At 61.4% G+C, this 40818-nt stretch carries 38 protein-coding genes and 2 tRNA genes; 21 read left to right on the top strand and 19 right to left on the bottom strand.

Features of this window, described 5'->3' with window-relative positions; genetic code table 11:
* Positions 1–1198 precede the first annotated feature (1198 nt).
* From WKF55_14475 to WKF55_14485, 3 genes are all read left to right on the top strand, one after another.
* Positions 1199–1411, top strand: a complete 213-nt coding sequence (locus WKF55_14475; GenBank protein MEJ7760786.1) for a hypothetical protein — start codon at positions 1199–1201, stop codon at positions 1409–1411.
* The gene (locus tag WKF55_14480; protein ID MEJ7760787.1) at positions 1411–1755 is read left to right on the top strand and encodes an Hsp20/alpha crystallin family protein; all 345 of its coding nucleotides are present in this window, start codon (positions 1411–1413) and stop codon (positions 1753–1755) included. The genes WKF55_14475 and WKF55_14480 overlap by 1 nt, the downstream gene beginning before the upstream one ends.
* Before the next feature lie 96 nt (positions 1756–1851).
* Entirely contained in the window at positions 1852–2583 is a 732-nt protein-coding gene (locus tag WKF55_14485) for a DUF6766 family protein (protein MEJ7760788.1), read from the top strand.
* Between the two features lie 139 nt (positions 2584–2722).
* Here the strand turns inward: WKF55_14485 and WKF55_14490 are convergent, their stop codons facing one another.
* Positions 2723–2980 carry a WGxxGxxG family protein gene (locus tag WKF55_14490; GenBank protein MEJ7760789.1) on the bottom strand — a complete coding sequence of 86 codons (258 nt, stop codon included), beginning with the start codon at positions 2978–2980 and terminating at the stop codon, positions 2723–2725.
* Positions 2981–3076: 96 nt separating this feature from the next.
* Positions 3077–4729 (bottom strand): tetratricopeptide repeat protein, encoded by a 1653-nt coding sequence (locus tag WKF55_14495; GenBank protein MEJ7760790.1) that lies wholly within the window; start codon positions 4727–4729, stop codon positions 3077–3079.
* A 283-nt stretch (positions 4730–5012) separates the two neighbouring features.
* Here WKF55_14495 and WKF55_14500 point away from each other — a divergent pair, with 283 nt between their 5' ends.
* The 5 genes from WKF55_14500 (at position 5013) to WKF55_14520 (ending at position 11720) form a co-directional block, all read left to right on the top strand.
* On the top strand, positions 5013–6815 hold the full coding sequence (locus WKF55_14500) for a M28 family peptidase (GenBank protein MEJ7760791.1): 1803 nt from the start codon (positions 5013–5015) through the stop codon (positions 6813–6815).
* 9 nt (positions 6816–6824) lie between these two features.
* A tRNA-Arg gene (locus WKF55_14505) sits at positions 6825–6897 on the top strand.
* A 181-nt stretch (positions 6898–7078) separates the two neighbouring features.
* On the top strand, positions 7079–9244 hold the full coding sequence (locus WKF55_14510; GenBank protein MEJ7760792.1) for a TonB-dependent receptor: 2166 nt from the start codon (positions 7079–7081) through the stop codon (positions 9242–9244).
* On the top strand, positions 9204–10310 hold the full coding sequence (locus WKF55_14515) for a hypothetical protein (GenBank protein MEJ7760793.1): 1107 nt from the start codon (positions 9204–9206) through the stop codon (positions 10308–10310). The genes WKF55_14510 and WKF55_14515 overlap by 41 nt, the downstream gene beginning before the upstream one ends.
* 126 nt (positions 10311–10436) lie before the next feature.
* Positions 10437–11720, top strand: coding sequence for a hypothetical protein (locus WKF55_14520; GenBank protein MEJ7760794.1), 1284 nt, complete (start codon positions 10437–10439; stop codon positions 11718–11720).
* Between the two features lie 76 nt (positions 11721–11796).
* On the opposite strand, the gene WKF55_14525 is transcribed toward WKF55_14520, so the two are convergent.
* Entirely contained in the window at positions 11797–14427 is a 2631-nt protein-coding gene (locus tag WKF55_14525; GenBank protein ID MEJ7760795.1) for a protein kinase, read from the bottom strand.
* 10 nt (positions 14428–14437) lie between these two features.
* Positions 14438–15040: a sigma-70 family RNA polymerase sigma factor gene (locus WKF55_14530; protein MEJ7760796.1), complete on the bottom strand. Its 603-nt coding sequence runs from the start codon at positions 15038–15040 to the stop codon at positions 14438–14440.
* Between the two features lie 133 nt (positions 15041–15173).
* On the opposite strand from WKF55_14530, the gene WKF55_14535 reads away from it, so the two are divergent.
* The 4 genes from WKF55_14535 (at position 15174) to WKF55_14550 (ending at position 17926) form a co-directional block, all read left to right on the top strand.
* The gene (locus WKF55_14535; GenBank protein MEJ7760797.1) at positions 15174–15548 is read left to right on the top strand and encodes an Ig-like domain-containing protein; all 375 of its coding nucleotides are present in this window, start codon (positions 15174–15176) and stop codon (positions 15546–15548) included.
* Between the two features lie 633 nt (positions 15549–16181).
* Positions 16182–16643, top strand: a complete 462-nt coding sequence (locus WKF55_14540; GenBank protein ID MEJ7760798.1) for a hypothetical protein — start codon at positions 16182–16184, stop codon at positions 16641–16643.
* 138 nt (positions 16644–16781) lie between these two features.
* Positions 16782–17201, top strand: a complete 420-nt coding sequence (locus WKF55_14545) for a hypothetical protein (GenBank protein MEJ7760799.1) — start codon at positions 16782–16784, stop codon at positions 17199–17201.
* A 374-nt stretch (positions 17202–17575) separates the two neighbouring features.
* Positions 17576–17926: a hypothetical protein gene (locus tag WKF55_14550; protein ID MEJ7760800.1), complete on the top strand. Its 351-nt coding sequence runs from the start codon at positions 17576–17578 to the stop codon at positions 17924–17926.
* 78 nt (positions 17927–18004) lie between these two features.
* On the opposite strand, the gene WKF55_14555 is transcribed toward WKF55_14550, so the two are convergent.
* From WKF55_14555 to WKF55_14585, 7 genes are all read right to left on the bottom strand, one after another.
* Positions 18005–20140 carry a prolyl oligopeptidase family serine peptidase gene (locus tag WKF55_14555; protein MEJ7760801.1) on the bottom strand — a complete coding sequence of 712 codons (2136 nt, stop codon included), beginning with the start codon at positions 20138–20140 and terminating at the stop codon, positions 18005–18007.
* A 134-nt stretch (positions 20141–20274) separates the two neighbouring features.
* The gene (locus WKF55_14560; GenBank protein ID MEJ7760802.1) at positions 20275–20997 is read right to left on the bottom strand and encodes a cytochrome c biogenesis protein CcdA; all 723 of its coding nucleotides are present in this window, start codon (positions 20995–20997) and stop codon (positions 20275–20277) included.
* Complete coding sequence (locus WKF55_14565; protein MEJ7760803.1) at positions 20994–21518, bottom strand: TlpA disulfide reductase family protein; 525 nt, start codon at positions 21516–21518, stop codon at positions 20994–20996. Before WKF55_14565 ends, WKF55_14560 begins: the two co-directional genes overlap by 4 nt.
* 337 nt (positions 21519–21855) lie before the next feature.
* Entirely contained in the window at positions 21856–22791 is a 936-nt protein-coding gene (locus tag WKF55_14570; GenBank protein MEJ7760804.1) for a DUF4394 domain-containing protein, read from the bottom strand.
* A 104-nt stretch (positions 22792–22895) separates the two neighbouring features.
* On the bottom strand, positions 22896–23318 hold the full coding sequence (locus WKF55_14575) for a metallopeptidase TldD-related protein (protein ID MEJ7760805.1): 423 nt from the start codon (positions 23316–23318) through the stop codon (positions 22896–22898).
* Entirely contained in the window at positions 23204–23611 is a 408-nt protein-coding gene (locus WKF55_14580) for a metallopeptidase TldD-related protein (protein ID MEJ7760806.1), read from the bottom strand. Before WKF55_14580 ends, WKF55_14575 begins: the two co-directional genes overlap by 115 nt.
* Positions 23584–24399: a DNA gyrase modulator gene (locus WKF55_14585; protein ID MEJ7760807.1), complete on the bottom strand. Its 816-nt coding sequence runs from the start codon at positions 24397–24399 to the stop codon at positions 23584–23586. The genes WKF55_14580 and WKF55_14585 overlap by 28 nt, the downstream gene beginning before the upstream one ends.
* Positions 24400–25035: 636 nt before the next feature.
* Between WKF55_14585 and WKF55_14590 the strand changes: the two genes are divergently transcribed.
* Positions 25036–25470: a four helix bundle protein gene (locus WKF55_14590; protein MEJ7760808.1), complete on the top strand. Its 435-nt coding sequence runs from the start codon at positions 25036–25038 to the stop codon at positions 25468–25470.
* A gap of 363 nt (positions 25471–25833) precedes the next feature.
* Here WKF55_14590 and WKF55_14595 read toward each other — a convergent pair whose 3' ends face one another.
* The 3 genes from WKF55_14595 to WKF55_14605 form a co-directional block, all read right to left on the bottom strand.
* Positions 25834–27411, bottom strand: coding sequence for a bifunctional UDP-sugar hydrolase/5'-nucleotidase (locus WKF55_14595; GenBank protein MEJ7760809.1), 1578 nt, complete (start codon positions 27409–27411; stop codon positions 25834–25836).
* A 239-nt stretch (positions 27412–27650) separates the two neighbouring features.
* The gene (locus tag WKF55_14600) at positions 27651–28139 is read right to left on the bottom strand and encodes a peroxiredoxin (protein ID MEJ7760810.1); all 489 of its coding nucleotides are present in this window, start codon (positions 28137–28139) and stop codon (positions 27651–27653) included.
* Between the two features lie 31 nt (positions 28140–28170).
* Positions 28171–28650, bottom strand: coding sequence for a hypothetical protein (locus tag WKF55_14605; GenBank protein ID MEJ7760811.1), 480 nt, complete (start codon positions 28648–28650; stop codon positions 28171–28173).
* Between the two features lie 179 nt (positions 28651–28829).
* Between WKF55_14605 and WKF55_14610 the strand changes: the two genes are divergently transcribed.
* The 3 genes from WKF55_14610 (at position 28830) to WKF55_14620 (ending at position 32716) form a co-directional block, all read left to right on the top strand.
* A complete protein-coding gene (locus tag WKF55_14610; GenBank protein MEJ7760812.1) occupies positions 28830–29720 on the top strand; it encodes a diacylglycerol kinase family protein in 891 nt (296 codons plus the stop codon).
* Positions 29721–29773: 53 nt separating this feature from the next.
* Positions 29774–29847, top strand: a tRNA-Pro gene (locus WKF55_14615).
* 211 nt (positions 29848–30058) lie between these two features.
* Positions 30059–32716, top strand: a complete 2658-nt coding sequence (locus tag WKF55_14620) for a protein kinase (protein MEJ7760813.1) — start codon at positions 30059–30061, stop codon at positions 32714–32716.
* A gap of 139 nt (positions 32717–32855) precedes the next feature.
* Here the strand turns inward: WKF55_14620 and WKF55_14625 are convergent, their stop codons facing one another.
* The 4 genes from WKF55_14625 to WKF55_14640 form a co-directional block, all read right to left on the bottom strand.
* Positions 32856–33698 carry a prephenate dehydrogenase/arogenate dehydrogenase family protein gene (locus tag WKF55_14625; protein MEJ7760814.1) on the bottom strand — a complete coding sequence of 281 codons (843 nt, stop codon included), beginning with the start codon at positions 33696–33698 and terminating at the stop codon, positions 32856–32858.
* Positions 33695–34000, bottom strand: coding sequence for a chorismate mutase (locus WKF55_14630; GenBank protein ID MEJ7760815.1), 306 nt, complete (start codon positions 33998–34000; stop codon positions 33695–33697). The genes WKF55_14625 and WKF55_14630 overlap by 4 nt, the downstream gene beginning before the upstream one ends.
* Positions 34000–35073, bottom strand: a complete 1074-nt coding sequence (gene aroF, locus WKF55_14635; protein ID MEJ7760816.1) for a 3-deoxy-7-phosphoheptulonate synthase — start codon at positions 35071–35073, stop codon at positions 34000–34002. Before aroF ends, WKF55_14630 begins: the two co-directional genes overlap by 1 nt.
* A gap of 292 nt (positions 35074–35365) precedes the next feature.
* On the bottom strand, positions 35366–36517 hold the full coding sequence (locus WKF55_14640) for a DUF3179 domain-containing protein (GenBank protein MEJ7760817.1): 1152 nt from the start codon (positions 36515–36517) through the stop codon (positions 35366–35368).
* A 245-nt stretch (positions 36518–36762) separates the two neighbouring features.
* On the opposite strand from WKF55_14640, the gene WKF55_14645 reads away from it, so the two are divergent.
* Genes WKF55_14645 through WKF55_14655 form a run of 3 tightly spaced genes read left to right on the top strand, consistent with a single transcriptional unit; the run spans position 36763 to position 38656 of the window.
* Positions 36763–37242: a hypothetical protein gene (locus WKF55_14645; GenBank protein MEJ7760818.1), complete on the top strand. Its 480-nt coding sequence runs from the start codon at positions 36763–36765 to the stop codon at positions 37240–37242.
* Between the two features lie 30 nt (positions 37243–37272).
* Positions 37273–37866: an RNA polymerase sigma factor gene (locus WKF55_14650; GenBank protein MEJ7760819.1), complete on the top strand. Its 594-nt coding sequence runs from the start codon at positions 37273–37275 to the stop codon at positions 37864–37866.
* A 16-nt stretch (positions 37867–37882) separates the two neighbouring features.
* Positions 37883–38656, top strand: coding sequence for a hypothetical protein (locus WKF55_14655; GenBank protein MEJ7760820.1), 774 nt, complete (start codon positions 37883–37885; stop codon positions 38654–38656).
* A 14-nt stretch (positions 38657–38670) separates the two neighbouring features.
* On the opposite strand, the gene WKF55_14660 is transcribed toward WKF55_14655, so the two are convergent.
* Positions 38671–39237, bottom strand: coding sequence for a M23 family metallopeptidase (locus WKF55_14660; protein ID MEJ7760821.1), 567 nt, complete (start codon positions 39235–39237; stop codon positions 38671–38673).
* A 425-nt stretch (positions 39238–39662) separates the two neighbouring features.
* Here WKF55_14660 and WKF55_14665 point away from each other — a divergent pair, with 425 nt between their 5' ends.
* A complete protein-coding gene (locus WKF55_14665) occupies positions 39663–39929 on the top strand; it encodes a hypothetical protein (GenBank protein ID MEJ7760822.1) in 267 nt (88 codons plus the stop codon).
* Positions 39926–40663: a LytTR family DNA-binding domain-containing protein gene (locus WKF55_14670; protein ID MEJ7760823.1), complete on the top strand. Its 738-nt coding sequence runs from the start codon at positions 39926–39928 to the stop codon at positions 40661–40663. Before WKF55_14665 ends, WKF55_14670 begins: the two co-directional genes overlap by 4 nt.
* The last annotated feature ends 155 nt before the right edge of the window (positions 40664–40818 follow it).

Consider the following 40818-nt stretch of genomic DNA (forward strand, 5'->3'; position numbering starts at 1 on the left):
GAGCAACGCATCGCCGGTGGGTAGAGCTCGCCCGGACAAGCCGGGCAGCGCCGATACAAACCGCGGAACAAGACGAATGAGAACTCTTTCTCTTAACCCCTTACAGAAGGGGACATTTCTAATGGCGTAAGAACGGGGACATTTCTAATGGCGCTTGACACGCAACCGAAAAGTGCTTGCCGCGGCCACCATTGCGTCGTACTATAGGTCGCTTCGCATGGAACGGCCCCTGAGCAGCACGACTGCCTGGATTCTCGCTGACGCCCGCGTTTGACGCCAACCGAATCTGAGAACGGCCGGGCTCGGCTCTCCTTCCCACCGCTCGGGCATCGGTAACTCTCTCTCAGGAGGTGTATGATGCACTGCTTCAGAATCACACTGACGGGGCTCACTGCGACGGCTTTACTGCTTGGCTGCGGGGAATCAACAACTCCACTAGAGACCACCCGGCCACCGGCTGACGGCCCGAGAACTACAGCCGCATTGGGCTTCACCTCAACAACAGTGGCTCGCGGAAACGCCGGAATCTTCGACGTCTTCTCGCAAGCCGACGGATACAACGCTCGGCTCAGGTCAACGAGCAATTCGGATGTCTTAGTATCAAATGTTGTCGTGGTTCCTGGGGGGACGTCAGGATGGCACTCCCATCCGGGTCCTGTCGTCATTGTGGTCAAGACCGGCGCGCTCACGTTCTATCACGGTGATGGCCACGGGGGTTGCACGACCAGAGTTTATGAGGCAGGGGGCGTATACTTCGAGAAAGGTGGAGAGATCGGCACCTTGGAAAACGAGGGAGATGTCGAGGGAACACTGACCGTCACGTTCTTCCTTCCGGCGGGGGCGCCAGCGCGTATTGATCAGCCGGCATTAGCAGGGTCCCATTGCCCTCCCTGATTCGCCCGCCATTTGGTTGTTTTCCGCTCTGGCGGCTCCAAAACTGAACTTTCATTCTACAAGCGGCGGCCGGAATCTTACGATCTGGCCGCCGTTTATTTGTATCATATCGTGCAGAACCACGCGTTTGTGCACGGCACAAGCGTACTACTTCTGTCATTTTAACAAGTCCAGTTTGTCCGATTGACAGGCGGATGTGCAACGCACCACCGTCATCCGGTCACACTGGCAGAATCTCCTGGAACGCCCGTTGCTTTTCCAGCACCCGGCTCACCAACAGCATATTCAACCAGGAGGAAGATAGATGCTTTACAGAGCGAGCCTTTCCGCACCCATGTTTGGTCTCCGCCGGGAAATCGACAGACTGTTCGAAGTCACCTTTGCACGGGGTGACGGCGTTACCAACTGGAGTCCAGCGGTAGACGTATCCGAATCGGCCAGTGAATTGAGACTGGAGATCGAGCTGCCCGGCATCCGTCCCGATGACGTCGAGATAACAGCGGAAAACAAAATGTAATGACTGTCCGCGGCGAGAAGAGGGGAGAACGGACAGAGGGTGAGGACAGTCGCTACCATCTCGTCGAGAGAAGCTACGGGTCGTTCACCCGATCTTTCCAGCTTCCGCAAGGGCTCGACGAGTCCAAGATCGAAGCCGAAGCCAACAACGGCATCCTCTCCATCCGCATCCCCAAAGCCGCCTTACCCCAGCCGCGCCGGATTGAGATTGGCAAGGCGGCTGGAAGCAGACGCGGCGGACAAAGCGGCAGGCAGATATCGCAGCAAGACGCAACGCGCGTTACTCAGGGCGCGCAACCCCGTTCGCAAACCGTACGCGCTGAGGCCCCACCCGCCGGCGCCTGACAATCGATCGAGCGATTTGTATGCGCTGTGCCTTCAGGATTTCCAGGCAGTTTCGCGATTGACCGCCCACGCCAGGGCGAGTATATAGGTCGTCCCATGACAACTCTTCACAGCGCTGAGGATCGGCAAACCACCCTCGGCAGAGACGGCGAGAAACGATCACCTGAAGCTGCCGGCTGGATGAAGCGTCACGGCTTATCCCTGGCAATGCTTGCTCTCTTCATTCTCTCGCTGCTCGGGCAGATTGCAGTCGGTCATGCCGACTACAACGACAATGCTTTGCAGCATGGACAACCAGCGATCGCACTTGTGGGCTACCTGGGCTCGGGACACTTCATCGAGGCCGTCTTCGAGAATTGGGAATCGGAATTTCTGCAGATGGCGGCCTTTGTATTCCTCTCCGCGTATCTGTATCAGATAGGCTCGCCGGACTCGCGGAAGCTGGAAGGCGAACCAGAGCTGGACATCGATCCCCGGGAGCAAATAAGAAGCGATTCGCCATGGCCCGTGCGCCGCGGCGGCGTAGTGCTGCGGATCTACGAGCATTCTTTAACCCTCGCGCTGCTGGCTCTGTTTGCAATGTCGTTCCTCCTTCACGCTCATGGCGGCGCTCGTGAATACAGCTCAGAGGAGATGAGCCACGGCGGTTCAGCCGTTTCAACGATTGCCTACATGGGAAAGTCGCGCTTCTGGTTCGAATCGCTGCAGAACTGGCAAAGCGAGTTCCTGTCGGTAGCCGCACTCACGTTGCTTTCGATTTTCCTGCGCCAGCGTCACTCGCCGCAATCCAAGGCGGTCGCTGACCCGCATTCAAAGACAGGCGATTAGTGCGAACCACCTGGTACGTACGGCGGGCTGCATGTGCAGAACGGCGCCGCGGAAACCACGCGACGCCGTTCGAGCAGTACCGAAATCGAAGGACCAAATAAAAGACTACAGATTCAACACTCTTTCTTGAACCTGTGCGTCACGGCGTCCGGGGACGTGTTGTCGTAGCCGGGTCCACATAAACTGTCTTGTCTTCCCGCTTGCGTCCCATGAGGCCAGCGAGGCCGAGCAGCCCGAGCAGGCCCCATGGAAAATCGGTATCGGCCTCTTCAACCGGTACCTGCACCGGGACTGCGCCAGCGTTCATGGCACTGTCCGCGGTAGTCTGAGCTCCCGCCGTCGACGCAAGTGACATGACGAGAGAAAGAACGATAGCAAGCTTGAGTCGATTCACCATCGGGTCACTCCTTTGAGAAAGTTTGAACCAGTAGTCCGCCCCTCAGGCAATCATTGAGCCAAAATACGCGGGGAGGCAAAGGGGTTGCTAAAACCGCTAGAACCGCGATGCCCTGAGCCAGGTGTCCGACCGGGCCCAGGCCGCAGCGAACTGACGATGAACCTCGGCGGCATCTGCAACCCGGCCCTGTTTTGACAATGCCTGTTCCAATCCTATCAGGCTCCATCCGTTCCGCGGCCGGTGATCGAGCGCGGCGCGATAGACCCGCTCGGCGTCCACTGGCCGTCCTCTCTCGAGCAGTGCAGCGCCGAGCCAGTCACTAGCGGAAAAATTGAGCGGCTCGGGTTCATCGTAGCGGAGTTTTTGTTCGAGTAAAACCGCGCGCTCGAACAATGGAATTGCTTCGTCCAGCTTGCCCTGCTTCCGCACCAACTCCCCACGCAGAATGCCGCCCGCAATGCCGAGTATCGATGACGCAGTGTGTCCGCGAAACGACACTGAGTCAGGCGTGGTGCGGCCGGTGCGCTCGACGCGCTCGAGGTACGCGCGCGCATTATCAGCATCCCCCACCCGCAGGTGGGCATATCCCCGCGCGAACTCCCAGAGCCCGCGCTGAAGCGGGTCAGTCGGCGGCGTCTCGAGCTCCAGTATTTCGTCGAACCGGCCGAACCGCAGCAATACCAACGCCCGATAGAAAACACCGCCCGGCACCAGCTTCGCAAAGTCACGAGCGGCCTGCTCAGCTACCGCACCCTGGCCATCCATCGACGCCGAGAAGAGCAGCATATGGAGGTTGTGCGCCGGATAGATCGCGAATCCGCCGCCGGTCGCTGAGCGCTGGTCGGAATGAAATGCAGCCACGTTTGCCCGCACGGCATCGCCCCACCGGCCAATGCGGTTAAACGTATGGGACGGCATATGATTGATGTGGCTCGCACCAGGAATGCTGCTACCGAGCAACTCGGCGCATGATTCAGCGCGGCCGGCATGAGGGGTGGTTTCAGTCGCGTGAACATAGAGGTGACACGCTCCGGGATGAGCGCGATTGCGGGACAGCACGCCTTCGAGAACCTGATGAATCCGCTTGATCGACGGTTTTTCGAGACTCCACACACCGCGCCGCGGCTCGAGCAGCATCAGCGACTCGGCATAAAGCGTAGCGACGTCGTCGTCGCGCGGGAACTTCGCGTGTACACGCGCCATCGCGTCGGAGTAGGTGGAATCCATCCGCGCGCGCTCCGAACGGCGAAAGTCCGGGGCGTAACGGATGGCCATCGCGTCAATCATTGCACGATCCACAGCTCTCGTGTTTGCAGTCACGAGCGCCTTTGCCCGTCGCGCCGCGGAGTAGGCAGCAGCGCCACCCGTTGAATCCATTGGCGCATTCAGGTACGCGCCACGGGCCCAGGCCTCGCCCCAGAAGCATGAGGCGCAGGTCGAATCGCGACGGCCGGCTTCATTAAAGGAGCGTACTGCTTCGCCCTGCGCAAACGCGTACATGAGCTGCATTCCCTGATCGAAATACGACTGAGCGTCACGCGTGACCGTTCCGGCACTGCGAGTGAAAGGTCCGAGTGCGTCGCGATACAGCGGCATTGCGCCACCCTTGCCGGGACCCTGCGCCGCAGCAGTCGGTTGCGAAGCGCCAGGGATGGTGTGCTCGGCGTGTTGCGCGGCAGCGGTCGAGGTTGCGAGAAACAGGAAGAAAGGTGCGAGGACCGGGACTGCGAAAGACAGTTGCGAAGACATGGCAGGGTCAGTTGGCGTGCACGGCAACGGGTACGAACTTTAGTACCAGCGGCCGATGACCGGGCAGCGGCTACCGGCTGTACAAAGTCCCCTCGAACAACTCGGAATTCTAACGCTGGAATACGCCGAATGCATGGCTTATCTCGCTCTATCGCCTGCTGCGCCGGCGCGAAAACTCGTACCTTCAGATAGATCCGGCCGACGTCGACGCCGTGCTGGCACCACACCTGCCTGTGAGACGGAAGCGGCGCACCACCAGAAAAAAACAATCCAGGAAAGACAAATGACAGCAGGCAGTGCGCGGTGTACAGCGCCGACATCATCTACATCAACGGGCAAGCCACCGCGTTGCGAATCACGGGCGAGCACGGCGTCGCTGCAGTTACGGAGGCGGTTCATCGTCCTCGCGATCACGGCGTTGTCATCCGGGGCAATCTCCTGCGCACCGTCAAGCCGTCCCCTGCCCGGCCCCGCCTTACCTGTCCGCACGACAAAAGACATCACGACCGCCGATGTCCGCGCCCGCATCTTTATCGTGGCCGACGACTCGATGCTCGGCCGACAATCGGCTACCCGTGGCAATTTTATGATGACGCAATATCTCGCGTCGGAGTCAGCAAGGCTCGGCCTGGAGCCCGGTGGGGAAAATGGGACGTGGTTCCAGACATTGCCGCTCGTTCGACGGTCCGCCGATTCGGCATCGTTCATCAGGGCTGGGGGGATGGCGCTGGGTCTGTTCACCGGGTTTGCTCCAATCAGACCGACTCTCACCTTGCGGCTTGGCGCCCGTCTCGCCGTGGACAGCGCCGTGGCGATTTACGGCGGGCGCGCCGGCGATACCGTTGCTGTGATTTCCGCCAGTGACGCTGCGGGACGCATTGTCGTGCTGGACGCGCCGCTTGACGTGAACAGCCGGCCGAGCGGTGTCTATGCCGCCTCGGCCACGGTTGCGGTGCGGCAGTTCCCGGGCGCTGCGGCGATTGCCATCGCTGCTCTCGACTACGTCACACCGGCAACTGCAACGAGCCTGAGAGGGCGAGGCGTCGGAGTCATCAATACCACGGCCGATTCGAATCCAGTGGGGCTCCTTGTGTCGCGGGCTGCCGCTGCGCAGCTGATGCGCGCTCCGCTGGAGAATATGCGGGTTGGACAGATCGGGTCAAAGGTTCAGGCGCGAGTGGGATTCACCGACCTGCCGGCGCAGGCGCCCGCGCGAAACGTCATTGCGATACTTCGCGGGTCTGACCCGCGATTGCGCAACGAATTCGTTGCTGTCGGCGCACACAACGATCACCTCGGGACAGCGACGCGGCCCGTTGATCATGATTCTCTCCGCGCCTATAACCGCGTCATGCGGCCGGAGGGCGCGCAGACGGCAGCAGCAGTGCCGAAGCCCGAGCAAATCGCACGTATCGCGGTGATTCTCGATAGCCTTCGCCAACGTTCGCCGGCGCGGGCAGATTCCATCTACAATGGTGCTGACGACGACGGCTCCGGCTCTGTGGCCGCGCTCGAAATCGCCGAGTCGCTCGCTGCCGGGCCTCGTCCGAGACGATCTATCGTTTTCGTATGGCACACCGCCGAAGAGGCCGGGTTACTGGGTTCCGCCTGGTTCACCGAGAACCCTACAATTCCGCGTGAATCGATCGTTGCGCAGCTCAACATGGACATGGTTGGACGGGGCTCGGCTGCGGATGTACCGAAGGGCGGCCCGCGGAATTTGCAGGTGATCGGATCGAGGCGGCTTTCGACCGACCTGGGGAATGTCGTCGATTCGGTGAATGCGAGGAGCCGTGAGCCGTATCTGATCGACTACTCGTTCGATACGCCGCGGCATCCCCTTAACCGCTATTGCCGGAGCGATCATTACATGTATGCGCGGTACGGAATTCCGATCACATATTTTTCTCGCGGATATCATATGGACTACCATCAGCTCACAGATGAACCGCAGTACATCAACTATGAAGGGCTGACCAAGGTTGCTGGTTTCGTAAAGAATGTGGCCGTGGCGCTTGCCAATCGGGACGATAGAGTGGTGGTCGATAAGGCCCGGCCTGATTTGCGGGCACCCTGCCGGCAGTAGATTGCATCAGCGCTCGTAGCTCAACGGATAGAGCATCTGACTTCGGATCAGAAGGTTGGGGGTTCGAGCCCCTCCGGGCGCATCGCATAAAATCCATAAGGGGCAGTGACCTAGACAGTCGACGGCCCCCTTTTTACTGCCGCCACAATTTGCTGGTACTACCAAAGTGCTACAGCATGGGCGAACCCGGTAATCGTGGCGCGCGACTTTTCTTGACAGTCATATACCGTCGGTCTAACGTGGGCAGACGGGAGGTCCGACGAATGGCTGAACTCCGCCTGCACACCATGCGTCGGAGTGCAGTTTGGCTGCGAACGATTCTGTTGGGCATATCGGTTTGGGGGGGCGCGCTTTCCATAGGCGCGCGAAAGGCGTCCGCACAGGGAATCACCACGGCCGCCATTCATGGAACAGTAGACTCCGAGGACGGCGCCAGCATCGATGGAGCGCGGGTCCGCGTTATCTCGTCCGCCACCGGATTTGTCCTCGACACGCGCGTTCGACACGGCCGCTTTCTCGCGCAGGGGCTCGAGGTGGGTGGCCCATATGTTGTCGAGATTCGGCAGATCGGCTTCGTCCCTCAGCGGAGCGCGCCCCTCTATGTCACGCTCGGGGAACCGCTGCGCGTTCGATTCGTTTTGCGGCCACGTCCGGTCGCGCTCGACACTGTGGTAGTCGCGGGTCGCGTGCGTGACGCGTCGGCGTCAGCAAGCGGCGCGACTACAGTGATTCCGGAAGCGATGGTCCACCGACTGCCCACGCTGAACCGCAACTTCTATGATTTTGTGGCGCTGGCGCCGCAGGTCTCCACAAAGGTCGGATTGCAGCGGAGCGGCGTGTCCGCCGCGGGCGCGAACCTTCGGTTCAATAGCTTTCTCATCAACGGCGCGGACGAGCGCTTCGTAAACGGGAGCGTTTCGGCGGCCGCCAGCGTCGGCAAATCCATCCCCCTCGACGCGGTGAAGGAGTTCCAGGTGCTGATCGCGCCGTACGACGTCCGGTACGGGGATTTCGCGGGCGCTCTGGTCAACACAGTCACGCAATCCGGCACGAACGACTTTCACGGCTCAGCGTTCGCCTATTGGCGGAACGACCGGCTCGCGCGTGGGGGCGAGCTCGCGCCGCCATTGCCATATGACCGGCTCCAATACGGCTTCTCCGCCGGCGGGCCAATCGTGCGAGACCGGGCGCACTTTTTCATAGCGCCGGAAATCCAACGCCTGACTTCCCCTGCGCCGGGACCGTACGTCGGCCAGCCCTCTGCGGCGGCGCCGGCAGTCCCGGTACGCGAGGCCGATCTCGATCGCATGGGGCAGATCATGCGCGGGTACGGCCTGGAAGCCGGGTCGGCGGGCGCGGTCAAAAACGACACGCCGCTGAGAAATCTGTTCGCTCGAATTGACGCAACGATCCCCGGTTGGAACAGCCGTGCGATGGGATTCGTGCGCTACGGCCGCATGGAGAGCGATCAGTTTTCACGGGCCGCGCGCGACACTTTTTACCTGTCGAGCTATCAGTCCGCCTCGGCGACCCAGGTGCTACTCACTTCCATCCAGCTCCACACTACGCTGCCCCGCATGGGCGGCGGGCACAACGAACTGGTAATGTCCCAGGCAACTGACCGCTCTGGTCCCATGCCGGATGTCGCGCAGCCGCTCGTGCGCGTCCTGGTCCCGGGCGCGAGCGGTGGTGCCGTTACGATCACCACCGGGACGCCCGAGCAGGCGCAGGGGAGGTTCGCCCGCTCGCAGTCGTTCCGCATTCGCGACGAGCTGACCCTTCCGTGGGGCGGCAGGCACATGCTGCTGCTCGGCGCGCAGGGCGAGGGCTTTCGGGTGCAGCGCGGCGCACTGCGCAGATACGGTACCTGGATGTTCGCCAGCCTCGATGACCTGGCGGCCGGACGCGCCGAGCGGTTCGAGCTGCGCAGGGATCTGAGTGGCGCAAGCGCCCCATTGGAGGGAAGGCAGTACGCGTTGTACGTCGGAAATGAATGGCACGCCGGCGATCGACTTTCCATAACGACGGGCGTTCGCGCCGACGTGATGCGTCTCGACTCGCGTGCGCCGTACAACCCCGTGGTAGACTCGATCTTCGCGCGCCGCACTGACGAGATGCCTCGCAGCCGGGCGCACATTTCTCCGCGCCTCGGATTCAGCTGGGACCTCTTCGGCCACGGCCGCGACCGTATCCGAGGCGGGATCGGCGTCTTCACCGGGCGCCCGCCGCTGGCCTGGTTCGTTCCAGCAATTTTGAGCTACGGCCTCGGAATCGAAACCCTCAGATGCGGGCCCTTACCGACCGACGCCGGCCCCGCGCCGGCATTCATCCCCGAGTCCGCTCACCGCTCGCTCAGGGGAAGTGGATCTGCTCGATCGGACTCTGCGAATGGCGCAATCGCTGCGAGGGTCCGTTGCGTACGACCGTAAGCTGCCGTGGGGACTGCTGGCTACCGGTGAAGCTCTCGTCAGTCGCGGTCTTTCGGATTTCATGTTCGTGAACCTGAATCTGCGCGGCCCGCAGGCGGAAGATCGCTTCGGCCGGGTATTGTACGGCACCATCGGCGCGAACGGCGTTCCAGCGCCGGCGCTGCGCGCGGGCCGCTTCTCCGAGGTGATAGATCTGAGAAACACCGGGCGGAATTACTCGCAGCAGCTTTCGGCGCGCGTGGAAAGGCGGTTGGCGGGTGGGGTGGGGGGGAGCGTGTCGTACACGCATTCGCGCGTGCGGGACGTGCAGTCACCGAGCCGCGTCAACAGCCCGGGGATCATCCTGTGGGCCGACGCGCGCGCCACGTCAGGCCGCCACGAGGACGCAGCTCGCGGTATTTCCCTGAACGACATACCGCACCGCGCAACTGCGGCGCTCGCGTACGCCGCGCCCTGGCTGCGCCGCGCTACCACGTTCGCATTTTATTACGTAGGCGAATCGGGCGGACCCTTCACCTACCTCGCGACGGGCGTAAACCGCCGGGGGGACCTCAATGCCGACGGGTCGAACGCGAACGATCCTATCTACGTTCCCCGCGACGCGCGCGATCCAGCGGAGATGCTGTTCTTGCCATTTTCCGTGCCGGCTGCTGGGCCGGGTGCGTCCACCGGTACGGTCACCGTGGAGCAGCAGGCGGATGCGTTCGAGCAACGTATCGAGCGCACGCCCTGCCTCAGAATACAGCGAGGACGCATCCTCGAGCGCAACAGCTGCCGCGAGCCGTGGTCGCATACGACGATCGCGTCAGTGCGCCACACGGTCCCGGTCGGTACCCGCGCGGTAGAGGCGCAGCTCGAGGTTTCCAACGTGCTCAACCTGTTGAGCGGGCGGTGGGGGCGCTATCGCGTAGCGGATCCGCGGATCCTCGAGCACGTCGGGCAGACAACAGGAGCAGCGGGAGCGACCCAGCCCATTTTCCGCTTTGACGCAACGCGGCCGGATTGGACGACTGTCCAGGCCGAGTCCGCCTTCCAGCTCCAGCTCGCGCTGCGGTACCGCTTCTAGGGAACGCGGCGCGCGCCGGCCCCCGCTCTGGATGGCCCTTTTACATGAACCCGGTGTGATGTGAAGCAGGGAGACGCTACCCCCGGGAACGCGCACACTCAAAAACGCCCTTCCAGAGGAAGATCCATGACCGCTCAAGATTCCAGGTTGCCGCGCCTGTTCGCGGTGCTCGAATTCGTGCGACAGCGCCAGGTCGCGCGGCGATTGGCTTCCGTGCTGACGCTGGCGGCGGCGGCATGTACAGATATTTTCGAGCCCCCGGCCTCCCGAATCGCGCCGGTCGAAGGAAATAATCAGTTCGGCCTTGCCGGCCTGGCGCTGGCAAAGCCCCTGTCGGTCAAACTCACGGATTCCTTTCTCAACCCGATAGCGGGGGTTCCGGTCAGGTTCGACATCGTGGCCGGTGGCGGCACGATTGCCGGCGGAACCGCGACGACGAGCGCCGCGGGGATCGCCACATCCGGCGCATGGACCCTAGGATCGCGTGGCCCACAGCAAGTGAGGGCGCGGTCGCAAGGCACCGAGGTTGTCTTTGACGCCCGAGCCTGTGCGTCCATCGCGTGGGGCTGCGATGACCCCGAAGCTGCCCAATCGGTCATCATCTTCGCCGGGGGGCCGGGCAACCTCTTTCGCTCTGCCGTCGATAATCCGAAGCCGGTGCAGATCACGCAGAGCATGAGCGGAGATACTCACGTTAGGAATCCTGAGTGGTCTCCCGACGGATCTCGCGTCGCCTTCGTGCGGTTCGCTCAAAACCGTTTCGACATTCACATCATCAGGGCGGGCGGCGAGTTGACCCCGCGCACGACCGATGGGAACTATTTTCATCCAACATGGTCACCCGATGGCCGACAGCTCGCCGTGGCCAAGCTGGAGCCAATGGGATTCGGCATCTACGTGATGAGCGCCGACGCCGATGGCAAGCCGCCGCTCCGGCTCACAGCGGGGTGGAATCCAACGTGGTCGCCTGACGGATTGCGCATCGCATTCGACAATAACCGGGGGGGCATCGATCGCGTCAACGTGGATGGCACAGGCCTGACATCACTCATTTCGGCGGGTAATGGTCGCGGGTTCAGTGGCCCGGCCTGGTCGCCCGACGGTCGTAGCATCGCCGTCATGGTTATCGAGAACAACTGCGACTTGGATGAGGAGGGGGGGGGGAGCTGCGACACCGCCATCGGAGTGTTAGAGCCCGGCGCCACCGAAATACGACTGATCGCTCGTGGCCCGAAGGGACGTTCCTCCGTCTCGGAGCCTACATGGTCGCCGGATGGGAGCACAATCGCCTTCACTAAGGAGTCGTTCGGAATAAATGGATGGTCTATGTCCGTTTCGGCGGTTCAGGTGGACGGCACCAACGAGCGCATGCTCATCGCTAATGGTGCGAGCCCGACATGGCGCCGCTGATGCGCTCACCTGAGTCAGAGCGGGCTTGCGGCTGCATACTTTCGTCAGGGAGCCAACCCGCATGGAGACCGTAGCGCTACTGCCTCGGCATACGCAGTCGCCTCTTGAGCCGCTCGAACCGCGAATCGCGGCGTAGGTCCGCGAACATCGGACCCATGAGGTATATCCGTACGCTGCCTTCGTCAACCGCTTTGTCCAGCCACGCGAAGGCCCTGTCGTACTCACCGAGCCCCGCGTAAATCGTCGCGATCCCGAAGGCACCATCACTGCGCTTGCGTCCGGCCTGGAGGTCCGAGAGGATAGCAGTCGCTTCCTCACGCTCGCCTGACCGCGCCAGCGCATATCCGAGAAACGCCAATGCGGCCCCCGATGATGCCGATTGTGCCTCCACGGCCCAGCGGAACTCGGCGATGGCTTCACGCCACATCTCCTTTTCCGCGTAGCACTGCCCGCGTATCACCCCGGCCACGCTGGCCGGCGGGCTCAGGGATTTCAGCGGGAGCAGTCGTTGCAGCGCCTCGTCACAACGACCGTTAACCATCAGCGCCAGCGCCAGCTCCCGTATCGCAGAGGCAGAGAGCGGGTCTGTCTGTTCGCCTATCTTCGCAGCGGCCAGCTGCTCGGCTGGCCGCTGGAGCCACATGTATACTCGCGCCAGGCCTTCATACCCGCGACGCACGTTCGGATCGAGCGCGACGGCGCGCTCCAGCTCCGCTTCGGCCGCCGCGTATTGCCGATCGGCCTGCAGCGTCCAGCCGAGCGCGACCCGGGCTTCGGCAAGAGAGCTGTCGAGCGCTACGGCTTTGAGCGCTGCCTCGTGAGCCTTTGCGATCCAATCGCGTCGAGTCTGCTCCGGACCTGTCCACCCCAAATAACGGTGTGCCAGCGCGGCGTATGCGGCGGCGAAGTTTGAATCGGCCGCGATGGCGCGATTGAAGTAATCCAGGCCTTGCTGGCGCCCCACGTCGCTGCGCAACAAGGCCGTGTTCATCCCTCGCAAGTACCACTCGTACGCCGCGACGTTCGGGGTGTAGCGGCGGGGCGCGCTCGCGGCGGCGCTCGCGCTGGAGCCCCCCGCGCTCCCCAGCCGAACATCAAGCTCGCGTGCGACTGCGCGCGCGATGTCGTCCTGCATTGCGAAGATGTCGCCGAGCCCCCGGTCATAGGTTTCCGACCACCGGGTGGAACCGTCGCGCGCATCCACCAGCCGAATCTGCATTCGCAGCCGCGACCCAGCCGTCTGAATTCCCCCTTCGAGCACGTGCGACACGCGCAGGCTTTCCGCGATCTGGCGTACATCCATGTTCCGACCTCTGAGCGCGAAAACCGATGTGCTCGCGATCACCCGGACGTTGCCAGCTCTGCTTATCGTTGCGATCAGCTCTTCCGTCATGCCGTCCGCCAGCGCCGCGCCGCGCGTGTCAGTGCTGAGATTCATGAGAGGCAGCACTGCGATCGAAGGCGCCGTACCCGTCGGCGGCAGATCCAGTTCAATTGAGGCGCGGCGCAGCTGTGTCGCCCCAAACACCACAAGCGCCAGCGCCAGTGCGCCGAGGGCATACGCCATTTGTCGCCGCGACTGCTTTGACGTTGATCCGTTCGCGGGGGCTTGTGAGCTTGCGGACTGTCCTACGTTGGTGGGCAGTGACTCGAGGCTCGCAAGAACCGCCGCCGCGCTCGCCGGTCGCGCCGCCGGTTCCTGCGCCAGGCAGCTCATCACCAGCTCCGCAAGCTCCGGCGGACAGTCCGGTCTGCTTACGCGAGCCGGAACGGCGTTGAGGCGCGCGAGCACGATCTCGCGCGTCGATTCACCGCGGAAGGGAGACCGCCCTTCCAGCATTTCGTACATCACGAGGCCGGCGGCGTAGATGTCCACGCGATGGCTGGCGTCGCGGTCCCCCGTGACCTGCTCGGGCGCCATGTATGCTGGAGTCCCGATCGTCAGGCCGGTAGCGGTCGCGTCGGCGTCACTGGTCGCGGCCTCGAGCGCGCGGGCAATCCCGAAGTCGGTGACGAGTGCGTTCCTCTCTCCGACAAGAATGTTCGCCGGCTTGATGTCGCGGTGCATCACTCCTTTGCTGTGCGCGTACGACAGGGCGTCCAGCACGTCGCTCCAGATCCGCACCGCATCCCGCGTTTCCAGAGCGCCGTCGCGCGCCAGCCGCGCGCGCAGGGACTCGCCCGCAACGAACGGCATGGTGTAGTACAGCAGCGCCCCCTCTGACTCGCTCGCCAGCACCGGCACTATGTGCGAATGTTGCAGCTGCGCAGCGAACTGAATTTCGCGTCGGAACCGATCCGTGCTCACGCTTACAGCCAGTTCGGGTGGAAGCACCTTGATCACTACCTTGCGGCCGAGCTTGATCTCCTCCGCCAGGAAGACGCGGCTCATCGATCCGCCACCGAGCTCGCGCTCGAACCGGTAGCTGCCGGCCAGCGCCGCTTCGAGCTGCGCAGGCAGCGCCGGGTCGGCACCCGAGCCAGAGGTTCCCGCAACCGCAGCGTACGCGGGAGAGACAATCCTGGCGCCGAGATCTTCGAAATACCCGCCGGCTGAGTCGTGCGCTGCGAGCAGAGAGTCGAGCTCCTGTCTGAGCGCTGCGTCGCCGGCGCACGCGCTCTCCAGAAATTCGGCGCGCCGGGATTGCGGCACGGGTAGCGCCTGGTCGAACAGGGTGATGAGTCGCTCCAACCGGGAATCGTCCATGCGCCTTGGCCTAACCGCCGGCGCCGGGCTCGAGCTGCATTTCGCGCAGGAGCCACGCGCGCGCGAAGGTCCAGTCGCGCTTGGCGGTGCGGGGTGAAATCCCGAGCGCGGCCGCGGTATCGTCTACGCTCAGGCCTCCGAAGAAGCGGCATTCCACGACACGCGCCTGTCGTTCGGCAACCTGCTCCAGTCGCTTGAGCGCGACATCGAGCACCTCGAGTGTCTCGGCGTGGTCGTCGGTGATCGCGATCTGCGCGGCAAGGTCGTGCGTCGGACCGAGGCTGATGTGTACGGCGTCGCCGCCGCGTTTCTGCCTGTGACGATCGCGAGCGTAGTTGCACAGTATGTGGCGCATCGCCTTCGCGGCAACCGAGAAGAAGTGAGTTCGGCTTTCGGCGGGCAGTCGTTCCTGATCAACTAGCTTCAGGTACGCCTCGTGTACGAGTGCCGTCGTATTGAGCGTGATATCTCCGTGCCACATCCGCCGTTGATGATGTGCGAGCCGGCTCAGCTCGTCATAGACGAGCGGAAATAGGGTGTCGAGCGCATCGCGGTTTCCGCGCTCGACCGCCCGGAGCAGACCAGTGATGGAATCCTGTGGCGATGGGAGCATCGGTCCTGTCATGGCCCCTGTGAGGCGGGCACGGTGTGGTGTGAGTCAGTGGGACGGTACATCATCCGACTCGCACACTCAAGAGACGTAAGGCCGTTGCTTCAATGGCTGAGCCATTTTCAGAGGAAAATTCGTGACCGGTCAGGATTCCGTGTTCCCGCGCATGCTCGCTGTTCTCGAATTCGTGCGACAGCGCCAGGTCGCGCGGCGATTGGCCTTCGTGCTGATGCTGGCGGCGGCGGCATGTACAGTTACTTTCGAGCCCCCGGCTTCCCGGATCGCGCCGGTCGAAGGAAATAATCAGTTCGGCCTTGCCGGCTTGGCGCTGGTAAAGCCCCTGTCGGTCAAACTCACGGATTCCTTTCTCAACCCGATAGCGGGGGTTCCGGTCAGGTTCGACATCGTGGCCGGTGGCGGCACCATTGCCGGCGTAACCACTACGACGAGCGCCGCGGGGATCGCCACATCCGGCGCCTGGACCCTGGGATCGCGCGGCCACAGCAAGTGAGGGCGCGGTCGCAAGGCACCGAGGTTGTCTTTGACGCCGGCTGTATCCGGCGCGAATAGCCGCCTGAGTAGCGTTCAAATCGACGAGATACTCATCCACGAACCGTTGCTGCTTTTGAGTTAAACCACTCAGCATCAGAGTATTTCCAATTTCCAGTGGGGTTTCCTGCGGCTTTCTTCGCTCACGGAGGAATCCGGCAGGGGGCCGTTTGTAGGGCCGTTTCGAACGGCAAAGTGTGGCGGGAATGTCGGGATTCTACGGCACCGACGCTCGTAGTCCTTCTGAAGTCCGGCAGAATATCGTTAATGGTTTCCCCCTGCCGCTGACTTCGGATCAGAAGGATGGGGGTTCGAGCCCCTCCGGGCGCATTTTCCTCTCTCGTCGCCTCCCTGCCCCCCGGTGCTCGGAGGCGATTCTTCGTTCCAGCTGCCTGCAGACCACGAGGACCGCGATGCTCTCCTTTCAGCGGTCGACACTGATTTAACCCGTTGTCTACGTCATCTGACGTATTTGAAGCCGCCGCAAATCGACGACCTTGTTCCGGAGCAGCAGCGAATAAGAGGCCTGCCGACGACGAGTGCCGTTCAATCTGATCTGCACCACTGCTACCCAATCTCCCTCGAGGAGTCGAAGATGCGTTTCCCTTTACTTTTCTGCGCGATTCTCCCGTTTGTGTCAAACACCTCGGCGGCGCAGGCATCGATCCCCGACCTAAGCGTCGGCACCCGCGTCCGCATCAGCGCCCCTGAGATATTGCCGCGCAGGTTCATTGGGGCCGTGTCAGAGCTCGATCAGGCCTCATTGAAAATCGCCGAGCAGAAAACCGGCGACCAGATCGTCGTTCCCTTCTCTGCCCTCAAGTCAGTAGAGCTCAGCACGGGCCGGAGCCGCGGCAGTGGAGCATGGCGAGGTGCCGTCATTGGGCTGCTGGCGGGCGTCGGACTTGGCGTGGCATGTGTTTCCATTTGCGACACGGGAAACGACGCGAATCTGGCACCCGCAGCAGGCCTTCTTTTCGGGCCCCCGGCGGGAGCCGTCCTGGGGGCAATTATCGGCAAGGAAAGTTGGCAGAAAGTGTCAATCCTCAACCGCTAAGGATGCAGATCCGGTCGGTCATCGCATCGTCCCGGCGGCGTCATCGCATCCTGCCGGGCGTGATCGCCCAGGATCCGGCAGGCGGCAACCGAATCGAAATTGAGGCAACCCACTTTGACCATCAGAGGAACTGAACAAATGAGAATATCGCGCCTCTTCGTGACCACATCAATATTCGCCCTACTCGCATGCGCTGAGCCCGCGAGCGCGCCGGTGGCGGCGACGGGGCTCTCCGGCCTTTACAGCCTTGCCGGCGTACCTCAACTCCTGATCGGGAGCCCAACTGAGGAAGTATTCATTGCGAGCGCCACAATGACCCTCCGCGACGACATGACTTTCGTCGAAATCAGAAATCTCGAGACGATGCTGCGTGCGGCTCAGGTCAAAACCAGAACTACCGACACAACCACTGGCAGTTACTCGGTCGTCGAGGGATTATACGGCAAGGAGATCACACTCACCGATAGCAGCCGGAATTCCTACAACGGTTACTTCAGGGGAACACGGCTGACATACTTCCGCGGCGCAGCTTCATTTGTCTTTGAGAAAAAGCTGTAGTGTGTCCGGGATTCGCGAGCATTCGTCACTGACGCATTTTCGACGCCGGCCAAACCAGCACGCCTCAACAATTTGTCAGGATCAGTTATGAGCGACGCAACGCCCGTTTTAATCCGCCTGTGTGAAAAATGCGGCAGGGATCGGGTTCTCGAACCCGCACCAGCGCTGGCCGTGGATGAAGCAGATGACGCCACTCAGTCACGCTCCGATCAGGCACGGTGTGGCTGTGGTCGCGGCCCCCTTACCGATGCAGATATTGAAGCGCTCTCCGGCCGCGGCCCTTGATTACGCTTTTGTAACATTGGCACCATCTGTGCAATACTACTAGATGATATGTATTTGTGATGTTGCGATATAAACTGGGAGTGTGCACAGTGACTTATAGAAGATTCAGCGATAGAAAAGGAGTGGGCTGGGAGGTGTGGCAAATCACACCGGCAGAGGTGGATCGGCGACGGCTCGAACGCCGAAACATGGCCGAGCGACGACGTACTGCCCGTCAGCCTGCGGTAGAGCGGAGAACGCGCGACCGGCGGGTTTTGGAATCGCCGGGATACGTGCGAGTTTCAACCGGATTCGAACACGGCTGGCTTTGCTTTTCCACGGTCGAGGAGACCCGTCGTCTCGCTCCGATTCCGCCACGCTGGCTCGAGGCGCCGCCCGAGCAACTCGAAATGTGGGCCGGCCTGGCTACCAAAGCATGGAAGTGCTCCACGGCGCTGTAGCTGGAAATGGAGCCGGACGCAGTTTTCAGTGAACGACAAGGGCCACGGGCAAAGCGTGGCCCTTTGTTTTCCCGCAGATTACTGAACGTATTTTGGAACGACCCCCAGATTCTGGAAAATGAACGAGTAGATATCCGCCGTCTGCTCGATCGCCTTGGTCGTACTGCTCGCACCATGCCCTGAATTGGTGTCGATCCGTATCAGCACGGGATTGGTTCCCGCCTGCGCCGCCTGCATCGCCGCGGCGTATTTGTACGAGTGCGCCGGGACTACCCGGTCGTCATGATCCGCAGTAGTGATTAGTGTCGCGGGGTAGCGCGTTCCCGCACGGATATTGTGAATTGGCGAATACGCCCGCAAAATCCTGTACTCCGCTTCATTGTCCGCCGAGCCGTAGTCGGTGATCCAGTTCCAGCCGATGGTGAATTTCTGGAAGCGGAGCATATCCATCACTCCCGCCTGCTGAATGACGGCCTTGAACAAGTCGGGCCGCTGATTGGCAACCGCCCCGACCAGCAGTCCACCATTGGACACACCATGAATAGCAAGTCGCTCGGGAGAAGTGTAGCGGTTCGAGATCAGATACTCGGCGGCGGCGATGAAGTCATCGAATACGTTCTGCTTCTTCAGCTTCATTCCCGCTTCGTGCCACTTCTCGCCGTACTCGCCCCCGCCTCGCATGTTCGCCGATGCGTACACAACTCCCTGCTCGAGCAGGGCAAGGCGCAATGCGCTGAATGATGGAGAGGTGTTGCTGTTGAATCCGCCGTAACCGTACAGCAGCACGGGATTGGTACCGTCCAGCTTCATACCTTTCCGATAAGTCAGAAACATCGGCACCCTCGTGCGGTCCTTGCTGTTGAAGAAGACCTGCCGGGTTTCGTATGCCTCGTTGCTGAAGCCCGGGATTTTCGGCGATCGGAACACCGAGGACTTCCGGGAAGCGATGTCGTAGCGGTAGATGGTCGGCGGCGCGTTGAAGGAAGTGTACGTGTAGAAGATGAAGCGATCGTCAAAGTTGCCGCCAAAACCGGATGCAGTGCCCGGTCCGGGGAAAACAATCTCGCTTTCGCGTTTGCCGGACAGGTCGTGAACGTACGCCCGAGTCGTGACGTCCTTCAGATACGTCGCAAAGATTTTCCCGCCAGCGGTACTCACCCCCTCGAGCGGCTCGGCACGCTCGGCGAGCACAGTCTTCCAGTTTTTCTCGGCTGGATTCTTCGGATCGAACAGCACGAGCTTCCAGTTCGGTGAACCGGCGTTCGTCTGAATCAGCAGTTTGTCGCCGACATTGTCGACAACGTAGTAGAGATAGTCACCGACTTCAGCAACGATTGGCGTCCAGGTTTTTTCGCCCTTCGTCAGGTCACGATAAAAAACAGAGTTGCCCTTTTTGCCCTTTCCGCGATCCGAGATGGAAAGGAATGCAAAGCGTTCATCTTCGCTGGTGTTGACGTTGTGGAATCGCTGCGGGTTGGCCTTGAACTCGTACACGAGGTCGTCCGCCTCCTGCGCTGTGCCGATGCGGTGATAGTAGACCTTGTGACCTTCGTTTTTCGATGTGAGGGCGTTGGTCTGATCCGGCGCGTCGTACCGGCTGTAATAGAAACCGTCTCCAGCCCATGCAGTCCCGGTAACTTTCGCCCACTTGATGACGTCAGGGAGGATTTTTCGAGACTGCACTTCCATGACTCGGAACTCAGTCCAGTCGGAACCGCCGGTAGACACTCCGTAGGCGGCATAGCGGCCATTCTTCGAAAGCGAAAATCCCGCCAGCCGTGTGGTGCCGTCCGCCGACAATTTGTTCGGATCGAGCAGCAGATCCGCCTTTCCGTCGAGGCCCTTCTGAATGTAGAGAACGCTCTGATTCTGAAGCCCGTCGTTCTTCGAGAATACGAAATACTCACCGTTTCTCGAGGGGGCGCTGAAGCGCTGATAATTGTAGAGTTTCTCCAACCGGCTCTTGACCGCCGCACGGTAGGGAATCTTTTCCAGATAACCGAAGGCGACCTTGTTCTGCTCCTCCACCCACCTGGTGGTTTCAGGAGATTTCTCCTCTTCGAGCCAGCGGTACGGATCAGCGACTTTTTCACCAAAGTAGGTATCGACTTGTTCCGCCTTCCGGCTTTGCGGATAGGACAGAGTCTGAGCGCCACCGATTTCCGCAACGGCCAGGAAGCCGAGCAGGCTGAGAATGATCGGACGTGGTTTCATGTTTCGGTTTTCGCGGGGGGAGGTTGGCGGTATCGCGGGCGGAAGTCGCTGCCGACAGCGAAAGCTAGCGCGGGTACCGATCTGCAGAGCCATGGCTCAGCCACTACACGGGGCTGTCTCAGCTTCGCCGAAGACTACAGCCGGCTTTTCAGAAACTCGGGCGTGAATCCCTGAAGGTAGGAAGAGAGCCGCTCGAACTCGCTGGTGACCATCAGGAGTCCGACAATGATCAGCAACGTGCCGCTGACCCTGGTAATCCAGGCCATATGCCTGCTGACTTTTCTGAAGAGGAATATGAATTTGTTGACAGCGACGGCGGCGAGCAGGAATGGCATCGCCAGTCCGATGGAGTAAAACAGCAGCAGTGCAAGTCCGCGATTGAGATCTGCAGAGCTCGATGTGTAAATAAGGACAGACCCCAATATCGGACCGATGCACGGGGTCCATCCCGCACCGAAGGCCATGCCAACGAGAACGGTCCCGAAATATCCGGCCGGTTTGGTCGCGAGATGCACCCGACGTTCGCGCTCGAGCATACCGAGGTTGAATACGCCGAGCATGTAGAGACCGAACAGAATGATAAGAACGCCGCCAATGCGGCTGATCCACTCCCGATAGGCAAGCATCACCTGCCCCAGAACCGTCGCCGTCGCCCCCAGCGCGAGGAAAACCGCGGTAAATCCGAGTACGAAGAGTGATCCATGCACGAGCGCCGTGCGACGGCCGCGGCCAACCTCTTCGACACTCAGCCCCGAGAGAAACGTGATGTAGCTCGGGATTAGCGGCAGCACGCATGGGGAAAGGAAACTCAGCACCCCAGCGGTGAACGCCACCCCGAACCCGAGGTCCGGTGTCACTGCGCCAACGCTGCCTCGATTGCGGCTCGGACTTTGGCCGCGCCTTCGGGGAACGCACCAGGGTTTCTAAACAACAGCTTTCCGTCCGGCGAGATCAGGTAACTCTCGGGAATTCCAAGTGACTGATAGCGAGTCCTGATTATTCCCTCGGCATCATGACCGACGAGAAACGTCGCCTGGTATCGCCTCATGAACTCTCGAATCTTCGTGTCATCACTATTGGAATCGACGCTCACCGCGAGCACGCGCAAACCTCTCGGCCCGTACTCGCGGTGAATGCGCTCGATGTCGGGAAACTCCCTTTGACATGGTACGCACCATGTCGCCCAGATATTGAGCAGCGTCAGTGGCTGTGGCTGCCCGTCGCCGACGCGCGCAGAGTCACCGGCCAGCGTGCGGGTGGCGTACGCGGGCACGGGATCGCCGATCGCCATCGGCTTGAAGCGTTCCTCCATCCCGCTGCAGGCGATCGCGCCGCACGCAGCCAGCACCAGGGATACGCGGTTGCACCTTCGGCTCATTCAATACTTCCGGCGCGAACCATGATCTGGCTCTCACCGATGGCATGCAATGGTTTCACGGATTTCGGAGTCTTCATGTCAGGCGCCATTTTCCTTTCGTGATCCGCGGCTTGGGCGCTCTGTTCCGACCACGCCACTGTAACCTGGTTGCCAACTACGGCGAGTACTGGAAAGCTCGCAGACCTGGCGGAAGAACGGCAACCCTGAGCATTGCCTGGCGGACAGAAAAGATTTCGTAACGTTGTGTGGCAAGTGACTGCCAGACGAAACGGAACACGGGCGCGAGTCGGTATGGCTCACGCCCGTATTCCCTCTGAGCAGCAATCAGGCGAAAAGGTTACGGCGCGACCGCGATACTCCTGATCGGCGTGGGATTGTTGATGGAGCCCAGTAACGTCGCGTTGCCGGTTCGCAGGTTGATCTGGTAGAGGCGTGATGGTCCTCCCGGCGCCGACATTGCCGTCAGGGAGGCGTACGCGATATCAGTATCTCCAGCGATGTCGAATCCGACATCTTCGCTGGTGTCGAAATTGAGTGCGCCGATAGTGCGTATGGTTCCGCCGTTCGGGCTCACCAGGAACACGAGCGCGTCGCGGTTGGAGTCGATCGCGAACAGATCGGTCGCGACCGGCGCAGGCCGTACGCTATTCGTGTAGGCTGTGCCGACGATGTTCGGATTCTGTCCCGCGTTGATGTCACCCGGGATGTAGGCCAGGACCGTATCGACCGCGGCCAGAGCTCCGGTAATCTGGTTAATCCGGAGATTCTGATCAGCGTTGGTGTGAATCCGAAGCCGGTCCGGGACCGGATTGAAGCCAACTCCGAATGCCGTGCCGGAGAGTCCCGGCGTGAAAGCTGTGCCGACTGCCGTTGCGGCGCCGCTGGTTGAGTTGAGCGTGTAAATCCGGCTTGTCGAGCTCACGGCGACCAGATCGCCGTTCGCCGGCCGGAAGTCGATACCGACAATCGTCTCGCCGGCAGCGAGGCCGGTGATCGCGACCTTGGCAATGATGCGATCCGGGGTGAACACCCCGAACGACATCAGGTTGTTGGTGCCATCAATAGCGAATATGGTGCGTCCAGCGACAGGCGCTCCGGGAGCACCAGGAGTGCCCGGTGCACCACCGGGTCCGGTTGGACCGGTTGGGCCGGCAGGGCCAGTTGGACCGGCGGGCCCGTCCGGGCCCGTGGGGCCTTCGCAGGCCGCAAGTGCGAGCGCGAGCATACCGGACAAAACCGCGAGGCGTTTCCGCCCCGCTACTGATGAGACCATTTAATCCTCCGTCGAAGTGATTACTGCGGGTAAGGGGTCTTCTACACGCGTACCGATGAAAGAATTCGTGACATTGAAACGGCACTCGAACCTTGATTGATCCTCTACCCACAGGCACCAGTTCGCGCTTGCGAAGTTAATCGCGTAATTCGTGCCATCCACGCCGTGCATGACCGTACCGGCCGTCCCATTGCGTCGTGGTTCTTGAGCATGAACAGCGGCGAATCATTGAAGCGGAAATTCTTGACTGCTTTCGAGATTTTTCCATTCTCAATGAGGAAGGTGCCATCACGCGTGAGCCCTGTATATAGAATGGTGCGGGGATCGACTTCACGGAGATACCAGAGGCGGGTGACGAGAACGCCGCGCTGGGTGGACTTGATCATGTCCTCCATCGAAGTGGTGCCGCCGTTCATGATGAACGATGTCGGCGCCCCGGTAGCGGTCTTGCCCTGCTTCTTTGCCCAGAAGCGAGAGTAGTAAAGCTCCTTGAGCACGCCCTTGTCGACGAAAGTCTGGCGGCCCAGTGGCAAACCGTCCCGTCCCAGGGCTGCGAGAGAACCATGGGGTCGAATGGATCGGCGGTAATGCTGATGCGGGCATCGATGATCTTCTCCCCGATCTTGTTGCCTCCACCGGTCTTTGTGAACGGGCTGCGTCCCTCGTCCGAAGCGCGGGCGTCGGCGTAGAACCCGACGAGCTGAACCAGATCACCGACCGCCTGCGGTTCGAGAATAACGGTGTAACGCCCCGGTTCGATTGCAACGGGCTTGCGTGACAGGCGCGCCTTCTCTACCGCGCGTGCGCTGACTGCGGCGATGTCGAGCTTGGTCCAGTCGGGGTTTTCCGCTCCAGCCCAGCCGGAACCTGTGCCATCTTCAGTTTGCCGCGCACTTTTTCTGGTGGAGCGAGGAAGCTGGTGCCGGCGAAGTTGGCCTCGTAGCCGTTTGCGCGGTCGAGCTCGCTGGGATGTCCAATTGATTCGTGGATCGTGAGCCACAGATGCGACGGGTGGAGGACGAGATCGTACCGGCCGACATCGACCGGTTTGGCCTTCAGCTTCTGCGAGGCCTCTTCGCCCCCTTTACGCGCGTTGCCGACGATGTCCAGCGATGTGACGTATTCGTACCCGCGGCCCGCCGGTGGTGAAACCGACCCGCGATTCTGGAAGTCCGACTGATCGGCCGAGATTGCGGTGAACTGCATGGGCACCCAACTTTGCAGGATTGTCTGTGTTATTACCGAGCCGTCGGTGTTGGCATAATTGCGCTCATCCTTTCGAAAGAACATTCCGCTGAAGACGAATTTCACGTTCGGCGCCCTGAGTGCTTCGGCGTTTGCCTTTAGCAGCAGCTCAGCTTTCTGCTCGATGGGAATCGTGAACGGATCGACAGTGTAGGCGTTCTTCCAGCTCACGCCCTTGTACGCCGGCGCCGGTGCGAGCTCGACAGGCCGGTCACGCCCGATGCGTGTTGCCTTCGCTACCGCAACCGCTTTTCTCGCGGCGGAGGCGACACCGTCTTTTGTGAGTGTCCGAGTTGCCGCGAAGCCCCAGGTGCCATCGACGAGTGCGCGAACGCCGGCCCCCATCGAGTCGGTATCGACCACGTTGGTAATCTGCTCCTCCCGCGTCTGAACAAAGTTCTGCCGGTAACGCCGATGCGGACGTCGGCGTAGCTGGCACCGCCCATCTTTGCAGCGTTGAGGGCATCCATCATCAGGTCGCGTGTTGCCGCATCCATAACCGGATCCGCAGGCGGCGGGAGCGGCGGCATTCCTGAGGCTCTGCGGAACGCTGCTTCGGCGGCGATTGCGCCGGTGATCAGCGTGCCCTGCTTTAGGAAATCTCTTCGGTTTGATGTCATGGCTCGGGATTCTTGTGGAGTCGGCGCTGTTAGGGGGGTGCCGCCCAGGATCAAGATGCACGCGGCAACGGCGAGACGAGAGAGAGAGAGAGAGAGAGAGAGAGAGTGTGTGTGTGTGTGTAGGGAATCTGTTAAGGGAGGACTGAGTGACGAATTGGATTAGACGGGGGGTGGTGCGCACGCTACCGAATTCAGTTCGCCTGTAACCTGTTACCCGTTTGCCGGTTACCCGGTACCCGTTCCCTCGTTGACCGTTGACCGTTGACCGTTGACCGTTGACCGTTGACCGTTGCCGACGCAACACGCAAGACGCAAAGGCGAGAGTGTTGGCGCGGGTGAAGGATGTCGCGGGTGAAGCGACGGCGGAACAGACTGCCGAATGGCCAACTTCAGAAAACTCCGCGTGTGGCAATCGGCCGAAGCGCTGGCGATCGACGCCCATCGAATTGCGACGCGAATGCGCGGGGGACGAAGTGCAACGCTTCGCGACCAGCTCGAGCGGGCTGCGATGTCAGTACCGACGAACATTGTCGAAGGCAGCGCTCACGCGAGCCCAGCTGAGTTCGGGCGATTCCTCCGCTACGCGCTGGCGTCCGCAACGGAAGTAGAGGGCCACGCTCAACTCGCGCGTGACCTGGGGCTGATGACCGAGCATGATTTTGCCGCCCTGCTCGGCCGTGTTGTCGACGTCCGTATGATGCTTCACGGTCTCCTCAAAAGCCTCGCTCCGCCGGCCGGCAAACAACGCCAACGGTCACCGAATGAACGGGTATTGGTTAACGGCGAACGGGAAGCGGGTAGCGGTAAACGGTGAACGGTGAACGAAGGAACAGGTACCGGGTAACGGGCAAACAGGTAACCGATTACAGACGAACGGGCCTTGGTGTCTCCATCTGAAACGCCCCAGACTTCAGCTCTTCCGCCCCTAGCCCGTAAGCTGTCACCCTATCTTGCTCACCGCCTCAACAACGGCAGCGACGTGTCCGTCAATGCTGACCTTAGGCAAAATCTTTCCAATGTTGCCATTCGCGTCGATCACGAACAGTCGTGCGCTCGACGCCCAAGCTACTTGACGCCGTACAGCGTCTTCTCCTTCCAGATGTCGTACGCATCGGCGAGGCGGTGTTCTTCGTCAACCAGCAGCGGATACGGCAGCGCGTGCATGAGCTTCGACGGACTATCGATTTTCGATGCGGGTTACGCGCTCTTTGCTCGGAGGATCGATTCTGCCAGTTCCACTGGATGTGATGTGTCGCATCACGAGATCCACCGCCCGTGGTGCCGACCTTCGGGCTTCGCACGCCGCTTTCGCTTCGGGAACGTCGTATCCATCGCCCTTTTCGCATGCCGGGTAAACGTTGAACGACAGGCGAATCGTGTCCGTTGCCTCGACGGGACGTCCATCGAGGCGTGTCACGTGGCCAACGATTCGCGAGCCTGACGCATTCCGGGGGTCCCAGCTGTACCTGAGTCCGGAGACCTGGAGGTAGCCGCCTTTGCCAACGGTCCCATCGGATACCCCTTTTTCGAGCAGCGTGCGCACGCGCGCGCCGGTGATGGGAAATGTCATTATCCTCGTCTCATCAGGGAAAAGGAAAATCGATTCGAGCTGGTAGTTGGTGATTGGCCCGGCGGGGATGACGTCGTCGATCCGCATTGTACCGGCGTTCATGATTGCGACATCGGCGCCAGTCCCCATCCGGATTGCATCGGTTACGAAGCTGCCGAGTGCGGATTCGCGGCTGCGGTTGGCGGCGTCGCGGCCGTCCATGGGGAAGCTCGTGGACGCCACGACGCGCTCCTTACCCAGGCGTTTTACGAGGCTGTCCTGCCATGATCTGACGATGGCGGCAGTGCTGGCGTCCAATGCCAGGCGGCGGTCGATTGTGATAAGCTCGTCGGACTGCGTCCAGCCGCCGGGTCGAGCCGTCAGAGTGATAAGCTGTGCGCTTCGCGAGTTGGCGTCGGCTTTGAGAAGGCGGCGATCGCCGACGAGGATACGGTGCGCATCGTGCTCGTGACCACCGAGTATCAGGTTGAGGTCCGGCTCGCGGACAAGGAGCGCGCTGTCGGCCTTCACAGTCTGGTGAGTGAGCCCGACGATCATACGGGCTCCCATACGTTTCAGATCGCGGATGGCGGCGCTTGCCGCGCTGTCGGGATCGGTGCACTTCACGTAGCGGCGGTAGTCACCGATGAGGGTGGTGCCGAAGATTCCAATCCGGACGCCGTTGATGGTGGTGGTGTCCCAGCGCGAGACACCCGGGAACGGTTCACCGGTGGCGGCCATACAGTTCGCCGATGTCCACTTGAACCGCGACTCGGCGATACGCGCAATCAGTGTATCGCGGTCGATCTCGAATTCATGGTTGCCGAATGTGGCGTAATCGAGTTTGGCTGAATTGAACTGCTGAATCATCTGGATCCCGCGGTGCCATTTGCTGAGCAGGCTTGGGCTAAGAAAATCTCCTGCGAGCATGAAGGTTATCGGGCCGGTTCGTGCGAGGGAGTCGCGGAGGGCGGCGACACGGGCGAGGCCGGCGGAGCCGTCGCGGAGAGTGTCGCCGAGGTAGACGTCGTTGACGAGGAGGAATCGGACCGGGGCGGTCGCTGGTGGTGTTCGGACTGGGGGGCGGGAGACTGGTGCGCACGAGGTTACGCAAAGAGCGAGTGCAATTGCTGATAAGATGGCGCGAGCTGGGAGCAGCAATTCAGGGGTGCCCTGTTTGAGGAATGTGGCGCGCGAGGTTGTCATCAGAAAATTTATTCGTGGCGGGTTGCTCATGGCAGAAAACCCGTTACCCGTGGCCCGCTAGCCGTGGACGTCGTCGGCGCGGCGCGGCTTGAACGGTCCGAAGATGGGGCGGTTGACTGGCTGACGCGGTAGAACGGTGCGAGTGCGGATCCCGGGAAGCGAGAGTCCGATGTGGCGAATTTCCGAAACCTGCGCGTCTGGCAGACGGCGCAAGCGTTGGCTGTAGACGTTTACCGACTTTACTCCCCTGCCCGATCCCGTCCAACCTCCCCAACCGCCTCCGCCACAGCAGCAACATGGCCCTCGATGCTGACCTTCGGAAAAATCTTTCCAATGTTGCCATTCGCGTCGATCACGACGGTCGTGCGCTCGACGCCATGGTATTTGACGCCGTACATCGTCTTCTCCTTCCAGATGCCGTACGCATCAGCGAGGCGGTGTTCTTCGTCAACCAGCAACGGATACGGCAGTGCATGCTTGGCACGAAACTTCTGGTGTGACTTTGCGCTGTCCGGGCTGACTCCGAAAACCTCTGCGTTCATTTCCCCGAACCGGGGAAGGGCGTCGCGAAAATCGCACGCCTCACGCGTTCAGCCGGAGGTGTTATCCTTGGGATAGAAGAAAAGCACAACCGTGCGACCGCGGAGCGATGCAAGTGAAACGCGCGTCCCGTCATCGGCTTCGAGATCGAAATCCGGTGCGGGCTGAAGTTCCTCAGGGTGCTGCATCAGGATTGTCCTTCAGGAAAGGGTTGGCGGCCTACCAGGTTTTTTCTCGCTGCATCTCGAGCCGAAGCGGATGCTTGCTCTGCCCTTCTGCAACGATGTACGGAAGAACCATCTTCTGCCCCGAAATACTGCCAATGATCGGTTGGGACCGCTTGATCTGCTTGGTCCTGTCGGGAATGAATGTTATCTGGGTGCCGCGTACGGAAAACTTACCCTTGTAAGTCTCATTGAGGAGCGGGCCGGGCCGCACCGCGGTGCGCAGCGTCTTGTGCTGGCGATAATAACGGAACGAGGCAATGAAGCGTCCGTCGGGGCGAAGAGTGACGAGGCCTCCCTCCAGTTTGAACCAATGTTCCCACCCGGCGTTGGACGGAACCCGCTCGATGCGTGGCAGGGAGTGCGCATTGAGTCGGTTGGCGACGAACAGCCCTGTTGGGAGTGCCGACGAGGCGCCCGTTCCGTGTGCCGGAATAAGGAGTGCTGCAAGAAAAACCAGGAAGCGAAGTCGCATTATGTATGAAGACATGGTCGTGGGGTCAGTAGATGCAGTCCGTGTGTTACCCTCCGAAAGCTATCGGGGTTCGCCTGCAGACGAGTCGCTGTGAGCCTACGAAATTGCCGATGCGGTGGGCTCACACCCATGTCAGGCGGCGGTTGGCGTCGCATACCGAGCGTACGTTAATTGTCACGATGCCTGTCACAATCTCGCGCGCGCTTCTCATTGTCAACCCTGCTTCGCGCCGGGGTGGCCGGGTGATTCGCGATGCAAAGCTGGCGTTCGAGAAAGCCGGGGTCGTCTGCGACGCGATGATGACCGAATCGCCCGGCCATGCGGCCGATCTCGCGAAAAGGTTTGCGGCGAAATACGACGCCGTGTTCACACTTGGTGGCGACGGCACGGCGATCGACGTACTTGGCGCCCTGGCGCATTCCGGGCCTCCGGTTGGAATCCTCCCAGGAGGCACTGGCAACATTGTCGCTCGAACGCTGGGGACGTCGATGAACATCGGCCGGGCGGTGAACGCATTGCTTGCCGGTGAGGAGGCCCGCATCGATCTGGGTCGGCTGCACACGGGTAGGCGGTTCGCGATCGGGATGGGGATCGGGCTCGACGCGACGATGATCGAGTATGCGCCGGGTGCACTCAAGCGACGGCTGGGATTCTTTGCGTATGTCGTCTCGGCCAGTCGGGCGTTTGTGAAGCTGGAAAAGTTCGACGTTCGGCTGACAGTCGATGGCGAGGTGATCGAGATGCGGGCGTCGGCCGTAATGATTGCGAATTTCGGGGCGGTGATGAACGATCTCCTTGCCTTCGGGCACGGTATCGAGCGGGACGATGGTTTGCTGGATGCGTGCGTGTATTCGCCGCGAAACCAGCGTGATGCGCTGCGGATTCTGTGGAGGATGGCGCGGAAGAACTTTGCGCCTGACCCGTGTGTCTTCTATAGGAAGGGAAGCTCGTTCCGGATCGAGGCGATTCCGCCAAGAATGGGGCAGGCGGATGGTGAGTTGCTTGGGAATTCGCCGTTTGAGGTGATGGTGGAGCCGCTGGCCGGGCGGGTGTTGGTGCCCAAGCAGTAGCGCGTTATGTTAAGCGGGGCGACTGTGAGAGCGGTCGCTTTTGCTATCGTACTCGGGGCGTAGCGTAGCCCGGTAGCGCGCCTGCTTCGGGAGCAGGAGGTCGCTGGTTCAAATCCAGTCGCCCCGACTTGTATAGATCAGCTCCATCGCCAATCAGGCGGTGGAGCTTTTTGCTGATGCCACATCGATTGCTTGTTCCTAACTCGGTTTGCGGGGTGAAGGAGCAGGCATTTCCAACTACGAACGGGAACCTGCCTCTCTAGCAGCGGCTGCGCGCATTTCCTACTTTCTGACACTCAGTCGCCACGCTGCAGTTGTCATTCAAACCGGGTAACAGATTGGAGACAGCGGGCACAGTCGAACAGCTCAACAGCTCGCTGACTGGACGTTACGCGATCGAGCGCGAGATCGGTCGCGGCGGAATGGCCACCGTCTACCTCGCGCGCGATCTCCGGCATGACAGGCGAGTGGCACTCAAGCTTCTCCTCGCTGAGCTCGGCGCAATCCTTGGCCCTGAGCGATTTCTCAGCGAGATCCGGGTTACCGCAAACCTTCAGCACCCGAATCTGTTGCCGCTGTTCGATTCGGGCGAAGCGGACGGACGTCTCTTCTATGTAATGCCATTCGCTGAAGGCGAGTCACTTCGACATAGATTAGCCCGCGAGAAACAGCTTCCGATCGCCGAAGCGCTCCGCATCGCAACTGCGTGCGCCAGCGCGCTCGATTACGCGCATCGCAACCATGTCATTCACCGCGATCTCAAGCCCGAGAACATTCTCCTCAGCGCGGGGCAGCCGGTAATAGCGGACTTCGGTATCGCCCTCGCCGTTTCCAATGCCGGCGGCGCACGCATCACGCAAAGCGGTCTGTCGCTTGGTACGCCCCAATACATGAGCCCGGAACAAGCAGCCGGAGATCGCGACATAGATGGACGAAGCGACATCTACAGCCTCGCGTGCGTGGTTTACGAGATGTTGACCGGAGATCCACCGCACACCGGAAGCACTGTGCAAGCAGTAATCGCGAAGGTACTAGTCGAGAAGCCACGAAGCGCTCGATCGCAGCGGGAGCGGATACCTGAACACGTTGATGCTGCTATCGAGCGCGCTCTCGCAAAGATTCCTGCAGATCGGTGGGCAACCGCAGGCGAGTTCGGCCAAGCCTTGACCGACCCATCGATGACATCGGCGGCGCACGAGTTGAGCGCGTCGGGAACCTCGCCGAGCTCTTACCCACAGCGTACGAGAACTGCGGCAAGGATCCGCCTCTTTGCGTGGCCTGCAGTGGCGGGAATTGCAGTAATTATGGCAGTCGCTGCCTGGTGGAAACTCTCATCAACTCCAGCCGACAAGCCGATTACGTTCGTCGAGGCCATGCCGCCGAATGCGAAGCTCGCGATCGAGCCAAGCTCGGTCGCTTTCGCTCCAGATGGCGGCTCGATCGTTTACTCGGGGATAGCTGGAGGCAGCAGACGTCTGTATCTAAGGCAGCTTGCTTCGCCGTCCGCACGCGAGCTTCCGGGCACTGACGACGCGATTCTCCCCTTTTTCTCTCCTGACAGCCGATGGATCGCATTCGCTACCGAAGCGGGCGTTCTATTCAAGGTGCCAGTAAGGGGTGGGCCACCGGTTCAGATCGGACGCACGCCTGCGTGGCGCGGCGGTGCATGGAGTTCGAGCGGAGATATTCTTGTCGGCAGCGATAGCGGGCTCTATCGGATCTCTGCCGCGGGAGGTCAGGCCGAAATGCTCACCAAACGCGACATCGCGAAGGGCGAGCAGGGGCACGTGCAACCGATGTTCCTGCCAGACGGACGGACGTTCGCATTCAGAGTCGAAGCCGCAACCTCGCGAGCCGACGATCAGCTCGCCGTGGGTTCGCTGAATGAAAAAGGATATCACCTGCTCGGTGTTCGTGGTGGCAACCCGCTCGGCCTCTTCCGGGGCAGGCTGTTTTATGGTCGCCCCGGAGGCATCATCGCTGCGATCCCATTCGATGCGCGACGGAGGAAGATCAACGGAGAAGCGACAACTATCCTCGAGGAAGTCAGCGTCTTCGCGGGCGCTGCTGCTTCGTTCGCTGCTGACGGCTCACTTGTCTACGTCAAATCGAATAACGCGAGCCAGCTCATCATTACGAACGATCACGCTGTCTCGACGGGAGAGGGCACTCCGCCTCGCCGTTACACTCGCCCTCGTTTTTCGCCGGACGGTCGTCGCGTGGCCGTCGAGATCTCATCCACAGGAACGAATCGTTCGGATATCTGGGCCTATGACATCAAGTCCGGAGTACTTTCGCGTCTCACGTCCCAATCGACGTCGCAATCGCCGGAGTGGACCCCCGATGGAACGCGCCTCGTTTATGTGCGCGGTGGAGAGATCTGGCAGATCCCAGCCGATGGGAGCGGGTCTGAGGAAAGGCTTTTTGCTTCGCGTACTGCGGTGAGGGAGATTGGTTTGTCTCCCGATGGCAAGCTTGCAATTTTTCGTGTTGAGAATCCGCGGACACGGTCAGACGTCTGGCTGTTGCCGCTGGAGGGCGAGACTGCGCAACGAAAGCCATCTCCGCTCCTGACGAGCGCGTTCAATGAACAAGGGGCGCGCATATCACCTGATGGTCGCTGGCTCACCTACGTCTCCGATGAGTCGGGGCGATACGAGGTATATGTGCGACCATTTCCGCGGCTCGGCCCGCGCGCTCAGATATCAGTTAATGGTGGCGCCGAACCTGTCTGGACTGCGAACGGCTCGCGCATTATTTACCGCGCGGCGGGCAAGTTCATGGCCGCAAGCGTGAGTTATGGTTCAGGGATTACCGTAACGATGCGGCACCAGCTGTTCGAAGACGAGTATCAATCTTCGCTCTTCCGCTCCAATTACGACGTCGATCGTACAGGAGAGACTTTTGTGCTGATGAAGCCTGTCGACAAGCCCGAGATCGTTGTGATGCTGGATGGACTGAATGCGTTATTAGCCGCAGGTTCAGACAAGCGTTGAGTAACAGACTTCACCGCGCAACTACAGCAGCTTGTCAGGTGTGATAGGCAGACGACGGTTGCTGCTTGAGGCAGATTGCTAACCCGGGTGTGGTCCCTGATTTGTCTGGGGTTGGACGTGGGCACACCATGATAAAGTTCTAGTCATCCACCCGAACCGACCAGTCACACGCTTTCGCGAAGCGCTGACTCAGCGCGCGTGCGTCGCCTCTACGCAAAGTTTCGCGAAACAGCTCGAGTTCCCGCTGTACTGCGGAAACGGCAGCTTCAATCGCGGGTGCATTGTCGAGCGCGACGGCGGTCCACACGTTCGGTGAGCCGGCTGCGAGGCGAGTGACATCGTGTCCGCCGCGTCCCAGTTGCCGTCGAGTGATCCCCGCGTCGGCGAGCGCCAGAGCAAGGGCAGTCGACACCAGCTGCGGCAGATGGCTCGACCACGCCAGCAAGTCATCGTGAGCGCCCGCGTCGATGACCTCAGGCTTTGCGCCAAGCGACATCCATAGCTGCCTGGCCAAAGCGAATGTCGTCGGCAGGGTGTCTGCGGCGGGACAGAGATAGACAGTGGCGCCTTCGAACAGATCCATGCGAGACGCCGCCCAGCCAGAGCGATGGTCGCCTGAAAATGGGTGCGAACCGACAAACCTCGGCCCCAGTCCCAGCCTCACTGCCGCCGAGACAATGCTGCGCTTGGTGCTTCCGACGTCGGTGACCAACTGCGCGGCTGTCGAGTGCTGCTCAATGCTTCTCAAAACATCAAAAACGGAGTCGCCATAAACCGCAATCACAACGGTCTCGGCGTCGCCGATATCCTCCAGGCCGGGCGACAGCCGACGCGAGACTACTCCTTCCGATATGGCAGCGTCGAGGTGAGACGGATTGGAATCATATCCGAGGACAGGAATCCCCCGTGCCGCGAGGCAGCGCGCGACCGATCCGCCGATCAATCCCAGCCCGATAACGGCGACACTACCAGCGGACTTCATCCTTTCTCCATCTGCTGGGCCCTTCGTGATAGACCCAAAATGTGCCAGAATATCTCGCGCACCGTCTCTTCTGCCAGCCCTGCTTCACGCGCCTGTGTGACAGCGCCGCGAATCACGCTTGCCTCCCGTTGCGGATCGAGGATCGGAAATCCGAGAGCGCGCTTCAGCGTCCCCGTCCGCTGCGCCAGATCCACACGGCTCCGCAGCAGCGCCACAAACTCCCTGTCGATTCGCCCTATCTCCTCGCGGCACTCCTCCAGCTCGGCGAGGGCCGGTGATTCTTCCTCGCCAATCGAGCTCATCACCGCACCAGTTCCCGGGAGGTAGTCCCGGGAAGCGACGCGCTCGGAACGGGTCGGGGGAGCTTGCGGTCGGCGGCGGCGGCAAAGGGTGCGAGACGCGCCATCAGATCGGCGAACGCAGGGAACGTCAGAGACTGATCGCCATCCGAAAGGGCGCGCTCGGGAGCCGGATGCACCTCGACGATCACGCCATCCGCGCCGGCCGCGATCGCTGCGAATGCAAGGGGGGCAACGAGATCTGCATCACCGCCGGCGTGACTTGGATCGACGATGATCGGCAAGTGGCTTTCTCGCTTGAGGATGGGAATGGCGGAGATGTCGAGAGTGTTGCGGGTCGCCGTCTCAAAGGTACGTATGCCGCGCTCGCAAAGGACAACGTCGCCATTTCCGTGCGCCATTATGTATTCGGCCGCCATCAGCAGCTCCGTTATCGTGGCCGAGAGTCCGCGCTTTAGAAGGACCGGCCGCTGTATGCGTCCCAACTCAGCGAGCAGCGCGAAGTTCTGCATGTTGCGCGCCCCCACTTGAAGCATGTCGGCATGCTCGGCTACAACCTCCACGTCGCGGGTGTCGAGGACTTCAGTGACGACAGGCAGCCCGGTCTGCAAGCGCACCTCAGCGAGCATGCGGAGGGCATCGACACCAAGACCCTGAAAGCTGTATGGGGAGCTACGCGGCTTGAACGCCCCGCCGCGCAAAATGGACGCCCCCGCCGCTCGAACGGAAACGGCGGTGTCGCGGAGCATGTCAATATTCTCGACGGAACAAGGCCCGGCGATAATGGCCAGCGCCTTGCCTCCGAACGACGCGCCCGGCCCGACATTGACGATGGTTCTCTCAGCGGCAAAATCGAGAGAGGCAAGCTTGTACGGCCTGAGCACCGGCATCACCGACTCGACTCCAGGCAACGAGCGAAGGGCGATGCCTTCCAGTAACGATTCGTCGCCGATGCAGCCGACTATCGTCCTTCGTTCGCCGCGTGAAAGATGTGTTCGGAGACCGGCTGCCTCAATCCGCTCGCGGATGTGATCGAGCTCGCGCTCGGTGATGTTCGGACGTGTGACGATGATCATTTGACCTTTCCCGGTAGAAACAAAAAAGGCCCGTGAATTTCCACGGACCGTCGAAGTATTGCGTAATGAGAGCTGTTACGAGTCTCCCTCAGTCAAGCGCACGCCTCCGAGCACGGCCCGTGATAGGGGTTTCGTAATAGTAGGAGGCGTAGCATCGACGCAGGCAGGACATGCGCTCACTGTAGCGCTGCACCACCAGTCTTGTCAAGAAGGGCACGGGCCGGATGCTAACGGCGCAACCTAATGAAACGCAGTGCGGATCTCTCATCCGGCCGGGATGCCACACAAAGGCCTATCGCCCGATGCGAGTATCCGGCCGGAACACCGCCCACGCGAACCAGAAGAAATCCCCGTACGGTATCCGCACCAGTCGCCGGCCGCGAAGTGGCCCCGTGAGACCGTTCCCCAAAAGGTCCCAGCGCGTTCCTGTCTCGCGGTCGCGGAAGCCGCCGCCCTGAGCGGACTCGAAGGTGAGCGTACGATTCGCGAGCCTGCGGTCGAACACACCGGTGGCGCCGACGTCGCGTCCGCTCGCCATATCGGTTCTGTCCAGCGCGCTCGCGGTTCCCGGTGCCCAGAAGACTGCAATCGGCCGCCGCGCGATCATGTCGTTTATGACGCGCGCGGATCGTAGCCGCGAGAACGGGTAAGCCACTGCCTCACGCTCCAGTCGCAGAGCGACGACACGCTCCATTGCAGGCAATCGCGCGTCGGTTTTGGACTTGAAGAACGCCGCAAGCGGGGATCCACCAGGAGCATCGTAACCCTTGTACGGATTCGTGCCGTACGGGCGATCGTACCCGGTCTTCCTCGAGAGAACCTGGGCTGCGGGGTACGCGCGCTTGAAATCGGCCCACGCCATTGTCTGCGATTCGAACAGTGTGAGTGCGTCACCGGCCATTACACCGACGATCGCCTCACCCGTTGCCTGCTGCCACCAGCTCTCCGTCAGCTTGTCATACATCACGAGATCGGAATGGCGGAGCCGCCCGGTTGTACCAAATTCGAGCACTCGTCCGTTGTGGCGGCGGTCGAACACCAGCGCCGTATTGCACAGGGGGCAAAATGTCACGGCGATTGGAAGATTGCCCAGGTTGTCGTTCACGATCTCGTGCCAGATGAGGATCTGGAGGGGATAGCCACGCGCCACTCCATCGTGCTCGACAACCATCACCGGTTCCCGCGGGGCCAGCCAGCGATCCGCAGACGCTACGCTTTCAAGCCGCGGGCGACTGAGTGCGGGAATTCCATCCTTGGGCGGTCCGCCCGATACGATCTCCGAGAGCGGAACCGTGTGGCGTCGGAAATCTGTCCGCCACTCAGCCGGTTGCTGGCCGCAGGCGTCATGGAGTGGGATGGCGGCGAGAAACGCACCAAACAGAAAAAGAGCAGGATGTCGCAAATCGACCTTGAGGGAGCGGGAAAGTGTCTGCAAGAGGTACACTCTGGCACGTCTATGTGTTCATAGAACGGAATCGCCGCGGCTCGACCCGCAAATAAATGATTCAATCCAGTATCTCCAAGAAACTCCAGGCTGCAAAGCCATACTGACAGTCGGACGATCCAGTGAAGAATTCGCGCTTCGCCGGTGTCTGTTCAATCAGGGAGTGATCCGGGCCGACCGGGCCCCCCGCTTGGCCAGGCGCCATGCTACACCATTCCGATGCACTTACCCAAAACAGAGAACCTATGACCTCGAAAATCACGGCAGGAGCCCTTGCGGGAATCGCGGGCGGGCTCGTATTTGGCATGATGATGCAAATGATGAGCGCGCCAACGCCGGACGGTGGCTCGATGCCGATGATGGGCATGGTGGCGAAGGTCGTCGGCTCCACCAGCCTCGCCGCAGGGTGGGCCTATCATCTTTTCAACAGCGCGGTAATCGGAGTGCTGTTCGCCTTCGCCGCTGGCAACCGGATAACCGGCAACGCCAGCGCTGCTGCGTTGGGAGCCGGCTGGGGTCTGTTGTGGTGGATCCTCGGAGGATTGATAATAATGCCAATCCTTCTCGGCATGCCTGCGTTTGCTCCGCTGCAAATGCCGCCCATGCGTCCAGTGGCTTGGGGCAGTCTGCTCGGACACCTTATCTTTGGGCTAATCCTCGGGTTGAGTTTCGTACGGCTTGCACGTTCCAGCCGTGTCCAGGGTATGCCGGCGCAAGCCCGTTGAGCCCGTAGTGGATGAGTGCGTGGCTTACGAATGAAGCATCTCGGGTGGAATCACGCAGCCGAGACGAACCGGAGAACGTTCGAGGAGGTGGTGACACAGCATCTCGATCCACTCTACCGAACGGCTCTCCGATTGACACGGGGCCACACCGCGAACGCGGAGGACCTCGTTCAGGACTGCCTGCTTCGGGCGTGCGAAGGCTACGGCGAGCTGCGCAGCCACGAAGCTGTTCGAACCTGGTTCTACACGATTCTGCTTCGGACGCACTTCAACCGGCGGCGTACGGCAAAACGGCACCCGGAGTCGCTCGCGTGCGATCTTACCGATGCGGAATTCGAGCACGCTCTCGAGCGTTGGCCGGCCGACGGTTCTGGCATTTCGGCCGGAGGGAAATGGCCATCGTCTCAGGAGATCTGCGACGCTATCGATGCACTCGACGAGCCTCTTCGAAGTGTCGTGGTTCTGGTTGATGTCGAGGGATTTCGCCAGCGAGAGGTCGCAACGATGATCGGTCTGCCGGAAGGAACTGTGGCCTCGCGTCTTTTTCGGGCACGAAGGCTCCTGCGCGATTCGTTGGCCGAAGCGTCGGCGGGTCGCCACCGCAGCTCTATTCGCCACCAGTGAAGAGCGAGTCCCAGCGATGAGATGTGGCACTGCTCGGCGGCTTGCCTGGCCGGATGGCTCTCCGCGCGCCGTCGACGACGCAGTCGAATCGGCCGCGCAACACATCGAGCAGTGCGCCGCGTGCCGCGCGTTTGTTGCCGACATGCGTCAAGTCGCCGAGCGGCTCGCGAGATCAAATCAGGACGTTTCGGCGCCTCGAGAAGTTCGTGAACGGCTCTTCAACGCTCTGTCGCTGGCGCGCTCAGATTCCGGTCGCCGTGCGGGCAGGCGGGCGATCTCCTTCCGTTTCGCGGGCGCTGCTGCCATCGGCATAATTGTTCTGACGACGGCCGTCTGGCGCTTTTCGCCAGCAGATACAGCAACCCGGTCCGAGGTGGCGCCTGCGCTTGCGGACGATCACGGTCGCGTTCTACAACGCGATGGAATCGCTTCGGCTCGCGAATCGGATATCACTCACTGGCTCTCCGAGCGGGTCGGATTCGCGATTCACGCGCCGTCGTTCGCGAATGGCCGGCTGGTCGGCGCCCGCGTAACCGATGTGAACGGGCAGCGCGGTGCTGTGCTCATGTATCGAATCGACGGGCAGGCGGTGTCGTATTACATAATGCCAATGCCGAGGACCGAGACACCGGAACGGCCGCTGCAGCGGCCGGGCGTCAATATCTCGAGCTGGAAGGGTTTTCACGTGGCGGCCTGGCAGGAGCCTGGATTGACGCATGCTCTGGTTGGCAACCTTTCGGCGGCGCGGCTCGTCGGTCTGGCCCACGAGTGTATTGCGCAGATGGTCTGATCGCCTGGTCGCGATTACTTCACCCGGTCCACCGGCCGCGCAGTACCAGCAGCGCGCGGCGCCAGCATCGGCCACGGGTTGACTGCGCCGCGTTCCGAATCGTAGATGCCGTAGTGGAGGTGAGGCGGAGTATCGCGCGCGTTTCCCGTGTTTCCGACGTAGCCAAGGGTATCACCGGCAATCACGATGACGCCCGGTTCGAAGGAGCCGTAACGATCGAGGTGCGCGTAGTAATGCAATTGCCTTCCCGGACCAAGAACGTTGATGATCTGTCCGCCGAGCCTGTTGGTGCCAACGCGCGAAACGATTCCTTCGGTCGCGCTGAGCACAGGTGTGCCGCGTTTCGCAAAGATGTCCACGCCATTATGTGATCGCCCTCCGCTTCGCGGTGCGCCCCAGGTGTCGAGAATATTGCGCTTGAGTACGCCTGCGACTGGAATCGTGACTTCTGAAGGCGGACGCGAAGTGACAAGGCGAGCGAGAAACACCGGATGTCGGAGGGCCGGAAACGCGACGACCCCCACCAGGCAGAAGAGCGCGACGAGGGTCAGTGACGTAAGGCAGCCACCGAAGCGTCTCATCAGAGGGCGTCGGTGTGGTCGTCGGTTCGTCGTTTCGTCTGAAACATCCGCGTCTACCTGTTTCGCCAGGTGACTGACGAGGTCAACACTTCAGTCGCGAACGGTTGTACCTGCCGCGATGTACCACTCTCGGTGTTGCCACCACTTCAACTGTCCCGCTCTCGAGGCCTGATGACATAGTCTCGGTAAAGCTTATCGCCGGAACCGTGCCTGTCGATCAGGCGCGTACCGCGGTGTCAACTCTGTCCACGCAAAACGCTCGACCGCCGGGTGGATACTTACCTCACCGGCAGCACATTATCTGCCGAGTTGCGGTCGATATAGAAGTTGTACGGATCTATACCCGCAGACCCCGGCTTCCTGTCGGTTACGAACCTCAGCACCTGGCGGCCCGACCGAATTGGGTGACGCCCGAGGCGAACCACGTGCGAACCATCGAAGGCGTCGCGCCCACGGAAATCGTAGTTGTGGCCGCGGGCAGCGCGTCCGAGCTGAAGCTTTCGGTCAGGAACTCGAGCGGTAGCGGCGCGGTGCACTCCGCGGAAACCGGCACGGGCACCGGACTGGCGAGGCTCCGCGAGCGGCTGGCGGTGTTGTACGGCAGCGCTGCGCGCCTGCAGTGTCGAGCCGATACGGATGGCGGCTTCGACGCCGTACTCGTCGTGCCCCGGCATCGCGCGCGGCCATCGTGAAGGTCACGGCGTTCGTCGTCGACGATGAGCCGGTAGCGCGCGCGGGACTGCGCGCCATGCTCCGCGCGATTGACTGGGTAGAGGTCGTTGGAGAAGCAGGCGACGGTGAGTCGGCGGTCGCCGGGATCCAGGCGCTGCAGCCGGAGCTTGTCTTCCTCGACATACAAATGCCGGGGCTGCTCGGCACTGAGGTCGTGCGCCGCCTCGAGCGGCCACCGTTTGTCATCTTCACCACGGCGTTCTCCGAGCATGCCGTGACCGCCTTCGAGCGTGGCGCGGTAGACTACCTGCTGGAGCCGTTCGGCCCGTCGCGGCTAGCCGCAGCAATGGAGCGCGTGCATTCCGCGCTGGGCGAACCGTCTTCGTCCAACGCATTCGAGCGGTTGAGCGGTGCACTCGCCGGCGGGCCAATCAGCCGGTTGTTCGTCCGAGTCGGCGGCATGCTCGTTCCGCTGCCGGTTGAACGAGTGTCATGGTTCAAGGCCGATGGCGACTACATCATCGCGCACGCGGGGAGCGCGCGCCACCTGCTGCATCTCTCGCTCAACCGCCTCGAGGCGCGTCTAGACTCGCGCCGGTTCCTGCGCGTGCATCGCACGCATATCGTGAACCTCGACCAGGTGCGCGCGTTCAAGCGCGATGCCAGCGGAAATCTGGAGGCGGACCTGCTCGATGGCGCACGCGTGCCGGTGAGTCGCGCGCGGGCGCAGGAGATTCGGAGCGTGGGGAGGTAAGGCGAAGGCCCGAGGGGCATGGACCCGCAGTTAACACACCCTCAGAAAGCAGGAGAGTCGACTCTTCCAACGTGTGCTCTTCTCGTCTGCCTCCGGCTCGGGTGGTGGCGGAGGTGGTGGCGGAGGTGGTGGCGGAGGTGGTGGCGGAGGTGGTG

The sequence above is a fragment of the Gemmatimonadaceae bacterium genome (genome assembly GCA_037721215.1).
GTDB lineage: Bacteria > Gemmatimonadota > Gemmatimonadetes > Gemmatimonadales > Gemmatimonadaceae > UBA4720.

Coding starts and splice junctions, on each gene's coding strand:
- WKF55_14475 (MEJ7760786.1), top strand. CDS start 1,199: ATGCTTTACAGAGCGAGCCTTTCCGCACCCATGTTTGGTCTCCGCCGG.
- WKF55_14480 (MEJ7760787.1), top strand. CDS start 1,411: ATGACTGTCCGCGGCGAGAAGAGGGGAGAACGGACAGAGGGTGAGGAC.
- WKF55_14485 (MEJ7760788.1), top strand. CDS start 1,852: ATGACAACTCTTCACAGCGCTGAGGATCGGCAAACCACCCTCGGCAGA.
- WKF55_14490 (MEJ7760789.1), bottom strand. CDS start 2,980: ATGGTGAATCGACTCAAGCTTGCTATCGTTCTTTCTCTCGTCATGTCA.
- WKF55_14495 (MEJ7760790.1), bottom strand. CDS start 4,729: ATGTCTTCGCAACTGTCTTTCGCAGTCCCGGTCCTCGCACCTTTCTTC.
- WKF55_14500 (MEJ7760791.1), top strand. CDS start 5,013: ATGACAGCAGGCAGTGCGCGGTGTACAGCGCCGACATCATCTACATCA.
- WKF55_14510 (MEJ7760792.1), top strand. CDS start 7,079: ATGGCTGAACTCCGCCTGCACACCATGCGTCGGAGTGCAGTTTGGCTG.
- WKF55_14515 (MEJ7760793.1), top strand. CDS start 9,204: ATGGCGCAATCGCTGCGAGGGTCCGTTGCGTACGACCGTAAGCTGCCG.
- WKF55_14520 (MEJ7760794.1), top strand. CDS start 10,437: ATGACCGCTCAAGATTCCAGGTTGCCGCGCCTGTTCGCGGTGCTCGAA.
- WKF55_14525 (MEJ7760795.1), bottom strand. CDS start 14,427: ATGGACGATTCCCGGTTGGAGCGACTCATCACCCTGTTCGACCAGGCG.
- WKF55_14530 (MEJ7760796.1), bottom strand. CDS start 15,040: ATGCTCCCATCGCCACAGGATTCCATCACTGGTCTGCTCCGGGCGGTC.
- WKF55_14540 (MEJ7760798.1), top strand. CDS start 16,182: ATGCGTTTCCCTTTACTTTTCTGCGCGATTCTCCCGTTTGTGTCAAAC.
- WKF55_14545 (MEJ7760799.1), top strand. CDS start 16,782: ATGAGAATATCGCGCCTCTTCGTGACCACATCAATATTCGCCCTACTC.
- WKF55_14555 (MEJ7760801.1), bottom strand. CDS start 20,140: ATGAAACCACGTCCGATCATTCTCAGCCTGCTCGGCTTCCTGGCCGTT.
- WKF55_14565 (MEJ7760803.1), bottom strand. CDS start 21,518: ATGAGCCGAAGGTGCAACCGCGTATCCCTGGTGCTGGCTGCGTGCGGC.
- WKF55_14570 (MEJ7760804.1), bottom strand. CDS start 22,791: ATGGTCTCATCAGTAGCGGGGCGGAAACGCCTCGCGGTTTTGTCCGGT.
- WKF55_14590 (MEJ7760808.1), top strand. CDS start 25,036: ATGGCCAACTTCAGAAAACTCCGCGTGTGGCAATCGGCCGAAGCGCTG.
- WKF55_14595 (MEJ7760809.1), bottom strand. CDS start 27,411: ATGACAACCTCGCGCGCCACATTCCTCAAACAGGGCACCCCTGAATTG.
- WKF55_14605 (MEJ7760811.1), bottom strand. CDS start 28,650: ATGCGACTTCGCTTCCTGGTTTTTCTTGCAGCACTCCTTATTCCGGCA.
- WKF55_14610 (MEJ7760812.1), top strand. CDS start 28,830: ATGCCTGTCACAATCTCGCGCGCGCTTCTCATTGTCAACCCTGCTTCG.
- WKF55_14625 (MEJ7760814.1), bottom strand. CDS start 33,698: ATGAAGTCCGCTGGTAGTGTCGCCGTTATCGGGCTGGGATTGATCGGC.
- WKF55_14630 (MEJ7760815.1), bottom strand. CDS start 34,000: ATGAGCTCGATTGGCGAGGAAGAATCACCGGCCCTCGCCGAGCTGGAG.
- aroF (MEJ7760816.1), bottom strand. CDS start 35,073: ATGATCATCGTCACACGTCCGAACATCACCGAGCGCGAGCTCGATCAC.
- WKF55_14645 (MEJ7760818.1), top strand. CDS start 36,763: ATGACCTCGAAAATCACGGCAGGAGCCCTTGCGGGAATCGCGGGCGGG.
- WKF55_14650 (MEJ7760819.1), top strand. CDS start 37,273: ATGAAGCATCTCGGGTGGAATCACGCAGCCGAGACGAACCGGAGAACG.
- WKF55_14655 (MEJ7760820.1), top strand. CDS start 37,883: ATGAGATGTGGCACTGCTCGGCGGCTTGCCTGGCCGGATGGCTCTCCG.
- WKF55_14660 (MEJ7760821.1), bottom strand. CDS start 39,237: ATGAGACGCTTCGGTGGCTGCCTTACGTCACTGACCCTCGTCGCGCTC.